Origin of the sequence: Lawsonibacter sp. LCP25S3_E2 (assembly GCF_052117285.1) — a bacterium.
In the GTDB taxonomy this organism is placed as follows: Bacteria; Bacillota; Clostridia; order Oscillospirales; family Oscillospiraceae; genus Lawsonibacter.
The window spans coordinates 1-55472 of record NZ_JBQKJL010000015.1 but is presented as its reverse complement, the minus strand read 5'-3'; the positions used below and the strand labels follow the sequence as shown (position 1 = coordinate 55472).

The window sequence follows — 55472 nt, the reverse complement described above, 5'->3', positions numbered from 1 at the left end:
ACATGGAACCGTTGTTCACCATATCCTGCAGCAGGGTCAGGGCCTTGACGTTGTTGGCGCTGTTGGCGTTGTAGGAGGAGCCGTCCTCGGTGACATAGTAGTCGGAGTACAGGTTGTTCACCAGAGCGCGGGTGCCCTGGTCGCCGCCCTGGGCGCCGCAGTAGATGATGCCGGGCACGGTGATGTTGATGGTACCGGCGTCGATGGCGTCGCGGACAGCCTCCATGGCTTTGACAAAGTTGTCAGTGGTCCAGGTGCGGGTCTCCTCGTCGATGTACTGCAGGGCGCCGGCAGCCTCAAAGGCCTCATAGTTGATGGCCATGCAGTGGGCGGCAGCACTCAGGGGGTACAGATAGTACTTGCCATCCAGCTGAGACACAGCGTTGATGCCCTCGGGGATGTCAGACCCGCTGGCAGTCCACAGGTCTGACAGGTCCACCATCAGGCCCTCACGGGCGTAGTTGCCTACGATACGCTCAGGACCCTCGAAGATGATATCAGGGGCGCTGCCGCCGCTGATGGCGCTGGTCAGCTTCTGGTCACCATCCTGATAGTTGATGGGAGTGACCTTTACCGTGATGTCGGGGTACTTCTGGTTAAAAGCGGCGATGAGAGAATCCCAGTTGGAAGCCTCCGTAAAGCCGCCGATATTGAAGGCCCACAGAGAGATCTCCGTGCCGCTGCCGGAAGCGCTGGAACCGCCGGAGGCAGCAGCGCTGGAGCCGGACTGGGAGGTGCTGGTTTTACTGCCGCAAGCGGCCAGACTCAGGGTCATCGCCAGGGCGAGACCCAGAGCAAAAATTCTTTTCAGTTTCATCTTTCATTTCCTCCTCAATAAATTCGATAAATTCCTACATTTTTTCGCAGGACTATCTGTTAAAATTGTACAAGACACTCCCCTTTTTGTCAAGGGTTTCCGTAAAATAATTTCCCTTTTCTCCCTTCTACAGGTACATTTTCCTAAGAAATGTCAGAACCCGCAGCGTACGCAAAACGGTCTTTTTTACCATCGTTTTTCGCTTTCCCAGGGCCTGAAATCCGAGGGTTCAAGGGGGGATCGGCCGTTTTCTCGTAGGCAAAACAAGCGGGCTCTGCAGCAGTGCAGAGCCCGCTTTCCAACGCAAAGATTTACTTGTCCAGGATCTGGCCGATCATCTGGTCCACCATAATGAGGCAGCGGGGCAGATGGAAGGGGCCTTTGAAGGTGGAACCCTTTGTGCTGGGCATTGTGGGCAGACCATCCCGGCGGAGATAGCCGTACCACTCGCCGTACTCCGGGTCCGCAAAGTGGGCCTTGCAATAGTCCAGGGTCTTGACAAACCATTCCAGGTACTTTTCCTCACCAGTATCCCGGTAGAGCATCATAGAGGCGATCAGGATCTCATTGTGGGGCCACCACAGCTTCATGTCGTGCTCATAGGCCTCCGGGGGCTTGCCCAGGCAGTCGATGAAGTACAGCAGTCCTCCGTACTCCTTATCCCAGCCGGCCTCAATGGCCCAGTCAAAGATCTGGGCGGCCTTTTTCACCAGCTCCTTGTCACCGGTGCGCTGGGCCTGCTCCAGCAGGAACCAGGACCCCTCGATGTCGTGGCCGGGGTTGACCGTACGGCCCTCGGTATAGTAAAGGCGGGGCGTGCCGTCCACATCCACGTTCTCCAGTACGCACTTGAGCTCCGGCTTTACATGGTACTTGAAAATCTCGTCCACGCACTGCTGGGCATACTGCTCGTACATCTCCTTGCGCTCGGGGTCCACCCGCAGCATGGTGCCCGTCACATTCAGAATGATCATGGGCAGGCCAAAGGCACGGCCCGAGCGGGTCTCAGGAATGGTCTTGGGGCCGAGACCGGTGGGGTCCTCTCCTCCGTGGCTCAGGCTCCAGTAGAGGTCATACGCCTTCCGGGCCCGCTCCAGGCACTCCCGCTCCCCGGTGACGCCGTAATACTCGGCATTGGCCAGGGCATAAAAGGCCTCAGAATAGAAATACCGGCGCTGACGCAGGGGCTTTCCGTCCTCGGTGACGGTAAAGTACATCCGGTCTCCCGCCTGGCGGTTGATGCAGTATTTCTCCATAAAGTCCAGGCAGCTCTTGCTGGCCGCCAGCCATTCGTCCTTTACGCCGTACACATGGCACAGATGCGCGAACATCCAGCCACAGCGTCCCTGCATCCATACGCTTTTATCGGTGGAATAGATCTCGCCCTTTCGGTCCAGACAGGTATATACGCCGCCGTGCTTGGGGTCCATGCCGTTTTTCAGCCAGAACTCCACGCTGAGTTTCAGCTGCTCCTGAACCCAGGCGCGGCTGTCCTGTAGCGTTTTCCTCACATCCATGTCAGACACCTCATTTCATATTAATCGGTTATTTTTTAGAATCTGCTTTTTATAGTTTACCATTTTTTTCAGTTCTTTTCAAGGTAGGTCCCCATTTCCCCCCGCAAAAAAGAATGCCCGCCGGGGGTGACAAAAAGTGCGTCTGCGTGGTATGATGAAGATTAAGCTAAACCATCTTTCCAAATCTGCCCAAGGCTGGTGTATTCGCTATGTTCTCCTCTCTCTTTAACCCGGAGGCCCCCTTTTGGCGCCTGATGAGCTCCCTGGCGGACATTTTGGCCCTGAGCCTGCTGTGGGTTTTTACTTCCCTGCCTCTGGTCACCCTGGGCACCGCCACCGCCGCTTTGTATGATGCCGCCGCCCGGTGTGTCCGTCCGGGGAAGGCCGGTGCTCTTTCCCGCTACTTTTCCACCTTCCGCCGGGAGCTGAAGCAGAGCGCCGTCCTCAGCCTGATCGTCCTGGCCGCCGGGTTTTTTCTGCTGATCCCCCTGCGGTTTTTCTGGCTGGCAGTGCTGGGCGATCTGCCGGGGGCCAAAATCGCCCTGGCCGCTTACGCCATGTTTTTGGTTCTCCCCTTTGGTGCCTTTTGCTGGGTGTTCCCCATTTTGTCCCGCTTTTCCTTCTCTCTGCTGGGCGTGGTGAAGGTGAGCTTTCAATGTTCCATCGCCTATTTGCCCATAACCTTTTTGATGGTCCTGTCCGCCTTAGCGGCCGGACTGGTGAGCGCACTCTATTGGGCCCCGATCCTCATTCTGCCCTGCCTTGTGGCGCTGCTGTGGACCTGCCTCTTGGAACGGATTTTTGCAAAATACACTTCTTCCGGCTCTGCCACGGGTGAGGAGTAATCACTCCGCCCGTTCTCTCTTTTCATTTTCCCGCCTCCGCGGGGCCCTTGCACGAAAGGATGCTGCCCTATGAAAACCATTTCCGCCGCCGCACTCACAGATACTGTGGCCAAGCTGTGTATCAAAGCCAATACCACCCTTCCCCAGGATGTGGCCGCTGCCCTGGAGGCCTCCCGTCAGGCAGAGCCCTGGCCTTTGGCTCAGAAAACGCTGGAACTGTTGGAGGACAATCTCTCCCTGGCCAGGGAGAAAAACCTCCCCATCTGCCAGGACACCGGCATGGCCTGCGTCTTTGTGGAACTGGGCCAGGAGGTCCACATAGAGGGTGATTTCGAACAGGCCATCCACGAGGGTGTCCGCCGCGGCTATGGAGAGGGCTATCTCCGCAAATCCATTGTGGCCGATCCTCTGCGCCGGGTCAACACCGGGGACAACACCCCCGCTGCCATCACCCTGCGTCTGGTGCCAGGAGAGCAGTGCAGGATCACCGTGGCCCCCAAGGGCTTCGGCAGTGAAAACATGAGCCGTTTAGGGATGCTCAAGCCCGCCGACGGGGTGGAGGGCGTGAAGAAGTTTGTCGTGGAGACCGTCAAATTGGCCGGACCCAACCCCTGCCCCCCCACGGTGCTGGGCATTGGCATCGGAGGAAGCTTCGACAAGGTGGCCGCTCTGGCCAAGCACGCCCTTCTGCGCCCCCTGGACCAGCCCAACCCCGACCCCTACTACGCCCAGTTGGAGCAGGAGCTGCTCCGTGAGGTCAATGCCCTGGGCATCGGCCCCCAGGGCTTTGGAGGAAAGACCACCTGCTTAGGGCTTGCCATCGAGACTGCCCCCACCCATGTGGCGGGGCTGCCGGTGGCCGTGAATGTCAGCTGCCATGTGACCCGCCGGGCCTCGGCGGTGCTGTAAGGAGGGAGTGCTATGCAGTATCATCTCACCACCCCGGTCTCCCCGGAGGATCTGTCCCCTCTGCGCGCCGGAGACACGGTTCTCCTCTCCGGCACGGTCTATACCGCACGGGACGCCGCCCACCAGCGGATGATGGAGCTCTTGGATCAGGGAAAGCCCCTTCCCTTCCCGGTGGAGGGGTCCGCCCTCTACTATGTGGGCCCAACTCCCGAGCGTCCCGGAGAGGTCATCGGCTCCGCCGGCCCCACCACCAGCGGGCGGATGGACGCCTACTCCCCCCGGCTTTTGGACCTGGGACAGGCCATTATGATCGGTAAGGGTGCCCGGAACCAGGCTGTTAAGGACGCAGTCAAGCGAAACGGCGCGGTCTATTTGGCTGCCCTGGGCGGCGCGGGAGCCCTCATGGCCGCCAGCGTCAAGGAGCTGGAGGTCATCTGCTGGGAGGACCTGGGGTGCGAGGCGGTGCGGAAGCTGGAGGTAGAAAACTTCCCCCTTACCGTTATCCTGGATTCCCAGGGGGGCGACCTCTACGAAAGCGGCCCGGCGGCTTATCTGGCCAGCCTTTCATTTCCCATTTTTGCCCGTTTTCATTGACACAAGAAGAAAAAGGCGCTATGTTATCCCCGATCACTCCACATTTTACCCACAGGCGGAACCGTTCCGCCGGAAAGGATCTTTATCACCATGAAACGAACCTTATCTCTTCTTCTTTGCGCCGCCATGGCCCTGACCCTGTTTGCTGGCTGCGGCCCTAAAAATACCAACGAGTCCAGTTCTTCTGCCCCTGGATCGGAAAGCTCTTCCTCTGCGGGCAGCTCCGCCTCCCAGAGCGGCTCTGGCGGAGAATCCGCCGCTTTTACCCAGCCCAAGCTGATGGTCCTCTCCGGGCCCACTGGAGTGGGAGCCGCCAAGCTCATGGCCGACTGGACCTATGCCAAGGAACACGATCAGCGGACCCCCGATGGCAAGTTCATCGTGATCGACTCCGCAGAAGTAGTGACCGACAACACTGAGGTAGCCGCCGCCCTCACCAACGGCGATGCAGACATCGCCGCCATTGCCACAAACGCCGCTGCCAACCTCTTCGCCAAGACCGACGGAGGCATCCAGGTGCTGGCTGTGAACACCCTGGGCGTGCTGTATATTCTGGAGAAGGGCAACACCGTCCAGACCATGGCCGATCTGGCGGGCAAGACCCTCTACTGCCCCTCCAATACCAAGGGCGGCAACCCGGAGCATATTCTCAACCATCTGCTGGAGAAAAACGGCGTATCCCCCAGTGATGTGGACATTCAGTGGCTCACCCCCCAGGAAATCACCGCCAAGCTCACCTCCTCCGACGCGGGGATCTGCATGCTCCCCGTCCCCGCCGCCACCGCCCTGATGGTGCAGGACAGCGGCGTGCGTCAGGCCCTGTCCCTGTCTGAGGAGTGGGAGAACCTGGGCGAAGGCCCTCTGCCCATGGGCTGCATCGTGGCCCGCACCCAGTATGTTGAGGAGAACCCCGAGGGTGTGGAGGCCTTCCTGAGTGCCTATGAGGAGTCCATTTCCTATATGTCCGACCCGGACAATCTGGCCGATGCCGCAGCCCTGGTTGCCCAGTTTGGCATCACCCCCAACGCCAAAGTAGCGGAAATGGCCATTCCCCAGTGCAACCTCACCTACGTCACCGGGAAAGAGATGCACACCATGCTGGAGGACTATTACTCCATTCTCTTCCAGGCCGCCCCCGACTCCATCGGCGGCGGGCTCCCCTACGACTCCTTCTACTATGGAGTGGGCTAACCCCCTGAAAAACCTTGTACAAAAGCTGCTGGCCCCCGCCTTTTGGCTGGGGGTCTGGCAGTTTTGTGCTTTTTTGGTGGATCGAAGCGTCCAGGGAAAGGGAAACGAACTGCTTCTTCCCTATCCCGCCACGGTCTGGTCCGCCCTGTTGGAGCAGGCGGAACAGGCCCTGTTCTGGCAGAGCATTCTGGCCACCCTCCTGCGGGTGGTGCTGGGTCTTGTGCTGGGGGCCGCCTTGGGGGCCATTTTGTCGGCCCTCACCTGCCTGAGCTTCTGGTGCGACCGGCTGCTCTCCCCCGCGATTCGGGTCATCCGGGCGGCTCCGGTGGCTTCCTTTATCCTGCTGGTGATTCTATGGACGGGACGCAGCAATGTCCCCGCCGTCATCGCCGCCATGATGGTGCTGCCTGTGGTGTGGGACAACCTGTCCCAGGGGATCCGGGCCACCGATCCGAAGCTTCTGGAGCTGGGCCGGGCCTACCGCTTTTCCCGGAAGAAAATTTTGACGCTCATTTACCTGCCCTCCTTGCGGCCCTATATTCTCTCCGCCCTGACCACAGGGGCGGGGCTGGCCTGGAAATCCGGGGTGGCTGCCGAGGTGCTCTGCCTGCCCCGGCCCGCCCTTGGCACCCAGATCTATAACACCAAGTACCTGTTGGAAATTCCCGAGCTTTTTGCCTGGACCGCAGTGACGGTGGCGCTCAGTCTGGTGCTGGAAGCCCTCCTGCGCCGGGCCATGGCCCGGTGGAGAAAGGGGTGGGGCACATGAGGCTTTGTGAGCATCTTTTCCTCTCCTTTGGAGAAAAGATGGTGCTGGAGGACTTCTCCCTAACCATTCCCGATCATGGGATCATCGCCCTTCAGGGCCCTTCCGGCTGCGGAAAAACTACGCTGATGCGCCTGCTCTCCGGACTGGAACACCCCCAGGCGGGCACATTAACGGACATAACCTCCCGGCAAACCGCCCTGCTGTTTCAGGATAACCGGCTGCTCCCCTGGCGCACCGTCTCCCAGCAGCTCACCGACGTACTCCCCCGCTCCCGGTGGGGTGAGGTTCCGAAGCTTTTGGAGCTGGTAGAGCTCTCTGGAGAAGAACACGCCTATCCCGCCCATCTCTCCGGCGGAATGCGCCGGCGGCTGGCCCTCGGGCGCTGTCTTGCCCTGGAGGCAAAGCTCTACCTGCTGGACGAGCCCTTTGCAGGGGTGGATCTTCCCCGCGCCCTGCGCGTGATGGAGCGGCTGAGGACCTGGGGCGCCCCCATCCTTCTGGTCAGCCATGAGCCGGAAATTTTAGCGAAGGCGGATGTGGTTCTCCAGTTGGATGGACCACCGCTTCATGTCATATCTTAATCTCTGTTCGGGGCCGCTGTGCGGCCCCGTTTTTTCTTGCCCTTCCTGGGGAAAACTGATATACTAATATGAAATGTCAATTCTTTTGTCCACTTTGGAGGTTCCAACCATGAAAAAGCTGATGGTCATCGACGGCAATTCTATCGTCAACCGGGCCTTTTACGGGGTCAGCCAGAATCTGACCACCCGTGAGGGCCAGCCCACCAACGCCATCTTTGGATTTTTGAATATTCTGGGCAAGCTGCTGGACGATGCCGCTCCCGACGCCCTGTGCGTCACCTTTGACCGGAAGGCTCCCACCTTCCGCCACCTCCAGTATGATGGGTATAAGGCCCAGCGCAAGGGGATGCCCGAGGAGCTGGCCAGCCAGATGCCCATCCTAAAGGACGTTCTGGCCGCCATGAACATCCCCATGTACGAGATGGATGGCTGGGAGGCGGACGACCTCATCGGCACCATCTCGGTCAAGGACACCGCCGCCGGGTGGGAGACGGTCATTGTCACCGGGGATAAGGACTCTCTCCAGCTGGTCACCGACACCACCACCGTGAAACTGGTGTCCACCCGCATGGGCCGCACCACCACCCGTGACATGACTCCCAACGCATTCCGGGAGGAATATGGCTTTGACCCCATTCACATCATCGACCTGAAAGCCCTCATGGGGGACGCCAGCGACAACATTCCCGGCGTGAAGGGAGTGGGTGAGAAGACGGCTATGGCCCTCATTCAGCGCTACGGCTCCATCGACGCGCTCTACGCCGCCATGCCCCAGCCTGAGATGGCCCCCGGCACCCCCGCCAAACCCGGCGTCATCAAGAAGCTCCAGGAGGGGGAGGAGATGGCCCGGATGTCCTACGACCTGGCCACCATCCGCTGCAATGCCCCCCTGGATTTTATCCCTGAGGAGAACCTCCGCCGGGAGGTGGATAACGGCAGGCTCTATCAGCTCTTCCTGAATCTGGAGTTTGCCAAACTCATTGACAAGTATCACCTCACCGCTCCCCAGGGGGAGGGAACGCCCCAGACCGAACAGGCCGTGGAAGTGGTCTGCACCAGCGAGGTGGTGGAAGATCCTGCCCGTGTGGAGGAGCTTTTCACGCTGTGGCGGGAAAAGGATTCGGTGAACGTGCTGGCCCTGCCCGATCTGGACGGAGTATGCGTGGAGTGCCGTCTCTCGCAGAAGGAGAGCCACGCCGCCCTCCTCTTTGCCGACCGCCTGGAGGGCTACAACTACTTCCTAAGGGAATTTTTTGCCGCCGGGGACATGAAAAAGGCCACCCACAGTCTGAAAGCCCTGTGGCGCGCCCTGCTGGCGGAGGGTATCACCCCCGCGGGCTTTGTCTTTGACACGGAGGTGGCCGCCTACCTGCTCTCCCCCTCTGACGGGAGCTATGAGCTGGAAAAGCTGGGGATGACTTACTATAACCAGGAGTTTCCCAAAGCGAAGGACTACCTGGCCGACGGCGCATTTGGCCCTCTGGCCGATCCGGCGGTCCCCATGGGCGCTCTGATGTCCCACTGTGCCCTGGTCGGCTCTCTCCGGGAGACCCTCACCGGACGCCTTCAGGACCTGGGCATGTGGGAGCTCTATGAAAAAATTGACCTTCCTCTGTGCGGCGTTCTGGCCGAGATGGAGCAGGAGGGTTTCCTTATTGACCGGGGAGCCCTGGCCGAGTTTGGCCAAATGCTCTCCGGGCGCATTGGCGAGGTTCAGACGGAAATTTACACTCTGGCCGGAGAGGACACCTTCAACATCAACTCTACCCAGCAGCTGGGCAAAATTCTCTTTGACAAGCTGGGCCTGCCCCCGGTGAAAAAGACCAAGACAGGCTACTCCACCAACGCCGAGGTGCTGGAAAAGCTCCGGGGCCAGCACCCCATCATTGAGGCTATTTTGGAGTACCGCCAGCTCACCAAGCTCAATTCCACCTATGTGGAAGGGCTGGGCAAGGTCATCGCCCCCGATGGGCGGATCCACACCTCTTTCCAGAACACCGTCACCGCCACCGGCCGCCTCTCCTCCACCGAACCGAACCTTCAGAATATCCCCGTGCGCACGGAGCTGGGCGCCCAGCTGCGGAAGATGTTCGTGGCTCCGGCAGGTAAGGTGCTGGTGGATGCGGACTACTCCCAGATCGAGCTGCGGCTGCTGGCCCACATGGCCGGGGACCAGGCGATGATCGACGGCTTCAACTCAGGAGCTGACATCCACACCATCACCGCCTCCCAGGTCTTTGGCGTGTCCCCAGAGGAGGTCACCCCCCTCATGCGCCGCAGCGCCAAGGCGGTAAACTTCGGCATTGTCTACGGCATCTCCCCCTTCTCCCTCTCCCAAGATATCGGGGTGAGTGTACCGCAGGCCAAGGAGTATATGGAAAAGTACTTCGAGCACTATTCCGGCGTCCGGGCCTACATGGACAGCGTGGTGGCCGAGGCGAAAAAGGACGGCTATGTGACCACCCTCTTTGCCCGCCGCCGGTGGATTCCGGAACTAAAATCCTCCAACTTCAATACCCGCTCCTTCGGCGAGCGGGTGGCCCTCAACGCCCCTATTCAGGGTACTGCCGCCGACATCATCAAGCTGGCCATGATCCGAGTGCGGGACCGTCTGAAGGCCGAGGGGCTGGAGGGCAAGCTGGTCCTCCAGGTCCACGACGAGCTCATTGTAGAGTGCCCCGAGGCAGAGGCGGAGACGGTCTGCAAACTGGTGGAAGAGGAGATGGAGGGAGTTGCGGCCCTGTCCGTCCCCCTGCTGGCTGAAACCCACGCCGGGAAGAGCTGGGCGGAGGCCCATTGACTCCTGGGAGGCAGATCAGCCGCTTATCCCATCAAAACGACCGACTGTCCTGGAGCCGTTGAACCGGCCTGCGCCCTCTGGTACACTGAAGATGACCCAATACACCACTGTACAGAGGAGGTCATCTTATGAAAAACCGCACCGACACGATTTTACTGGTCGTTTTTCTGGTGGGCACACTGGCCTATACCCTCTTTCTCGTCCTGTTTCTCCATTTGGGAGGGACCATCCCCATCTCTCCCATCGCTTATGTGGTCTCTCAGCTCCACCTCTGGCTGGTGCTGGGCGGCCATGCGGTCCCCTTTTTTGCCCTTCAGCTTCTGTTGTGCCGCCGGTCTAAGAGGGGCTCCAAATTCCTGGCCATCCTACTGGCGGTGGTCATGGTGTTTCTGGCAGGCTTCTTCGCTCTGGCCGCCCGCAGCACTCCAGGCTGGGACGCCCTGATCTGGATCATTCTTGCCATGGGCTCCATTGCCCCGGCGGCGGGCTGTGTGCTGGCCTGGGCAGCTTATGGGTTTGCCTATTTCTATCAGCGCAAAAAGCACCGTTCTCCTACCCACAGCCCCTGATTTTCAATCCAATTTGAAATTTTTTATTTCTATAATACCAGGAGTATTTATTATGTACTACGAAATTGTCCCTATGGACCGCAGCCATATCTCCCAAATCGCCCAGTTGGAGCGGGAGTGCTTCTCCACCCCCTGGACCGAGGCCATGCTGGAGGAGGAGCTCTTTAACCCCCAGGCCAGCTTCATCGTGGCCGAAGACGGCGAGGGCAACATTCTGGGCTACGCCGGGCTTCACGTGGTGCTGGACGAGGGCTACATCGACAACATCGCTGTACAGCCCGATGCCCGCCGCCACGGAGTGGCCTCGGCTCTGCTGGATGTATACTGCCGGTTCGGTGCGGTGAATCTGGCGTTCCTCACACTGGAGGTTCGGGCCTCCAACCAAGCGGCCATCGGTCTTTATGAGAAGTACGGCTTCCAGCGTGCGGGCCTGCGTCCGGGCTATTACCAGCAACCCCGTGAGGACGCGGTCATCATGACTCGGGAATTTTCCCAGAATGAGAATAAGGAGTAAATGCCATGATCATCCTTGCCATTGAATCCTCCTGCGACGACACCGCCGCCGCTGTAGTCAAAGACGGCCGGACCGTGCTGTCCAGCTGTGTCTCCTCCCAGATCGAGATGCACACCATCTACGGAGGCGTAGTCCCTGAGATCGCATCCCGGAAGCACATCGAGGCGGTATATGGTCTGGCAGATCAGACTCTGTCCGATGCGGGCCTGGCCCGGACAGATCTGGATGCCATCGCTGTTACCTACGCCCCCGGCCTCATTGGGGCGGTGCTGGTGGGGGTAAACTTCGCCAAGGGAGCGGCCGCCTCTCTGGGGCTCCCTCTCATTCCCGTCCACCATGTCCGGGGACATATTGCCGCCAATTACATCACCCACCCGGATTTGGAGCCCCCCTTTGTGTGCCTTTGTATCTCCGGGGGCACCACTGCCATTGTGGATGTAAAATCCTATACCGAGATGGAAATTATGGGCGGTACACGGGACGATGCGGCGGGAGAATGCTTTGACAAGGTAGCCCGTGTGCTGGGCATCGGCTACCCCGGCGGAGCCCCCATGGACAGACTGTCCCAGGGAGGAGACGACCGTAAGTACGAGCTCCCTGTGGCCCATGTAGCCGGGGCGGAGCTGGACATGTCCTTCTCCGGCTTAAAGACCGCCAGCCTCAACCTCATCCACAACGCCCAGCAGAAGGGAGAGGACCTGGATCTGCCCGCCTTTGCCGCCAGCTTTGGCCGGGCGGTGAGCGACTCTTTGGTCCCCCGTGCCATGGCCGCCCTGCAGGCCAAAGGGTACGGCAAGCTGGCTGTGGCCGGAGGTGTGGCCGCCAACAGCCGCATCCGCAGTGACCTCCAGGCCGCCTGTGCCCAAAGCGGGGATAAACTCTATCTCCCGGAGCTTCGCTACTGCGGCGACAACGCCGCTATGATCGGCTGTCAGGGGTATTATGAATACCAGGCCGGGCACCTGGCTGGCCTTGACCTGAACGCCTACGCCACCCGAGATATCTCTCTGGGATAACCGCTGTTTCCGGAGAGTTATCCACATTATGTCATCTCAGTTTTACAATTTTATTTTACCAATTTCAAACAGTTTAACCGTTTGTTTTTTATTTTCGTCCTTTCTCGACAGTTTTCCACACTTGAATTGTGGAAAACCATGTGGAAAATGTGGAGATTCTTTTTGGCGTCCGTTATGTATAACCGTTATGTAAATCTATTGACCGGAAATCTTTTTCCATTTTGCGTCATTTACAGGCCAAAGAACGAAAAAAATCTCATTTTCTCTCTTGACAGTGTCATATTCCAGTGCTATAATTCCAACGCACAAGTAAGCAGGTACGGTTCCCCGTCCTCACCCCAGGCCAGAGCCAAAGGGTTAACAAGTAACAATTCCGCCGAAGCTTCGGCGCTATTTTGTTGTGATGTGGGGGCCAAACCGGCAACCCACATTTTTTATTGTCTGGAGGTGCTTTCCCATCGCTAACACAGGTCATCAAACCAACGAGGAGATTCGCGACAAAGAAGTCAGACTGATTTCCGAGTCCGGCGAACAGCTGGGCATCATGTCCTCTCAGGAGGCCCTTCGCCTGGCGGAAGAACACAATCTGGATCTGGTCAAGATCTCGCCCAACGCCGTTCCCCCGGTCTGCAAGCTGATGGATTACGGCAAGTTTCGGTTCGAACAGACCAAGCGCGAGAAGGAAGCCCGCAAGAATCAGCGCGTGGTGGAGATCAAGGAGATCCGCATGTCTCCCAGCATTGACGTCAACGACTTCAATGTAAAGCTGAGAAATGCCCAGAAGTTTCTGGCCGACGGCAACCGGTGCAAGGTCACCGTCCGCTTCCGCGGCCGGGAAATGGCTCACACCAACATCGGCCAGGATCTGCTGCTGAAGTTTGCCGAGGAATGCGGCGAACAGGCAGTGATGGATAAATCCCCCAAGCTTGAGGGCCGGCACATGTCCATTTTCCTGTCCCCCAAGCCTGCCAAGGATGCCAAAAAGTAAGTAAAGGAGTTTTCTGTTATGCCGAAGATCAAGATCAAGACTCACAGCGGCGCTAAGAAGCGCTTCTCTCTCACCAAAACCGGCAAGGTCAAGCGCGCCATGACCAAGAAGCGTCACCTGCTCAATGGCCACGGCAAGACCACCAAGCTGAAGCGGGCTCTGCGCGGCACCACCTACGCCGACAAGACCAACGAGGCCGCCATCAAGCGCATGATCCTGTACAAGTAAGATAAGGGAGGGAACGAACAATGGCAAGAGTTAAGGGCGCGATGATGACGCGCAAGAGAAGAAATAAGATCCTGAAGATGGCCAAGGGCTACTGGGGCTCCAAGTCCAAGCACTTCAAGATGGCCAACCAGGCCGTGATGAAGTCCGGCGTTTATGCCTACACCGGCCGCAAGCTGAAGAAGCGCGACTTCCGTCAGCTGTGGATCGCCCGTATCAATGCCGCTTGCAAGCTCAACGGCATGAACTACTCCACCTTCATGAATGGTCTGAAGAAGTCCGGCATCGTGATCAACCGCAAGATGCTGGCCGAGCTGGCTGTCAACGACAAGGCCGCTTTCACCCAGCTGACCGAGACCGCCAAGAAGGCCCTGGCCTGAGGCTGATCCGTTCCAATTCTCCCGGCGCCCTTTCCGGCGCCGGGATTTTTATTTTCTCTTGCGAAACCGCAGGTTTTCCCTTATCATGGAAGAAAGAACATCCGGAAAGGGGGTGGGCAAGGTGGATTGGCCAAATCTCAGCCATCTTTCTCTCTTTCACCTGAAATACCGGCAGCGCCAGCTGCTCATCGGGCTGTTGGTAGCTCTGTCCGGGCAGCTTTACTTATCGGTGTGGGCAGAGGGGTTCCGGGTCTCCGCCGCGGTCATTTTGTACCCCGCCCTGCTGGTCACCATGATGCGCGACAGCCATCGTCCCAGCACCGGATTGGTAACCGGACTGTGCGTGCTGTTCATCCGTACGGTAATCGATCTGTTCCAGGGCACGCAGTTGCTTCGCGCCCTGATTTTGGAATATCCCGGCGGCGTGTTTTATCTCTGTTACGATGCCCTCTTATGCCTGTTGGTGCGGGACCGGAGATACGTCTCCCCCATGCGTCTGTGGGCCGTATTCCTGCTGTGCGACCTAGCGTCCAATTCCGTCAATTTACTGCTCTCCAGCCATCTGCACCCCCAGGCCGCCTCGTTTCCTCCCGCCCTCTCTCTGGCCGGGCTGGCCTTTGCCCGTTCCTTCACCGCCTGTGCCATTTTGTGGGTCTCCAAAAGCTACCGCCAGCTGCTGATCCGGGAGGAGCACGAGCACCGGTACCGCCGGCTGTTTTTGATGACTGCCAGTTTGAAGACGGAGCTTTATTTTTTAAAAAAGGATGCCGAGGACATTGAAGGGGTCATGTCCAACGCATACCGCCTCTATGAGCGTCTGGAGGAACACGCCGATCCGGAGCTGGCCTCCCTGGCCCTGTCCATCGCCAGGGACGTCCACGAGGTCAAAAAGGACAATCTGCGCATTATCCGCGGGCTGGAAGAAAATGTGGCAGAGGCCTACGACCACGAGGATATGTCCCTTCAGGACCTGCTGAACATTTTGGAGATCTCCACCCGTCAGTTTTTAGGCAAGCAGAGAGCGGATATCCGCCTGGAGTGTCACTGTCAGTCTGATTTCTCCGTCCGGGAGCACTATCGTTTGCTCTCTATTTTGAAAAATCTGGTGACCAACGCGGTGGAAGCCATTCAGGCAGGAAAGGGGCAAGGAGTTGTCCGGGTGGAGACGAAAACCGATGGGGAGGATTTTCTGCTCCTTGTCTCGGACAATGGCCCTGGAATTCCCCCAAGAGCCATCAAAATGCTCTTCCAGGTTGGCTACTCCACCAAATTCAACGCCGCCACCGGCGACATAAACCGAGGCGTAGGGCTCCCCGCTGTCCACTACATCGTGGAGGAGCTGGGAGGCTCCATCCAGGTAGAATCCCAGTTAAAGCAAGGGACCGTTTTTCAAGTGCGCCTTCCCCTAAGCGCCATTGCAGGAGGTGACAGGACATGAGAATCTATATCATTGAAGATGACCTCTCCGTCATTGGCATCCTGGAGGACATTGTGGAGGGCAGCGGTCTGGGCACCATCTGCGGCGACACAGGGGACGGTCCTCCCGGCCTGCCCCAGATCCTTGCCCTGGCCCCCGACCTCATTCTCATCGACCTGCTCATGCCGGAAAAGGACGGCATTCAGGTCGTTCGAGAACTGCGGGAGATGGGCTCCGAGGCTAAGTTTATCATGATCTCCCAGGTATCTGCCAAAGAGATGATCGCCAAGGCCTACACGGCCGGCATCTCCTTTTTCATCCAAAAGCCCATTAACCTCATCGAGGTACGGCAGGTCATCACCACGGTCAAAACACAAATCGAAAACGAGCGCGCCCTCAAGACCATACAGGGGGTCTTTGCCGGACGGGATACCGCCGTCTCCCCCCAGCCCGCTTCTCCCTCCGACTACCGGCTCAAACGCCTGAAATATATCCTCAGCCAATTGGGTATGGCCGGGGAGAAGGGGGCCAAAGATATTATGGATCTGTGTGCCCTGCTGCTGGAGGAGGGAGGCAGTGCCTCCCAAATTCCCGTGTCCACCCTGTGTACCCGCCTGCCTGGGCCGCCCAAGACCATTGAACAGCGGGCCCGCCGGGCGGTGGACCGCTGTCTGAGCCACATGGCCAGCCTGGGTTTGGAAGATTACAACAACGAAGTATTTCTTCGCTACGCCGCCCGGCTGTTTCCCTTTCAGGAGGTCCGGGCCGAGATGGCCTTTCAGCAGGGAAAGGGTCAGCACGGCAAAGCCAGTCTCAAAAAATTTCTGGATGGTCTGATTCTTCTTCTGGAAGAGGAATGACTGCCGGTCTATCTGACAGGAACAGGCTTCCGAACCATACGGTTCGGAAGCCTTCGTTTTTCTTCACTGATTCATTTCTTTCCTTCACCGGTCCATTGGATCGGCGATTTTTTTACCGTTTTGCCGTTTTCATTTGTTCAAAGGCGACAAAAAGGAAGAAATCGCTTTGTTATTTTAAGAGAAGTTTTTTTGACCCTGTCGGAATCTGAAGTTTTTTGATGGTGGCCGATTACAATGACGTTGTAATGAGGGCCGCAGGAATCGCGGCCGATCCCTGGGCAGAAACTGGCGCACTGCCCAGGCCAATTCGTGGAGAAAGAAGGAGAGATCCCAATGTTAGAAATTACACTCAACATGTATCAGACCGCAGCCATCGCTATGCTGCTGTTTGTGGTGGGCCGCTTCCTCACCAACCGTGTGGAATTTTTGAGAAAATGCTGCATCCCCGCCCCGGTGGTGGGCGGCCTGATCTTTGCCATCGCCCACCTGGCCCTGCGCGTGGCGGGTGTGGTACAGTTTACCTTTGATTCCAATGTGAAGGACTTCTTCATGACCCTGTTCTTCACCAGCGTGGGCTACACCGCCTGCTTCCGTCTGCTGAAAAAGGGCGGCAAAAAGGTGGTTACCTTCCTCCTTGTGGCCATTGTCATGGTATTTCTCCAAAACATCGTCAGCTCCGTTCTGGCCGGAGTCTTTGATTGGGACCTGCGCCTGGGCCTGTGCACCGGCTCCATTCCCATGGTGGGCGGCCACGGCACCGCCGGATCCTATGGTCCCATGATGGAAAAGGATCTGCAAATTGCCTCTGCCAACGCCATCGCGGTGGCCGCCGCCACCTACGGTCTGGTGGCCGGCTCCCTCATGGGCGGCCCCACCGCCCGGAGCATCATCAACCGCTTCGGTCTGAAGTCCAATGAAAGCACCGAAGAACTGATGGAAATGGCCGATGAGTCCGCCGAGGACAAGGCCAAGGCCGAGCGTGTGGACACCGAGTCCTTCACCAACGCCGCGATCCTGCTTATCGTGGCCTCTGGTTTGGGCACCCTGCTCACCATGGCGCTGAACAACATCCATATCCAGATCGGCAACTTTGAGTTCACCTTCACCTTCCCCACCTACATCGGCGCCATGCTCATCGCCGCTGTCATCCGCAACTTCTGCGATGCCCGTCACATTGTCCTGCCCGCAAAGGCTTTGGACCTGTGGGGCAACGTATCCCTGTCCATCTTCCTGGCCATCGCCCTTATGTCCGTGGCTTTGTGGGATCTGGCCAAGGTAGCCGGCCCCATGATCGCCATGCTCCTGGCCCAGACCGTCCTCATGTTCTTCTTTGCCCGTTTCGTGGTGTTCACCATTATGGGCCGGGATTACGAGGCCGCTGTTATGACCGCCGCCTTCTGCGGCTTCGGCATGGGCGCCACGCCCAACGCCATGGCCAACATGCAGGCCGTCACCAAGCAGTATGGACCCGCTCCCCAGGCCTACTTCATCGTCCCCCTGGTGGGCTCCCTGTTCATCGACTTCTTCAACGGCCTGATCATCACCGGCTTTTTGAACATCCTGCCCATCTTTGGCTGATCCGTACCACAAACAAAGCCCGCCCCAATCCGGGGCGGGCCATTTGTTTTTATTGTACCTTCTCCTGTTCCAACCGCTTTGCCATCTTTTTTCGCTTGGCGGCCATGTAGCGGTCCTCTTCACTGAAAATGCAGCCGCAGTACTTCTGCATATAAAATCCGTGCTCTCGGGCAAAGGCCTGCCCGTCCTGAAAGAGGGGCCTGAAATCCCGGTAGAGAAACGCCACCCCATACTTCTCCCCCATCTCCCGTGCCACAGCGGCAATGGCCTCGTGGCGCTGGTAGGGAGAAATGAGCAGGGAGGTAGTAAAGCTGTCATAGCCGTTTTCCGCGGCAAACCGGGCTGTCTCCTCCATGCGCACCCGGTAACAGTAGGCACACCGGCCGTCGATATCTCCGGCCACGGCGGTAATAAAGGAGCGCAGGTCATAGCAGCCGCCGATGATCAGCTTCATGCCGATCTCCTTGGCGTAATCCTCCAGGGTGCGCTTGCGGGCCTGATACTCGGTATAGGGGTGGATGTTGGGATTAAACCAGAAGCCTGTCACCTGCATCCCCTCCTCCCGCAGCTGGGCGATGGGACGGTTGGCACAGGGGGCGCAGCAGATATGCATGAGGGTATTCATGTCTCTTCCTCCAGGTCCAGAATATCAGTCTCCCGCTTTTTCTGCAGGGCATAGGCCAGGGTCTGGGCAGTGCCTCCCTTTGGCTCTCCGTTGTAGAGGGCGATGATGCGGGCGGAGCGGTCCACCATATAGCGGTTTCGCCGCATCATGCAGAAGCGGTCGTAATGGTGCTGCACCAGGGTCTCATAGTCGCACTGGTCCAAAATGGCCCAGTACTGCCGCTTTTCCTCCCCCGTCCAGCTGTCTGCCTGGTTCTCACAGGGGCGTACCCCCTCCAGGGTAACGTCCGGACGTTGTTCCCGCAGCTTCAGCACCGCCTGGGCAAAGTAGAGGTCGCCGCCCTTGGCCATGCCGCACATAAAGTGACGAAATCCCGCCGCATAGGCCCGCTCCAGGGCCTGGGCAATCTGTTCCTTGGCCCTGATGCACCGCGGGTCATCCTCACGATTGCCCCAGGGTAGCTTATCCGGCCGGTGCCCGGTAAAGCAGCAGGTTGTCTCACGCTCCATGGCCGTTTCCTCCTTCCTTGCCCGTTTGCTCCATCCATTACAGGACGATCAAATCCTTGGGCGAACGGGTAATGTCCTCACAGCCGTTTTCCGTGAGAATCAGCACGTCCTCAATGCGCACGCCAAAGCGGCCGGGCAGATAGACCCCCGGTTCCGCGGAGATCACCGCTCCCACAGGCAGAAGCCCCTGCTCGCTGGGAGCCGCGTTGGGGGACTCATGGATATCAATTCCTAAGGAATGGCCGAAGCTGTGGGTGAAGTAATCCCCATAGCCCGCCTCCCGAAGGCAGCGGCGTGCGGCCTCATCCACCTCCCAGCCGGCCACCCCGCCCCGTGCGGCGTTGATGCCTGCCTTTTGGGCACTGAGCACAGCGGCGTAGACCTCCTCCATCTCCTGGGTGGGCTGACCCAGAGCCACCGTGCGGGTCATATCGGAGCAGTAGCCCTGAACCTTGCAGCCAAAGTCCATGGTAATGAACATCCCCGTGTCCACCACCTGGTCTCCGGGCACCGCATGGGGGCGGGACCCGTTGGGGCCGGCGGCCACAATGGGATCAAAGGACACCTGCTCTCCTCCGCGGCGCATAAGCTCATAGACCAGCCGGGCGGCAATCTCCCGCTCAGTGAGGCCGGGGCGGATAAAGTTCAGGATGGCCTTAAAGGCCTCATCGGTGATCTCCTGGGCCCGGCGCATAATGGCCTGCTCCTCCAGATCCTTGGACGCTCTTAGCTCATCCAACAGGGTCTGGGCCGGGGTAAGGATACAGGGCAGCTCCTGGGCGTAGCGCCGGTGGGCATCCACCGTCATCTCTCCGCTCTCAAAGCCCACGTTGTGAAGGCCTTTTTCCTCCAGATAGGCTCTGGCCTGGGCCAGGTGTCCGTTTCCACTGGTAGTCTGGGATACCTGGGCGCCGGTAATCTGCTCCTGGGCGGCCTCAATATAGCGCCCATCGGTGGTATAGTGGGCCCCATCCCGGCAAACCAGGAGCAGCCCCTCTCCATGAAAGCCCAGGGCATAGCGCTCTCCGGAAGGGCTGGTAATGAGCATGGCGTCCAGTCCATACTCGGGGAGCTTAGACGCAATTTTTGCAATATGGTTCATGTTGAACTCTCCTTACACCAGATAACTCTGGTAAATTCTCTGCATCTCCAGGGCATCCTCCGCCTGGGTACCTGCGCTTTCGCAGATAAAGGTGGGGCTCCAGCCCCGGCGGGCCACCTCTTTCGCCAGGGGCGCCCACTGGGGGCCATAGCCGTCGTCATGGGCAAAGGTGCGGTGGCACTTTTCTCCCCCATTGGGGGTGAACTGGATGTGGGAAAAGTGGCTGTGGAATTGGGCCGCCCGCTCCGCTCCCAGCACTTCTTCCAGGCGGCTGAGCATCCGGTCAAAAGCCTCCGGTCCGTCGTCGGCCCCCAGGGAACGGGCATACAGATGCCCGAAGTCAATGCAGGGGACCAGCCGCTCATCCAGGGTACACAGCTCCAGCACCTCGTCCAGATCTCCCAGCTGGTTGATTTTCCCCATCGTCTCCGGGCACAGGGTGATGTGGCCAAAGCCCCCCTCGTCGCAGGCAGCCATCACCGCCCGCAGGCTTTTGCGGGCAATCTCCAGCGCTTCCCGCCGGGTACGCTTCATCAAAGCGCCGGAATGGATGATGACACGCCCCGCCCCCATCTGGTCCGCTGCCAGGCAGGCGGCGGTGATGTAGCCGATGGTCTTTTGCAGCGACTCCGGGTCAGGGTTTGCCAGGTTAATAAAATAGGGTGCGTGGAGGGAGAGGGTGATTCCCGCCTCCTGTGCCCGCTGTCCCAGCTTTCGGGCCGTCTCCGCTCCCACATGGACTCCCTTTCCACACTGATATTCATAGCAGGAAAGGCCAAGGCCCGCAATCCAGCCTGGGGCGTCCAGGGAGGACTTATACCGTTTGGAAAAGCTGTCCGAATTGCCCGCCGGACCGAACTTTGCACTCACAGAAAACTCCTCCTCTTGCCCAGCAGACGGAAAGGAGTTTCCACGGCATAGCGGATGTACCGTCCAGGGTTGCCCGCCAGACGGATGGGCTCCACCAGCAGCGGGGTGACCCCCGCGTTGTTGGCGCCCAGGGTGTCGGTGAAGATCTGGTCCCCCACCATCACCGTCTCCTCCGGCTTACAGCCCATGCGCTCCATGGCCCGGAGATAACCTCCCCGCTTGGGCTTGCCCGAGTGGCCCTGGTAGGGAATGCCCAGCTGCTCGGCAAAGCGCTGGGCCCGGCCGGGCTTTCGGCTGTTGGAAAGCAGGAAAAGCTGGATTCCGTGCTCCTCCAGCTTTTCCTTCCAGGCCCGCACCTGCTGAGGCACCTGGGTCACCTTATAGGGCACCAGAGTATTGTCCAGGTCGGCCAGCACCAGCCGGATGCCCCGCCGGGCCAGGGCTTCGGGGTCGATCTGGGTCACCGAGGGATAAACCCCCTGGGGTATGGGTGAAAAGGACACGAAGGCATCCTCCTTTGTTCTAAAACTAGCCCGCGGCACATAGGGTAAAGCACACGCAGGTCAAATTTGCGCTTGACAGTATATCACACCTGCCTAGTTTGGACAAGGGGGCATCTCTTATGCCGCAGCCACCACAGGACACCTTTATCGTCACGCTGACCCCCCGGCAGCTGCCCGCGCTTCAGCCCTGGCGGGCCACACCCGCCCTGCTGGCCTACCGTCTGGGGCCTGGGGGACGTCTGCTCCGGGCCGACAACGCCCTGCTGCCCCGTGGAAGTCTGATGGTCCTCAGCGACCGGGGGTTTGACGGTCTGGGGCAGACCGCCCCTCTCTGCCAGGAGATTGTACGGGAATGCCAAGCCAGGGGCTTTGTAGGAGCCATTCTGGACTTTGAATCCCGCCTGCCACCCCTGGCCCAAATCGTGGGACAGTTGGATGAGCCCTTTGCCCGGCGGGACTGGATGCTGATCGTGCCCGAGGCTTACGCCCAGAGTGCCCCCCACGGGAAGGTTATGATCCCCTCGGCCCTGTCCGGCGGCTCGCTGCAGCTGCGTTTGGAGGAGGCCGTGGAACAATTCGGCCGGGAACGGACGGCTCTGGCTCTGGAAAAGGCGGCGGAGGACTTCTATCTTCCCTCCCCCACCGGTTCCGGGCAGCCGCTCTCTCAGGAGCAGCTGGAACAGCTGAAGGAGCGCCTGTCCCCTTCCATCTTTTTTTCCGGGGACCTGTGCGCCCGGTACTTTACCTACATGAGCCGGGACAACGGCGCCCACTTTGTCCTCTTTGACGACGAGGATACTCTGCGCCGGAAGGTGGAGGTGGCCCATCGGGCGGGCATCCACATCTTCTTGGCTCCCTGGGCGGAGATCTCCTCCTGTGCCGCCCACATCGGTGTTCGCCGCTATCCCTCTGCGTCCCGAAACCTTCAGGACATCAAAAAACCGGGCAGCCGTTAAGGCCGCCCGGTTTTGCTTTGCAGAAAAATGCTCAGAACTTGTCGTAAATGGCACGGATGAGCACAATGGCCTCCTCCACGGTGGTGTTTACCTTGGGGGAGATGCCGCCGTCCTTGCCTGCCATCAGGCCGTTGTTGGTAAGCAGGGCCATGGACTCCACCGCCCAGCTGTCCACGCTGGCCGCGTCCTTGAACTGGCTGTCAATGACCGTGCTGGTGTTGGCAAGGGTACTGGTTCCGTTGGCCGCATCCACATACTGGATGGCCTTGTTCAGCATGACGCTGATCTCCTGGCGGGTGATGGGGGTGTTGGGGGCAAAGATCCCATCCCCCTTGCCGCTGGTCACTCCGGCGGCCACAGCCTTCAGCGCCATGATGTCATCCGTGTCGGTAAAATTGTCCGGCGCGGCAACAATTATCTCCCCGGTGGCCTTTTCGATCAGATTGACGGCCAGCTCGGCAAACTGCAGACGGGTGATCTGGTCCTGGTAGATCCCCTGAGTACGCTCCGTGATGAGGCCCTTGCTCTGGGCATCCACAATGAGCGCTTCGGCCCAGCTGGAGGGAGTCTGTACCACAGGCTTGGTGCTGCCCGGCACGGTAAGGGTATAGGTACCGCTCTGCTGCTTGAACTGATTGCCGGAGGCCACCACATAGATCTTGTGCTCCCCAGCACTGAGGGCTGCGGTGTTCAGGTTATAGTAATAGGGGGCCTGGGACACCGTGGCGGCCAGCTTGCCGTCCACATAGTACTGCACGGTGGCGTTCTTCACCCCAGGGAAGCTGACATAAGAGGCCAGCTTCAGCGTACCGGTGTCACTAAGTTCGGTCTGGCTCAGTTCCTCCCAACCCACGGCAGAAGTCTGTCCCTGGGCCAGGTAGGCTCCATTGTTGTCAATGGCACTGCGGTAGACAGAGGAGATCGCGGAGTTGCCGTTGAGGGAATAGTCATACCGGCTGCTGTCCAGATCCACATCAAAGTAGAAAACTGCCTTCACTTGGGGATAGACCATATTGACATAGGAATAGAATTTGGTCAGCTGGTCCACTGCATAGGCCGTCTGATCCGCGCCGTAATTCCGGTAGCCAAAGCCGCACTCGCTGATCATCACGGGCTTATTGTGGGATTTGGCCAGATCCACAATGGGCTTGATAATGACCATAGGATCATAGTCATACACACCGGTGCCATAGTAGGGGTTGCTGGCCGGGGTGCCGGAGAGGCTGTAGCTCATGGGGTTGCCGTACACATCCAAATAATTGGTGTTCTGGTAAGTGGACATGCCCACCCAGTCCACATACTGGTCGCCGGGATAGAACTGGTCGATGGTCACATTCCGGTTGCTGATATCCCCAGGAGAGAATACCATCTGAATGTTGGAGTAGGGCGCCGCGGCATCCGCCACCTTACGGAAGGCCTGGATGTAGGTGGTAGGATCACAGTCGCTCCAGTTGTTCATCTCCGCACCAACCCGCAGGAGGATGGTAGCGTCCAGTTGGGCCATGGCGCGCACGCCCTCCTGAATATAGCTATCCGCGGACAGGACTGCCTGGCAGCCGGCGGTTCCTTCCGGGTGGAAGTTCCACGCCAGCTCGATAACGCCTCCGTTGGCTGCGTCATAGAAGTTTTCGGAGGTATTCATGTAGTAGTCAATCCAATACTCCACCGAATAACCGTCATTGAAATCAATGTACATAAGGGCAGCGGACTCTCCAGGCTGGTCATGGCCCAGAGCAGTACCATACCAGGTGCCGTTCTTGGGGCCATAGGCATAGGGGGAGGGGTCCGTGTCACTCTGGGCATAGATCTTGGGACTTTGGGCCGCTTTCAGATACGCCATCCGGGCATTGCCGTCCAGCAGAGTATCCTTATACCCGTGTCCGTTGGCGTTGAGCCATTTGGCCATGGTAAGCTGCCGCTCCAGCCAGGTAATGGCTCCGGCAATGTCTCCGGTCACCTCACAGGCCCAGGAGGCCTTGGCACATTTGACCTCCAGGTTGCCGCACACATCGTAGCTCATGCCCAGGGGGATCAGCTCATCATAGATCTTCTGGGCCAGGGAGACGATGGCCTTGGCATCGGTCCCCGCGGAGACTGTGGCCCACTGGTCATGCAGGGGCCAGTAGGAAGAGGGATAGGTAAACGCCGAAGCATTGATACACATCCCCGCCACCAGCACAGCCGCCATGGCCGACGAAAGCAAACGACGCAGAACTCTTTTCATTTCAAAACAACCTCCCATTCAATGTTTGCCGCGTCAAAAAAGCATGAAACTATTGTACTTTTCTTTCACACTTTTTGCAATATCCCCAAAGTGTAGTTCCCACTTTTTGTACAACTTTTTCTATCTGTACCCCGATTATGAACTTTTCGTGAAAAGTCTGGACAGACCCGCCCCCTTGGATTATGATATAGGCTGTAAAAATGTTGAGATACTGCATGTATTTTGTCTATTCTCTGAAAATAGGCAGCATATGGAGGTTATTTTTCAATGCCCCATTCCTTTTTCGGCGGAGTATTTCCCGCCACTCGAAAAGAAAGTACGCGGCGAAAGCCCCTTAATTCTCTCTCCGTTTCCCCGGAAGAGCTTGTCATCCCCCTGCTCATGTGCGCCGACGGCCCCTCCCTTCCTCTGGTGCGCCCCGGCGACCGGGTGCTGCGGGGCCAGCCCGTGGCCCAGTGGGAGGAGACCGGCGGCGCTGCCGCCCATTCCGGCATCTCCGGCCGGGTAACTGCACTGGAGGACCGCCCCCATCCCTGGGGCGGCAGCTCCCCCGCCATCATCATCCGGAATGACGGCCAGGACACTCCCTGGGACGGGCGGCCGGAACCCCTTCCCCTGCGGGAGGCCAACCTGACCTCCCTGATGGAGCGGGTGCAGGGGGCCGGTATCGTGGGCATGGGAGGCGCCGCCTATCCCGCCTGGAAAAAGCTGGACCAGGCCGCCGGACGGGTGGACACGCTCATCATCAACGCCGCGGAGTGTGAGCCCTATGTCACCGCCGACCACCGGCTTTTGTTGGAGCGGGCCAAATACATTATTCAAGGGGGCGAGCTGCTCGCCCGGTGTCTGGGTGCCTCCCATGTGGTCCTGGTCACAGAGGGGGATAAGCTCAACGCGGTGGAGTCTCTGGAGCGGCGCCTGCGGCGCAACAAGCTGGTGCGCCTTTGTACCGTCCGCACCCGGTATCCTCTGGGCGCGGAAAAGCAGATCGTACAGACGGTGACCGGCCGGGAAGTTCCCCCCGGCGGCTCTCCCTTGGACGTGAAATGTGTGGTCTTTAATGTGGCTACAGTCTACGCCATACAGGATGCCTTTTTCCGCGGCCATCCGCTCACGCACCGCGCCGTCACTGTCACCGGCGGAGCAGTGACCCGCCCCAGAAACTTGTGGGTCCCCATCGGGACCCCTTGGCGCGTCCTGCTGGAAGCCTGCGGCGGACTGCGGGAAGAGGCGGAGCTGATGGTCACCGGCGGCCCCATGATGGGCGTGGCGCTTCCCTCGCTGGACGCCCCGGTGCTGAAAAGCACCAACAGCTTAGTCTGTCTCACCTCCCCGGAGCGCAAGTCGGAGGGTGCCGGCAGCGTGTGCATCCGGTGCGGAAAATGTGTGGACCGCTGCCCCATGCATCTGGCCCCCACCTTTATCCGCCAGGCCCTAAAGGCCAATGACCTGGCCGCCCTGGCTAAGCTTCACCCCGAGGACTGCAACGCCTGCGGCTGTTGTTCCTTCATCTGTCCCGCTCAGATTCCTCTGGTGGAGACGGTCACCCTGGCAAAAAATACCCTGCGGGAAGGAGGCACAGCTCAATGAACACTTCCTTTCCCCCCGCCTACCTCTCTCCGCAGCTGAGGCAGAGCGCCACCACCACCGCTATGATGCTGGATCTGATGGTGGCCCTGGTTCCAACCCTGGGGATGTCTGTTTTTCTCTTTGGCCCGCGGGTACTGGCCCTGTGTGCCATTTCGGTGGCAGCCTGCGTCTTTTCCGAGTGGCTCTACCGCCGTCTGACCCATCAGAGCAATACCCTTCGGGACCTCTCCGCCTGTGTCACAGGTCTTTTGCTGGCGCTCAGCCTGCCGGTGACCTCCCCCTACTGGGTACCGGTGCTGGGCGGCGCCTTCGGCATTATTGTGGTCAAGCAGTTTTACGGCGGCCTGGGCAAGAACTTTATGAATCCCGCCCTGGCCGGACGGATGCTGTGCGCCACGCTCCCCATCCTTATGACCACCTGGGCCCAGCCCCTTCACTGGGTCTCTATGGTAAACCCGGATGCTGTCTCCGCCGCCACCCCCCTGGCTTCCCTTCACGACGGAGGTCTTCCCGCTGAGACCCTGCCGCAGCTGTTTTTAGGGCAGCAGGGCGGATGTATGGGCGAGGTATCCTCCGCCATGCTTCTGCTGGGATTTGTCTACCTGCTTTTGCGCCGGGTCATCTCTGCCCGCATCCCCCTGGCCTATCTGGGAACGGTCGTACTGGTCTCCCTGCTGTTTTATCCTTCGGGCATGAACCCCCTGGTTTGGACGGCCTACCAGCTTCTCAGCGGCGGGCTCATCATGGGGGCCATCTTCTTTGCCACCGATCCCACCACCTCTCCGGTCACACCCCGCGGCCAGGTGATCTTTGGGGTGGGCTGCGGCCTTCTCACCATGCTGCTGCGCTACCACGGTTCCTACCCGGAAGGGGTCGGCTGGGCCATTTTGACCATGAACTGTTTGGTATGGCTGATGGACCGGATGGGTATGCCCCGCCGGTTTGGCATCGGCCGCTTTACCGTCACCAAAAACTGGGTGATGGAAATTCAAAGCAGCCTGGCTGAAATAAAATTTGTCAAGCCTGAGATGAAGTTCAATTTCTTCGGGCTGAAAGAGGGGAAAATGCCCGGCGAGGCCTACCTGGACCCCCTGCGGACCCACATCAAGGCTCTTGCCCCCGTCGCCCTTCTGTTTGCCGTCACCTGTGTGGCGATTTCCAGCATTCACACCATCACCGACCTGGATACCGCACGGGCAGAAGCGCGGGAACAGCGGGAGCTGCTCTCCCAGGTCATGCCCCAGGCAGAAACCAGCTCAGAAACACCCTACCGGGCCAACGGCGCATTGTCCATCCTGGCCGGATACTCCAGCGAAGGGGAACTCATCGGCTACTGTGTGGAGGTCCAGAACCAGGGCTTTGGCGGCATCATCACCATGGTGGTGGGCGTGGACCTGGACGGCAAGGTTACCGGTGTAGCCGTCACCAGCCACTCGGAGACCAATCCCGTGGGCACTAAGGCCATGACGGAAGAAGCGCTCAGCCGTTACATTGGCCGCTCGGGAACCCTGCGGACCTCCGGGGCCAACTCTGTGGATGTGGTCACCGGCGCCACCGCCACCTCCAAAGCCATTACCGCCGGCGTCAACCGTGCGCTGGCCATTGTGGCAAATCTCGATACGGAAGGAGAGGTCGAATATGTGGACAGCGATGTATAAGTCTTGCCTTCTGCCTCTCCGGAAAGGAGGTGGGGCACTATGACCACCGCGCTGGAACTGGCCGGGGTAGCTCTGGCCGCTCTTCTCTCTGAAAACATGGTCCTCGTCACCTGCACTGGTATCGGAACCCACCGTCCCTCCTTTCAGGACCCCAAGCAGGCCCTGCGCACAGGGTTTTGCCTGACCTTAGTCATGGTGTTGGGCGCTTTGTGCGCCTGGCTTCTGGATTATCTGGTCCTGGGACGTTTTGCCCTGCAGCACTTTCGTCTTTTGGCCTTCGCACTGCTGATTCCGGGACTGGTGGCTGCCCTGCGGCGCTTTTTCCGCACCTGTGTGCCGGAACTGTCCCGGCGGGTGGACGAGAATCTCTCCTCCATCTCCACCAACTGTGCCGCTCTGGGCTCTGCCCTCATCATTACCCAGCGCAGCTATGGCCTGTTCTCCTCCCTGCTCTTCGCCTTCTTCGGCGGAATCGGCGTCTGCCTGGCTCTGGCCAGCTTCGCCAGCCTTCAGACTGAGGTGGATCTGGAGCGCTGCCCCCGCCCGTTTCGTGGAATCCCCATCCAACTGATTACCGCTGGGCTGATGGCGATGGCGCTGTTTGGTTTTTACGGACTTCATCTGGATTAAAAAAAGCCTGTGGAAATGTTATTTCCACAGGCTTTTTGCTCTTACTTTGCGCTCAGCTTAAAGGAAGCGCACTCGGTTCCCTCGCACTTGGTGGGGGCGCTGCCGCAGCAGCCCACCTTGATAGACTGCAGAGAACAGCAGTTCTGAGGGGCGTTGTGATAAGCGCAGGTATCCACGGTACACTGGATGCTGGTATTACAGGACTTGTTATTCATACAAAACCCTCCTTCCTTGGGTTGGCCTTAGTATGAACCAGAAAATGCCCGACTATACCAGATCCACCGGTGAATTTTGAAAATTTTACCGCTTCTCCCCATCCTCAGGGACAGAATTCTCCCGGTCCTCCGGGAGCACATCCACCACCTTGGGAATAAAACGGCTGGCAAATCTGCCTTTTCCGCGGTTTTTCACGTAGAAATAGCCAATAAAGGAAAAGACCACCGCCCCCACAAAGTTCACCAGGAGGTCTTTCATGGTGTCTAAAATCCCAATGTCCAGATAACCGCCCAGTCCCAGGGAAATTTCCTCCCCCGCCGCGGTCACCACCACCACATCGGTAATATCCCGGATCGCCACCGGCGTATTCCCGCCCGTGGGGTCCAGCATCACGGTGGAAATGGTGTTTACAATGGCATCCTTCTGCATGTCCAGCAGAAACAGTTGGTCCATTCCGCACTCAAAAAACTCCCACAGCACGCCGATGGTCATGGAAAAGCAGAAGGCCACCAACGCCATGTAGGTGGGGGAAAGGGTAAGGGAGAATTTTTCGTTGCGGTTGAGCATATCCACCAGCGCAAAGCCGATGGCCGCACAGAGAAAGCCGTTGATGGTGTGCAGAATGGTGTCCCAGCCATAGAAAGTAGTATAGAAGGAGCGGATCTCCCCTAAAATTTCCGCTGCAAAGATAAACAGCATGATAATAATTTCCAGGGTATTTGGGAGATCTACCATCAGCGCCCGCTCCACCATAGTGGGCAGCAGCAGCAGGATCAGGGTCAAAAGGCAAAGGAATACGCTCTCATAATCCCGGTTGAAAAACTGGGCCACCATGGTAGCAATGACCAGAAAGCGCAGGAGAATATACACCGCCGCCACCGTTCGTTTCCGACGCAGCGCCGAATCTGCTACGATAAAAACTTGTCTCAATTTCCCTCTCTTTTTCTCCATTTTCTCATTTCCTCCTGCCGTCTCATGGTAGAAAGTAGTATAATCGGTCCCTACCGGAAAGTCAAGGATAGGGCCCGGAAGGCATAGACTGGTTGGGAGGTGATTGACATGGATCTGCGCAACCGGACCATTACCGTGGGGGAACTGCTGGACAATCCCAAATCCAGAGCAGTATTTCAGCGCCGCTTTGGAAAGTTTATGAAGCACCCCATGGTGGGGGCGGCCCGCAGCTTGACTCTGTCCCAGCTGGCAGAGATGGCGGCGGTCTATCTGCCTCAGAAAACCATTCAGGATACCCTGCGTGAGCTGGAACAGCTCTGATCGACCATTCGCAGACAAAACAAAGTTCCTTTTTCTCCCGGATAATGGGTTGCCATACCGGAGATTTTGGGCTAAAATAAAATAACATAGTATCCTGTCATTGCTGGAGGGACGACCATGGACATCAAAATCAAGCGACGCCATGGCGTCTCTTTTTTCGCCTGTGACCACCCCGCCTGGGCGGGGGCGGCCCACGGCTTTTCCACCCGTCTTGGCGGAATTTCCCCCGCCCCCTGGGACAGCCTCAATCTGGGGGCCAACCGGGGCGATACGCGGGACAATGTCCGGGAAAATTTCCGCCGCTTCTGTGCCGCGGTGGGGACGGACCCCGCCGCACTGGTCAAAAACCACCAGATCCACAGCAATCTGGTACGCCCGGTCACCCATGCTGACCGGATGGACGACCCCGCTGATCCCGGCCTTTTTGAGGCCGATGGTCTTATCACCGACGAGCCGGGCCTGTGTCTGACTATTTTTTCCGGGGACTGTATCCCCATTTTGCTCTATGATCCCCGCCGCCGCTGCATCGCCGCCGCCCACGCAGGTTGGCGCGGCACTGCTGCGGGCATCGCCGCACGGGCCGCAGAAAAAATGGTGGAGGACTATGGCTGCCATCCCGCTGACATCCTCGCGGCCATCGGGCCGGGCATCGGCCCCTGCTGCTTTGAGACCCACATAGACGTCCCAGACGGCCTGCGCTCCGGACTGGGCACCCAGGCCGAGGACTTTATCCGCCCCTTGCCTGGGGGAGAAAAATACCAGGTGGATTTGAAGGGGGCCAACCAGCGGTGGCTGGAACAGGCCGGCCTTTTGCCGGAACACATCGCCCTGTGCTCTGCCTGTACCGCCTGTGACCTGGACACCTTCTGGTCCCACCGCATTCAGGGCCAGGTTCGGGGCAGTATGGCGGCCATGATTCAGCTTTTGTAACGAGGAACCCCTATGAAACGACTGTTATCACTTGTTTTCGCCACGCTGCTTCTGGGCCTGTCCGCCTGCGGCGCCCAGCCCGCTTCCAGCGCTTCCTCCTCTGCCCCCGTGCAATCCAGTCAGGAGGAAAATTCTGAGACCACCCCCTTCACCTTGCCGGTCTTTCCGGACTTCAGTCTTCACCCCACTCTGGGCTCCAACCGGGCCAATCTGACCCTCTCTTCTCTTCTCTACGAGGGGCTTTTTCTGGTGGATGAGACCTTTCAGGCTGTTCCGGTCCTGTGTGAGCGCTACTCCGCCAGCGAAGACAAGCTGGTGTGGACCTTTACCATCCGCTCCGGCCTCACCTTCTCCGACGGCACTCCTCTCACCGGCCAGTCCGTGGCCGATGCTCTGGAGCTGGCCCGGTCCGAACAGGGGCGCTACCGCACCCGCCTGGCCGATGTGAGCTCCATTGCCGCAGAGGAAAACACCCTGACCATTACCCTTTCCCGCCCCAACGGGAGTTTCCCCTGTCTGCTGGACATCCCCATTGCCAACGGCAGTGGAGAGCGGCCCTCCGGCACCGGACCCTATGTGCTTTCCAGCTCCGACGAAGGGCTGGTCCTCACCGCACGCCCCGGCTGGTGGCAGCATAAGGAGCTTCCCTTCGACGTGATCCCCCTATACAGCGTCAGTAAGAGCGATGAGCTTATCTACGCCTTTGACGCGGGCAACGTCTCCTTGCTGGATGTGGATCTGATGGCCACCAATGCCATGGGCTATGGAGGCAACTATCAGACCTGGGACTACGCCACCACCGATTTTATATATCTGGGTTTCAACACCGCCTCTGGAATATGCCGCAGCGCTCCGGTGCGTTTGGCGATCTCCGCGGCGATCGACCGTCAGGCCATTGCTCAGACCGTCTACGCCAGCCACGCCATCCCCTCTGCCCTCCCGGTCCATCCTGACAGCCCTCTGTATGCTCCGGATTCCGCCCAGCGTCTTAGCTATAACCCGGACACGCTGGCCGGGCAACTGGAAGAGCTGGGTCTTGCGGGCAAGGAATTGCGCCTGCTGGTCAACAACGAAAACGAGTCCAAGCTATCCGCCGCTCAGCTCATCGCCTATCAGCTGGGTTCCGCGGGGCTTACCGTCCAGGTGGAAGCGCTCCCCTATGAGGACTTTACTGCCGCCCTCGGTAAGGGCGACTTTGACCTCTATTTGGGAGAGACGGTGCTCACCGCCGACTTTGACCTCTCCCCTTTGCTGTCCTCTTCCGGCAGCCTCAATTATAGCCGCTGGAACAATGCCGACACCAACGGGCTTCTCTCCGCTATGCACTCCGCAAGCCAGGGAGAACCAAAGCGCCAGGCCGCCCAGGCCCTTTTCACCCACCTGGAGCAGCAGCTGCCCATCGCCCCCCTGCTCTTTAAAAATGGCTCTGTGCTCACCCATTGGGGACGGCTGACCCAGCTCAGCCCGATCCGAAACAATGTGTTCTACCAGTTGGAAAACTGGACCATCCAATAAAAAGAAAAAACGCCGCGCCAAATAGGGCCAGCTTCGGACCGGGGCGGCAAGGAGGAACCAAGATGAGTGTTTACCGCTGTTATTCCCAAAAAAAGCCCGGCTTTGATGTAGAGGCACAGGGCCTTTGCAAGGCCCTCCAGGAACAGCTGGGGGTCAAGGGGCTCAAGTCCGTAGCCATCCTCAACCGGTATGACGCAGACCAGATCGACCCCGCCGTCTACCAGCAGGCCAAGGGCATTGTCTTTTCCGAGCCGCAGGTGGACGTGATCTATGATGAAGATTTCCCCCAGCCCGCCCAGCCTTGCTCTATTCTGGCCGTAGAGGCCCTGCCCGGTCAGTTTGACCAGCGCGCCGACTCCTGCCAGCAGTGCATCCAGCTCATGGCCGGAGTGGACCGTCCCCTCATCGCCTATGCCAAGGTCTATGTGCTGGAGGGCACGCTCTCCCAGGAGGACTTGGACAAGATCCGCCACTATCTCATCAACCCTGTAGAGAGCCGCGAGGCCTCTATGGACAAGCCCGATACCCTGGTGCGCACCCATCCCGCTCCCGATCATGTGGCCACCATTGACGGATTCACTACCCTGGATGAGCAGGGATTGGGCAAGCTGTTGGATCAGCTGGGCCTGGCTATGGATCTGGACGATTTGAAGTTCCTCCAGGGCTATTTCCGGGACGAGGAAAAGCGTGACCCCACCATCACCGAGGTGCGGGTGGTAGATACCTACTGGTCCGACCACTGCCGCCACACTACCTTCTCCACCCACCTGGACGAGATCTCCATTGACGATCCGGAGATCCAGGCCGCCTACGAGCGGTACCTGGCCGCCCGTGTCGAGGTCTATGGAGAGGAAAAAGCTGCCCAGCGGCCCCGCACCCTGATGGACGTGGCCACCATCGGCACCAAGACCCTGAAAAAGCGCGGCCTGCTCCCCGAGCTGGATGAGAGCGAGGAAATCAACGCCTGCTCCATCCATGTCCCCGCCACAGTAGACGGCAAGGATCAGGATTGGCTGCTGATGTTCAAGAATGAGACCCATAACCACCCCACCGAGATCGAGCCTTTCGGCGGCGCGGCCACCTGCATTGGCGGCTGTATCCGCGACCCCCTCAGCGGCCGCGTCTATGTCCACCAGGCCATGCGCTTTACCGGCGGCGGCGATCCCCGTGTGCCCTTTGACCAGACCCTCCCCGGCAAGCTGCCCCAGCGGAAGCTGGCCACCACCGCCGCGGCGGGCTACTCCTCCTACGGCAACCAGATCGGCCTTTCCACCGGCCATGTGGCCGAGGTTTACCACGAGGGATACATCGCCAAACGTCTGGAGTGCGGCGCGGTGGTAGGCGCTGCCCCCGCCGACCATGTGCGCCGGGAAGTTCCCGCCCCTGGGGATGTGGTCATCCTGCTGGGCGGCCGCACCGGCCGGGACGGCATCGGCGGAGCCACCGGTTCCTCCAAGAGCCACAACCAGAAGTCTCTGACCACCATGGCCTCTGAGGTCCAGAAGGGCAACGCCCCCGAGGAACGCAAGATCCAGCGCCTGTTCCGCAACGGTGAGGTAACCCGCCTCATCAAGCGCTGCAACGACTTTGGTGCCGGCGGCGTATCCGTGGCCATCGGCGAGCTGGCCGACGGCCTGGAGATCGAGCTGGATGCCGTGCGCAAGAAATATGACGGCCTGGACGGCACCGAGCTTGCTATCTCCGAGAGCCAGGAGCGTATGGCCGTAGTGGTAGCCGCCGAGGATGCCGCCAAGTTTATCGCCGAGGCTGAGAAAGAGAATCTGGAAGCCTACCAGGTGGCTGTGGTCACCGAGAGCCCCCGGATGGTCATGCACTGGAAGGGTCAGAAAATCGCCGACCTCAGCCGCGCGTTCCTCAACACCAACGGCGCGGTAAAGCACGCCACCCTGTCTGTGGAAAAGAAGGACCGCTCTCCTCTGTCCAAGGCTCAGTTTACCAACCTGAAGGAGATGGCCTCCAGCCTGAAGTGCGCCTCCCGCCGGGGCCTTACCGAGCGCTTTGACGGCTCCATCGGCGCCTCCAGCGTCCTTATGCCCTTCGGTGGACAAACCCAGCGCACCCCCGCCCAGGCTATGGCCGCCCTCTTCCCCGTAGAGCCCAACCAGGAGACCGATCAGGCCAGCGTCATGGCCTGGGGCTGTGACCCTGACCAGCTGTCTGTCGACCCCTATTGGGGCGCCCACAGCGCCGTGATCACCTCCATGGCCAAGATCGTGGCCGCCGGCGCTGACTACCACAAGGCCTACCTCACCCTCCAGGAGTTCTTTGAGAAGCTTCGCAGCGAGCCCCAGCGCTGGGGCAAGCCCTTCTCCGCCCTGCTGGGCGCCTTGGATGCCCAGCTGGAGCTGGGTGCTGCCGCCATCGGCGGCAAGGACTCCATGTCCGGCTCTTTCCTGGACAAGGACGTGCCCCCCACCCTTATCTCCTTTGCCATCGCCCCCATCAAGGCCTCTGAGGTCCTCTCTCCCGAGTTTAAGAAGGCGGAGCACCCGGTTTATTGCTTCACCGCCGAAGACAGCAGCGCTGAGGGCCTGAAGGCCGCCTGGGAGGAGTTCCACGCTCTCTGCCAGGCCGGCAAGGTAAAAGCCGCCTGGGCCGTGGAAAACGGCCTTGCCGAGGCGGTAATGAAGATGTCCTTCGGCAACCGCATTGGCTTCCAGGCCGGTATGGAGAATGTGGACTGGTACACCGCCATGCCCGGCGCTGTTGTAGCTGAGCTCACCGAGGAAGTGAATCTGGCCCACGCCAAGCGCATCGGCGAGACCACCGCCGCCCCCTTTGTGGCCCTGCCCGGAGAGGCGGTATCCATTGAGGAGCTGCTCCAGCTCAACGACGGCGTTCTGGAGCAGGTCTATCCCACCAAGGCCGGCACCAGCGAGAAGGTGGAGCCCATCTCCTGGGATAAGCGGTCCATTGCCGTGTGCAAGCACAAGGTGGCCCGTCCCAAGGCGGTCATCCCCGTCTTCCCCGGCACCAACTGCGAGTATGACACCGCCAAGGCCTGTATCCGGGCAGGCATCGATCCCGAGATCGTGGTCATCCGCAACCTGACCACCGATTTTCTCACCCAGTCCGCTCAAGCCCTGGAGAAGGCCATCCGCTCCGCCCAGATGGTGGTCCTTCCCGGCGGCTTCTCCGGCGGCGACGAGCCTGAGGGTTCCGGCAAATTCATTGCCTCCTTCCTCCGCTCCCCCGCTCTCAGTGAGGCGATCATGGACCTGCTGAAACACCGGGACGGCCTGATGCTGGGCATCTGCAACGGCTTCCAGGCCCTGGTGAAGCTGGGGCTGGTGCCCTACGGCGAGATCCGGGATATGGATGACAGCTGTCCCACCCTCACCTATAACCTGATCGGCCGCCACCAGTCCAGCTACGTGACCACACGGGTGGCTTCGGTCCAGTCCCCCTGGATGATCAAGAGCCAGGTGGGCGACCTGCACACCATTCCCATCTCCCACGGGGAGGGCCGTTTCGTGGCTCCTGCCGCGGTCATTGCCGACCTCATTGCCCACGGCCAGGCAGCCACCCAGTATGTGGACCTGGAGGGCAATCCCACCATGGATATCGCCTTCAATCCCAACGGCTCCATGGAGGCCATCGAGGGCATCTTCTCCCCCGACGGCCGGGTCTTCGGCAAGATGGGCCATTTGGAGCGCAGGGGTGACTTTGTGGCCGTCAACATCTGGGGCAACAAACACCAGCCTCTCTTTGAGTCCGGCGCGGAGTACTTCAAATAAAGCCTCAGCGGGCCCGTCCCATGGGACGGGCCCGCTCTTTTGAAAACCGAAACAGAAAATTCACAATTTTTCCCCATGGGCATGCTATAATAAAATCAACTTTTCTGCAACTTATCGGGGAAAGGAGCGATCTTTATGAAAAAGATCCCTACATACAGCGGCACCCTCAGAAGCCATCAGCTGGATGTGCCTCAATGCATTTCCCAGTGCAGCGGGATCCGTATTTTCGGCCGGCGCATTAAGTCGCTGGTTTTTTCCACGGATGTAGCGATTATCAAAAACATTAACGCCGATGCCATCATCGCGGTCTATCCCTTCACCCCTCAGCCCGCCATCACACAGGCCATTATCAGCGTGGCAGACGTCCCTGTTTTTGCCGGGGTAGGCGGCGGCATGACCAACGGCTCCCGCTCTGTGCGTCTGGCGGAGTATGCCGAGCATCAGGGGGCCTATGGAGTGGTACTCAATGCCCCCATTACCGACGAAACCATTTCCGAGATCAAAAAAGTTGTAGACATCCCTGTGGTGGCCACCATTGTCTCTCCCAAGCAGGACGTGGCCAAGCGGATCGCAGCGGGGGCGGATATCCTCAATGTCTCCGGTGCCTCCCAGACGCCTCAGCTGGTGGCCATTATCCGTCAGCAGTTCCCCGACATCCCCATCATCGCCACCGGCGGTCCTACCGAGGAAAATATTCTCCACACCATCGCCGCCGGAGCCAACGCCATCACCTACACCCCCCCAACGCCTGGACAACTCTTCTCCGCCCGGATGCGGGATTACCGCAGCCACTTCTCTGATTGAGTCATTTTCTCTGCGGCTCCAGCGGTCTGAACCGCCGCTGGAGCCACGGTTTTCAGCCGCCAAAAAATAAAATGAAAATTTTTCATTTTTCTGTTGACAACTGCCTTAAAATCGGCTATACTAACACCTGCCCTGTTTGAGAGGCGCTACGGCGGCATAGCTCAGTTGGCTAGAGCACGCGGTTCATACCCGCGGTGTCACTGGTTCAAATCCAGTTGCCGCTACCAACAATGAACGGATTTTTTCCGATTCCATATAGACAAACGGCCCGGTGGTCAAGCGGTTAAGACTCCGCCCTTTCACGGCGGCAACACGGGTTCGAGTCCCGTCCGGGTCACCACCTTTTCTCAGCCGTTTATATGGAGGCATAGCTCAGCCGGTAGAGCGTCCGCCTCACACGCGGAAGGTCACAGATTCGAGTTCTGTTGTCTCCACCAAAACAAAAAGCAGTTGCTTATGCAACTGCTTTTTGTTTTGGGTTTCGCTCCCCGCGTTCGCTCCACCCTCCGTCGCTATCAATGCTCGGGGTCGGCAAAGCCGCCCCTGCGCAATTCTTCGCTTCGCTCCGAATTTACGGCGCACGCGCCGCCGGCCAGAAGGCCGGTATGAATCTCCTCCGGCGGTCAGCCGCCTCCAGCGGGTCAGGACCCAGCTCCGTGCTGGTCCTCCTAGCATACGAAGAGCCACACCAAAAGGTGCGGCTCTTTTGCTGTCTTTTCCGGTTGATGCGGTTTTCTCGTGTTATTTGATTGCAGCGTTGATCATCAACGCCACCTCCTGCCGCGTCGCTCCGCTTTGGGGGCGGCTGGCGTCGGTAATCCCGCGGGCTTTTGCCTGGACAAGCCCCTCCGCTGCCCAATCGCTGGGTGGGAGCTGGCTCTGCTCCTGCTGGTACCGCTCCATAAACCCTTTCCACTGCTCATAGGTCACCGTATCCACCTCCTTTAGACCGTAGACCTCCACCAACGCCTCCACAATTCCCTGGGCCAGCTGGTCGGCATAGGCCTGGGTCAAAATAATGGGAGTGTCGGTGGTGGAATCCATAAAACCAAACTCCCCCAGCACCGCAGGCATGGCAGAGGCGTTCAGCACGTACAAATTGCCTTCCGGTGTGGGGTTTGCCCGGTTCCCCTTCAGCCCGGTTTTGATTACCGTGTGCTGGTAGATCGCCTGCTGCACCGTTTTGGACTGCCGGTCTGCCCCAGGACAGACATAGACCACGATGCCTCCGCCGGAGCCGCCCTTGATTCCCGCATTATGGTGAATGGACAGATAGAGTTCCACTCCGGCTTTGTTTGCCTTCCGGACCCGCTCATAAAGGGTGACTTCCTCCTTGCCCGTCACATCATCCACCCGAATCGTCTCACAATCATAGGCCTGAAGCAGCGCCTGCACCCGGTCCGCTACTCTGCCATTGAGTACCCACTCCCTTGTCTCCTGGGGATCTATGCTTTTTAAGCACCGTTTTCCCGGCGTGCCCAAATAGTGTCCTGCGTCAATGCAGATCCGCATCTTCTCTCTCCCTAAACTGCTCATTCATTCTCTTCGCCGTCCACCCATTGTTCTCCGGCCCGGTCAATGGCTTGTTTACTGACCAGCAATAATTTTGTTAGCCAGCCGGGCACCGGAGCTCCCATGTCCACGGCATTTTCTGTAATGCTGCCCAGTTCGCTGACCACATACCACACCAGCACCACCGGGCAAATTAAACACGGATAGTCAAAGGGCAGCGCAGCCGCAGGCAGCCGTTCCAGCAGCAGCGCCACCAGAATATCCGCTCCGGCCGCCACCAAAACCACCACAATCATTCCGGCCTTATGCCAAATACCCTCTCTGGCTCTGGCACTGGACCAGTCCCCCTTTTTGGCTGCTGCCGCAGAGCCGGTGGCATAATCCAGCAGCATAACGGCCACCCAGCCCACCACCAGCCAGCCCATCCAGCCCCAAAGGCCGGTCAGCAGCCCGACAACGGCGGCAAATACCGCCTTCCAAGTTTCAATAGTCTCCATTGTATTCTCCCCTCACATCTTTCATTTCCGGAAATTCTCCCCCTTTCAGGACGCCTCCCAGACTATCACCGATACATTCCCCTCATAGCCACTGGTCCCCGCACAGTGGAGCACCAGATTTCCATTGGAAGCAAGGGTGGCATAGGTCTCCCTGGCCGCCCATATATTCTGCCGATAGACACCGCCCACCAAAGCGGCCGCACGGCAGGTCACCACAGCGCCTGTCAGGGCACCGCTGAGAAAGGGATATGTAATCGTGCACTCTCCGCTGCCCGCAACCCACTGGGAAGAGACAAAGGAAGCGGTAAAGGAATGGACCTCTCCCACTTTTACCAGGGCAGTGTTAAACTCCTCCTCTGTGCCGGTATATCCCTTTTCCACCGCACTCTGATAGGCACTCTTTCCCTTCTCTCCCGCCGGACCCTGGGGCCCCTGCGCTCCTTGTTCTCCCTGGAGTCCCCGTTCTCCTTGTATTCCCTGAGGCCCCGGTTCTCCCTGGGGTCCGGGCTCTCCCTGGATTCCCTGGGGACCCTGCTGGCCGGGTTCCCCCTGGGGGCCCTGTTCACCTGGAGCTCCCTGGGGGCCCATCTCACCCCGAGCCCCCTGAGGTCCTGTGAGCTGACCGTTGTCATATTTTTCCTGAAAGCTTTCTCCGTCGGAAAACTTCACCCCATCGGCAGGCAGATTTTTGTTCTGGATCTTACCAATCGCCTCATCAATCTGTGCGCCGGTGAAGGCCCCGTTATATCCTTCCGCCATCGTTTCACTCCCTCATACACAAATAAACAGCTTGCTCCGCCGTCACATAAGCCCCTTCCTCCACCGGAATATAGGGGTGGTTGTCATTCCAGCTTCCATCCTCGCCCTGAGCAAACAGGGAAATGCGATACGCTCCATCTCCCCGGAGCAAGAAGTCGTCATAGATCTCGAAGGTCCGGGACGTATCGGCCGGAGTGTTGGAAAAGGAGGCCAACAGCACTCCCTTTCCCACACCGTATTCCTCTCCAGCCTTTGTCGCCCGGCATTCAAACGCCCGGCAGGGCTGATTGGAACGCACCGTGACGGTGATCCGGTCAAACCCCTCCACAGCGGACAGCCGCTCCCCCGTGGAAGAAAAAACGATCTCCGGTGCCGCCATCACACCACACTCCAGACCCCGGATGCATTGCGCACAAACACTTTGATCACCTTGACCCCATCGCCTGGGCTTGCGCTCTCCAAATCTGTCCCGGTGATGGTCACCTGAATATTGGTGGCCGCGGGATAGCCTCCCGCCGCCCCGCTGGTATTGACCGAGCCCCCATCTGTGGGAATGGAGATCCCCGCATCCTGCTGGGCACTGGCGGCCGGGACGACACAGACCTTATATTCTTCAAAGGGCACATCCGCAGTAAAGTGGATGACCGCCTTGCTGAACCCATCCGTCTTGGAAATTTTGCTTCGATCGGGCCCGGTGATGGTCACCACGGGGACCTCCGTATTGAGGGTAATGGTATCGCTGACGGCGAGGCTTTCATTTCCCACATCATCCCGCACCTTAAGATAAACCGTTTTCAGTCCGTCACCGCTGGTCAAATTGACACCTTTTGCGGCGGCAAACTTTTCCCAGCTGGCCTCTGCCTCCTCTTTGGCGGTGGCCACACCCCAAATTTTCATCTGGTATCCTGTGGGGTCCTCGTCACCCAAGGTAATATTCAGGGTCACCGCCGTAGAGCTGGCATACAGGGCCCCATCGTTGATGGACAAGGCGACCTGTGAAGGAGCCGCCGTATCCAGGGTCAGATTAAAGTAACTTGCCATCGTTTTCACTCTCCTTTTCTGTACAGAGTTCCAGGAAGACATATCCCCCCGGTCTTACATAGATCGGGTCTTCCCCAAGGGCTGCACTCTTGATGCCCATTTCGCCCAGCCGCAGCTGTTCCACGGTCTGCCCTGCGTAATGCAGCATTCCCTCACCCCCGAATCAGATAGAGGGTATCCGGGTCCTTTTGGGGAAGAGCCTCATAGGCCTCCCGGTCCATCACCCGGATCGTCCCGACCTCTTGGGAGGTGATCCCGGCAGAAAAGGGAATGTCAGAGGGCTCATAGGCCTCCCGGTCCACATTCCACACCAACCACACTCCATCCCCCGCCTTAGGCGGGTGCTGGTTGAGGGCAGTGAGACGCCGCTCCATCTGTTGAAATTCGGACGGCAGCACAGGTGGAAATTCATGCGTGGCATTGATGCTGTGGTACACCATAGCAAGAAAAACATTGCTGTGCTTTACCACCTCTCCATTGGTTCCGCGGATCTGCAAAAAATAATATCCGTCCGCTCCCAGCATCTCAGCGGTCAGCTGAGCCGAAAACAAATCTCCCTCTCTTTGCAGCTGGATCACATTTTTCTTCCCCTCCCGCTCCACATCCACCTTCAGGTCCCAGCCCTCCGGCAGAGGTGCAGACAGTTGGATGCAGGCTGCCAAATGGTCACCTTCAAAGCCCAGGGAATAATGATCCGGAGCACGGACGATCCAGTCCTCCATATAAAGCATCCATTTCACTCCTTATTTCCCATTTTTATAGAAAGGCGGTTCCCTTGCCGGGAACCGCCTTTCCTTCCGTCACTGCTGGGAGCCCTGGTCCTGTGCTTTTTCCGCAGCCTTCTCCGCCTCCTCCTGTTCCACTTCCTCCTGCTGGATGGCATGCTCCATGTCCTCCACCAGGCCCATGGCATAGGCCAGATAGAAGCGCTTCTCATCGGGATAGGCTTTGGCCAGTGCCTTGCCATGGGCGCCGGTAAACAGGCGCATGGCTCCGCTCTCCTCCTTGGAAATCTCAGGGTGCTCCTGCAGGAACATGGCCATGCCTACGGTGGCCAGATCGGGGGCGTCATTTTTCTCGGTGCACTGATACAGGGCATAGAGATGGTTGGGATTTACGACGTACATATTGTGTCTCCTCTCATAAAATTTTGTTATGGTCCTTTCGGCGTTCTTCTCCGCTCCGACTTCTGCCGGAAATTTGCTGATCGTCAGCAGGGCGCTTTCTGGAAACCATCCTTCATATTGGGTGGAACTGCCCCCAGTGTTGTACGATCGCGTGCAACCAAAAACGGCCGGCATCCACTTTTTGTGGATGCCGGCCGTCGAGCCAGTCATTTAATAGAGCTTGTCCAGCACTTCTACAATATCACCAATTACCCCATCGTTGCAGTGGCACAGGATCCGGGCCCCCCAATCCTTGACCTCCTGGGCACAGTTGGCCGGAGCAAAGGGTATGGCCGACTTTTCCAGCATGGGAATGTCATTCTGGTTGTCCCCCACACAATAGACGTGCTCCGGACGTACCCCTAAGATCTGGGCCAGCCGGGCCACCATTCCCCCTTTGGTACTTCCCTTACGGGTGATCTCCAAATAGCGGGGGTTGGAGAAAATCGCCTCATAGCGGTCTGCCCACCGGCTCAGCAGGCGCTCTCTCGCATTTACCAGAACCTCGTGCTCCTGGTGGAACAGCGCCTTGACCCAGGGGGTGGGCATCGCATGGACGGGACAGATGGTGTAGTCACAGGCCACTTTTTTCATGTGCGCCATGGTAATCTCATTGGGGTTCCAGATGTAGATATCCTCTCCATGGTAGGCCTCAAGGGACAGGGAGGGAAATTCTCCCATCAGTGCCCCCAAATCCGCCGGGGCCCGCTGGTCCAGCAGCGTCTGCTCCACCATTTCATCTTTCTGAAAGTCATAGATAGCCGCCCCATTGGACAGTACAGCCGGGGCATTCATCGGCACCATGGGGGCATAGGGTGCAAAGGTCCGGTGGGCACGCCCGGTGGCTACGGTAAAAAAACCGCCCTGGTGGATAAAATACCGGATGGCCTCTAGATTACGCTCTGGAATATGGAATGTAAGGTCATACAAGGTGTCATCAAAATCACTGGCCAACAACAGACCGTCAAACTTTCCCATGGGGACCTCTCTTTCCGTCCCCACAGGGACTTGTTCAGCGGAGATCTTCCGCCATCAAATACCAACGCATCCGGCTGTTGCCCATGAGCAGGGCATAGACGGCCATGCACAAGGCCCAGTCCAGCACCATATAGAAGCCGTTATACAGCAGGGAATAAAACCAGGGGGACGTCATGGTCAGCCCAAAGAACGTCTCGGGCATATACTCTGCCCAGATGGTAGCGCCCACTACATAGTGCACCAGGAAACGGGCCGCACAGCCCACGGTGGCGCCGGCATAGATGCTCCACTTCTTCCCGCGGAACAGCCCGGCCACACCCAGGACCATATAAGCGATCACATAGTCGCCCAAAATGGACTGCCAGCCGATGGCAATGCCGCCGGCCGCCATAAACTGGAGCACCCCCAGCACAAAGCCGGCCAGCAGGCCCCAGCCAGCGCCCCAACGGCAGGTAAACAGGAAAAAGGGAACCATGCACAGGGAGACCGTCCCACCCCAGGGCATCTTCCAAAGAGGAACCAGGTCCACGATCTGGCACAGGGCCACCAACAGGGCCCCCTCACACAGCATTCGGAGCAGGTAATGGGTTCTTACCGCCGCATTGGTTCTTGTCGCATTCATCTCAATTGCCTCCAAAAAGTAAGATACCGCAGTACATCCGGACGGGTGTAGTGCGGTCTTTCGGGAGACAAAAACAATCTCTCTTCCACTTCCTACGCCGGCATTACCCGGATCAGGTTCTAGGGACCGGAGGCAGTATGCTTGCCTCTGCATCTCAGCCGGGAACAAACTCCCAGCGCCCCTGTGTTCGATTGTGCTGCGGTTCTGGTTTATTTTATCCACGTCTTTGTCCTTTGTCAAGGAATTTTCCCGCCCGGTCCCCGTTCAGTTGACAAAGGGCGGCCCCTCCCCTATACTGAACATCAAGAGACAAGGGGGGAACGGATGTGACCAAAAAGGAGCTGCTGGACCGCTGCGCCCGCAATGGGGAAGAGCGTATCCTGCTGGGACGTACACTGGATAAACTGGAGCTGGCTCAGCAGCGGGGTATCCCAGCCCACACCCCATTTCTCTCCCCCGGTGAACAGGCCTCTGTCACGGACCTGCTTGCCGCTTGGGGACGGCCCCGTCATCTTTTTTGGGGCGGCTACCCGGATGGGGAGCGCCGGATCTGCGCGTTTCTCCCCGACTGGCAGGAGCCAGAGGACTTCCTGTCTGATCCAGAGGGCCCCCTCTCCGCCCTGGAGGCCAAATTCCCCTCCAGCGCCAGCCTAAGCCATCGGGATATTTTGGGCTCGCTTATGGGCCTTGGCATGACACGGGAAAAGCTGGGCGATATTCTCTTCCCCGCCCCCGGACTTTGCCAGGTAGTGGCCCTCACAGAGGCTATGCCCATTCTCCTGTCCCAGTGGGAGGGGGCCGGCCGGTGGAAGGTCAGTCTGACGCCCATTCCCCTCAGCCAGCTCTCTCCAAAGCCCGCTCAGGTCAAGACCATCCGTGATACCGTTGCCACCCCCAGGCTGGACGCGGTCGTCGCCGCGGGCTTCTCGCTGTCCAGGTCCAAAGCCTCCGCCCTTATCTCCGCCGGCAAGGTTGCCCTCAACCACCGGGAGTGTCTGAAGGGGGACAAGCTTGTGGAAGAGGGCGATGTGCTCACCTGTCGCGGACTTGGAAAATGTGTGGTCCAGGAGGTCCCCGGTCAATCTCGAAAGGGCCGCACCATGTTGGTTTTAGAGCGATATATTTAGAAATTTGACCGTCAGATCTACCCCTGAACCCAGCGGAGCTTATAACTTCCGCCGGGTCATATATAAGGAGGAAACCGGATGATCACCCAGGAAAAAATCAACCGCATCAACGCCCTGGCCAAAAAGGCCAAAACGCCCGAAGGCCTGACGCCGGAAGAGCAGGCCGAGCGCAGCGCTCTTCGCCGGGAATACATTGACGCCTTCAAGCAGAGCCTTACTGCCCAGCTGGACAACACCTATATTCAGTATCCCGACGGCACCAAAAAGAAGCTGGCCTTTAAGGAAGATCCTTCGGACGGAATGTCCTGATTTTTTTACACAAATCGCCGTATTGACAACCTTTTTCCTTTCTGAGATAATGAGTCGGCAAATGATTTTAGATTATGCGGGAGTTCCCGCTCCATAAATGAGGAGGCCTTTACTTATGGCTCGTATCAAATTCTCCACCGACTCCGCCGCGGATTTACCCGCCCAGCTTCGGGATGAGCTTTCGATCCAGGTGCTCCCCTTTCCCATTGCCATGGGAGACGAGGAATATGAGGACGGCGTAGACTTTACCCCCGACGAGTTTTTTGATATGCTCCTGTCCGCCCCCCAGATTCCCACCCATGCCCAACTCAATGCCTACATCTTTACCGAGTGCTTTGAGAATGCCTGGTCGGAAGGTTATACCGATCTTATTCACGTCTCCATTAACTCCAAGGGTTCTGCTACGTTCAGCAATGCCCTTCAGGCCCGTGACGACTTCTATCAGCATCACCCCGATGCCAAGGAGACCTTCCATATCCACCTCATCGACTCCAAAACCTACACCATGGCCTACGGCTGGGCAGTGGCCCAGGGTGTGAACATGGCCGCTGCCGGAAAAGAGGCCGAGGAGATCGTCGCCTACATTCAGGACTGGCTGGACCATGCGCGCGTCGTCTTTGCGCCGCTGGATCTGCGCTTTGCCAAAAAATCCGGCCGCATCTCCGCCGCCGCCGCCTTTATGGGAGAGGCCTTGGGGCTCAAGCCCATTATGACCTTTGTGGATGGGGAATCCAAAATTCTCTCCAAAGTTCGCGGAGAAAAGAATGTGATCTCCACCATTGTGGACATGTGCCGGAAAGAGCGCCAGAGTGGTACTCCCTATCTTCTGGTTCGGGGCAACAACCAGGAGCAGTCCGCCCGCCTGCGTGAGGCCTGCCAGGCCGCTCTGGGTGAACCGACCGCCCTGGAATATCCCATCGGCGGCGTGGTAGCCATCAATGCCGGTCCTAACCTGGTGGGCATCGTCTACCGCACGTAAGACAGGCCTTCGCCTGCCCGTCGGTCCTTGCCGTTGATTGACTTTCCGCCATACACACAAGAACTCCCCCCTGATGCAGGAACGTAACCCTACATCAGGGGGGATTGTTATGGATACCGCAAAATTCTGGACCAAACATGTGTGAGCAAGCAGGGGACGGGCAACTCGGGTGTCAAATACTTCTCCCCTCCGGTTAAGAAAGCGTTAAACAATCCCCGCCCCTCTTCCATTTCCACGCAAAAAAGATTAAGCTAGCCTTGATAATTCCCACCGCGCCCCACACGAGGACGTCGGAGAGCATCAAAGGGGGCAAACGAAATGGTTTCTGCTCAGATCGCCGCTGTGGCGATTTTTCTGGTGATGTTTCTTTTGCTGGTGCTGGAAAAGTTTCCCCGGCACCTGGTAACCCTTCTTTGCGGCTTGGCCACGCTGGTGCTGGTCTTTGGAATCTGCATGAAGGACCCGAGCGCGATTGTAGAGTCTTTAAGCTTTCAAAGCTTTGTCTCCCCTACCTTTTGGTACTCCACCGGCGAGGTAGAGACCACCACAGGCATCAACTGGGAAACCATCCTGTTTATTGCGGGCATGATGATTATGGTGGAGGGTATGGCCAGCAGCGGCTTTTTTCGGTGGCTCTGCATTAAGTTGGCCCGCATGGTCCACTTCAAGCCCGCCCCTTTGTTCATTCTCTTTATGATCCTCTCCGCTGCCTTGTCCATGTTCATTGACAGCATCACAGTCATTATGTTCCTGGCGGCGGTCACGGCCGAGCTGGCCCGGCTCATGGGACTCAGTCCTACCCCGCTTATTCTGGCGGAAATTTTCTGTGCCAACCTGGGCGGCTCCGCCACCATGTGCGGCGACCCGCCCAACATTATCATCGGCGCCTCGCTGGGTTACTCCTTCTTTGACTTTATCAGCAACACCGGCGTCATTGCCCTGGCGGCCATGGTGCTGGTCGTTCCCTACTTCTATTTCTTCTTCCGGAAGTACTTGGTTCCCTCGGGCACCGGCGCTGATCCCGCATCTTTCCCCGATCCCAGGGATGCCATCACCTCCATGCGCGGTTTTTTGGTCAGCTGCGTCATCTTTGCCGCGGCAGTTATCCTTCTCATCACCCACGCCCAGACCGGGCTCACCGTGGCCACCATTGGACTTTCCATTGGCCTTGTCACCCTGCTGGCAGCCGGGAAAGAGGCCGGCACACTGCTCAAGCGCGTGGACTACGCAACTCTCCTCTTTTTCATCGGGCTGTTCGTGGCGGTGAGCGGCCTGGAGTACACCGGGACTCTGGAACTTCTGGCCCAGTTTATCCAGTTTGTCAGCGGCGGCAACGTCTATATTATGGTGGCCATCATCATCTGGGGCTCCGCCCTGGCCAGTGCCTTTATTGACAACATTCCCTTTGCCGCCACCATGATTCCCGTCATCCGCACCCTGTCCTCGGTACAGGGGGTAGACCTTCAGACGCTGGCCTGGGCCCTGTCCGTTGGAACGGACATTGGCGGAAGCGCCACCCCCATCGGAGCCTCCGCCAATGTGGTGGGGACCTCCATTGCGGCTAAAAACGGCTTCCCCGTCACCTGGGGGCAATATTGCAAGGCCCAGGCTCCAGCCACCATTCTGGTGCTGGTAGTAGCCACGGTTATTATCTTTGTCCGGTATCTATAACGTGAGGGAGGGTTTTCTTGTGGAGAAACAGCTGATCATTTCCGTATGCAGAGAGTTTGGCAGCGGCGGCCATGAGATCGCCTCCGAACTGGCCCGCCGGTTCAATCTGCCCCTTTATGACAAAAATATTTTGGAGCAGATTGCCTGCAAACACAATCTGAACATCCGCCGTCTGGAACCCTATGACGAGGCCCCAAAGAATATCTTTACCTCCCGTAAGGTAAAGGGCTTCAGCAACTCTCCCGAGGAGCAGGTGGCCCAGATGCAGTTTCGCTACCTGCGTGCAAAGGCGGAAGAGGGCGTGTCCTTTGTGGTATTAGGACGCTGTTCTGAGGAGATTTTAAAGGACTTCCCCTGCCTTGTGTCCATTTTTGTCTTGTCAGACATTGCCTTTAAAAAGGAGCGCACCATGACGCGGGGCCACACTTCGGAGGAGGATGCCCTGGAGCTTATGGCCCGTGCAGACCGGAGGCGAAAATACTACCACAACCAGCACTGCCGCGGCAAATGGGGTGACTCCCGCAACTATGACCTGTGTGTCAACAGCGCACGGCTGGGCATCGACGGCACCACCGACCTGTTGGAGGGATACATCCGCTCCCGTCAGGCTCTGATGTAAGAACAAGACTGTGAAGGGACCACACCCTCCACAGTCTTATTTTTTCTCCCGGCCAAAGAGTTCCCGCAGTCCTATTAATATAAGGAATCCCCCAAAACACCTGCGCAGGGCTCCTTCCTCCAATCCCGTAGCCACCCAGGCCCCCAGAGCGGCAAACACCAGTCCCGCTCCAATGGCAGGAAGAAGGGCTCTTTTTTCCACATAGCCATTTTTCAGGTGAGCTGGCAGGGCCAACAGCCCCGCAGGCAGGAAGTACAGCAAATTGATTCCCTGGGCCTGGGACTGCTCTACCCCGGCGAAGGCCGTCATATACACCAGCAACAGGGTTCCGCCCCCTACCCCAAAGCCAGACAGTACCCCAGTCGCCGCTCCCGCCAGGAGCGGGATCAACCATTCTCTCATAAAAAGCTTCTGATCCCTCCATAGAGCAGCAGCAGTCCAAAGGCCCGCCGAAGCCAGCTGACCTTCATTCCGCCAAACCATTTACCCCCCATCCAGCCCCCCAGGGCTCCTCCTGCCAGATAGGGCAGGGCTGTCATCAGATCCAAGCCGCCCCGCCAAAGATAGATCCCCGCCGACAGGGCGCACAGAGGCAAAATGACCGCTACCGAGGTTGCAAAGGCACGCCGCTGCTCCAGAGCACAAAATCCGGTGAGCGCAGGCACCAGTACCGAACCGCCGCCCCCGCCGAAAAATCCATTGCACAGCCCTGCCGCCGCCCCGGCGGCCAGATAGCACCATGGAATCCCTTTCAACGCAAATCCCCCCATTTCCCAGATAGTATGCGGGAAACGGGGGGATTTTATCCTTTTTTATGTTCCAAACAAGTAAGATCGCCCATCCGCTTGACAAGCTGCCCAGCACATAGTACGCTAACTAAGCAGCTAAGGTATTCATGTTTCAATATCATCGCAACGGAGGGATCTAATGTGTTGAACTGGATCTCATTTCTGACCTATGCCATCATCACTGCCGCCACCCCAGGGCCCAACAACATCATGTCCATGTCCAACGGCATTCGGAAGGGATTTCGGGGGGCGATGCCCTTTAACCTGGGTATTTTAACGGGTTTTTCCATGGTAATGGTTCTGTGTACCCTCTTCTGTACCCTGCTGTCTGCCTTGATCCCCAAAATCAAGGTACCCATGCTGGTGTTAGGGGCAGGGTATATGCTCTATTTGGCCTGGGAGATCTTCCGCTCCTCCGACCTCATTGAGGAGGACCACTCCCGCAGCGGATTTCTCTCTGGGCTTCTGCTGCAGTTCATTAACCCTAAAATCTACATCTACTGCATCATGTCCATGGAGGCCTATATCCTGCCCTTTTACAGTCAGGATTTCCAGGCGCTGTTGGGCTTTGACCTGCTGCTGTCCTTGATCGGCTTTGTGTTTACCCTGTGCTGGACGGCGTTCGGCTCGGTCTTCCAAACGCTCTTTTCCCGCCATGCGCGGGTGGTGAACACCATTTTGGCGCTTCTGCTGGTTTACTGCGCGGTCTCGCTCTTTATGGCCTGAGTCTTAGTCGGTAAGCTTATCCAGCAGCAGTTTCAGTTCTTCCAGCTTTTCCTCCGGGCTGCCGGAGACAGCCGCCTCCCGGACGCAGCAATCCATATGGGCCCGGAGGACCATGCGGTTGGCCTTTTTCAGGATGGACTGGGTAGCCATCAGCTGGTTGGATACATCCAGACAGTACCGGTCCTCCTCCACCATTTTCAAAATCCCGTCAATCTGGCCCCGTGCGGTCTTTAAAAGCCGCTCAATCTGGGCGTGATCTGCCTTCATTGAATGGACACCACCTCATAGCCAGCCTCTGTCACGGCGTTGGTGAGGGTCTGGTCGTCCACCTCTTTGGAAAGGGTAAGTGCGGCGGACTTGCCCTCCAGACTCATTTCCACCTTGTCCACTCCGTCAATGGCGCTAAGGGCCTTTTCCACCCGTCCGGTGCAGTGGGTGCACATCATTCCTTCAATGATCATCGTCTTGTTCATGGTAGGTTCTCCTTTCGTTTCTTCCATTCTATTTTGTTCTTCCAGTTCCAGGGGGCAGCTTCCTTCACAGGGGGCTGTCCCTTGTTCTGTCCGGAATTTACTTTTAAAAAGCCGCAGGCGCAGCGCATTGCTGACCACGCACACCGAACTCAGGCTCATCGCCGCAGCGGCAAACATGGGGTTCAGCTGCCAGTGGGTCCAGTGGTAAAACACCCCGGCAGCCAGAGGAATCCCCAGGGAATTGTAGAAAAAGGCCCAGAAAAGGTTCTCCTTGATGTTGCGGATGGTGGCCCTGGAGAGCTCCACCGCGGCCGCCGCATCCAGAAGGTCCGACTTCATCAGTACAATGTCCGCACTCTCTATGGCCACGTCAGTGCCCGCTCCAATGGCCAGACCCACATCTGCACGGGCCAGGGCAGGGGCATCGTTAATGCCATCACCCACCATGGCCACCTTCTTCCCCGCCTCCTGGAGCTCCCGCACCTTTCGCTCCTTGTCCTGGGGAAGCACCTGAGCCATTACCTGGGTGACACCTAGCTCTTTTCCAATGGCGTCGGCCGTACGCTGGTTATCTCCGGTGAGCATGACCACTTCCAGTCCCAGCTGCCGGAAGGCGGCCACCGCCGCGGCACTGGTGGGCTTTGGGGTGTCGGCCACCGCAATGAGGCCAAGCACCCGCTTCTCATCGGCAAAGTACAGGGGTGTCTTGCCCTGCCCCGCCAGCTCCTCCGCCCTTTGGGCAAAGCTGCCCAGATCCACGCCGTTTTCCTCCATCATGGCCTGGTTTCCACCCAAAAAGCTCCGGCCCTTCAGGGATGCCCGGACTCCCCGGCCATGGACGGCGGCAAAATCCTCCACCCGAGCCTGGGGCAGTGCCCGCTTTTTTCCCTCGTCCACAATGGCGGCAGCCAGAGGGTGCTCCGAGGGGGCTTCCAGGCAGGCAGCCAAGGTAAGCAGCCCCTCCTCATCCATATCCTCCCCAGGCAGAATGTCGGTAACCACCGGTTCTCCGCGGGTGAGGGTACCTGTCTTGTCCAGCACCACGGTATCTACGGTATGAAGATGTTCCAGCGCTTCGGCGGATTTTACCAAAATACCGTTTTCCGCTCCTTTTCCGGTGCCCACCATAATAGCCACCGGGGTGGCAAGTCCCAGGGCGCAGGGGCAGGAGATGACCAGCACCGCCACCCCGGCCGTCAGGGCTTTTGTCACATCGTACCCACTGGCCACAAACCACACCAGGGCCGTCACCGCCGCAATGGCCATGACCACCGGCACAAAGACTCCGGCCACCTTGTCAGCCAGCTTGGCAATGGGGGCTTTGGAGGCGGAGGCCTCCTCCACCAGGCGGATCATCTGGGCCAGGGTGGTGTCCTCCCCCACCCGGCTGGCTTCCAAAACAAAATAGCCGGATTTGTTGAGGGTGGCGGCGGCCACCTTGTCCCCAGGGCCCTTATCTGCGGGGATGGACTCACCCGTGAGGGCGGACTCGTCCACCGCGGAGTTTCCCTCCACAATCACCCCGTCCACCGGGATAGACTGTCCTGGCCGAACGGCCACCTTATCCCCTACCCGGACCTCTTCTACAGGAATTTCCACTTCCTCTCCATTCCGAAGGACATGGGCGGTCTTGGGGGCCAGATCCATCAAGCGGGTAATCGCCTGGCTGGTTTTGCCTTTGGACCGGGTCTCCAGAAATTTTCCCAGGGTAATAAGCGTCAAGATCATTCCGGCGGACTCAAAGTACAAGTCCATATGGTACCGCTCCACCAGTGCCATGTCCCCATGGCCCAGGCCGTAGCCCATCTGGTAGATGGCAAACACCCCATAGACCACCGCCGCGGCGGAACCGACTGCAATGAGGGAATCCATGTTGGGCGCCCCATGACAAAGAGTTTTAAACCCAACCTTATAATACTTATCGTTGAGATAAAGGATGGGCAGCGTGAGCAATAGCTGCGTCAAAGCGAAGGAAAGTGCGTTTTCCATCCCCACCAGGAAGGAAGGCAGGGGTGCTCCCAGCATGTGGCCCATAGAGATATAAAAAAGCGGGATCAGGAATACAAAAGACCACACCAGGCGGTGCTTCATGGAGGCAATCTCCCCCTCCATCCCATCTTCCCGTTTTGTCACAGCGGCGCTCTTCCCCTTTTCCTGCGGGAGAGAAGCCCCATATCCCGCCTCCTCCACTGCTTTGATGATGTCCTGGGCGGTCAGACGGCTCTCGTCAAACTGAGCCACCATGGAGTTGGCCAATAGGTTGACCTCCGCCTTCTCCACTCCCCCCAGCTTGTTGACGGCTTTTTCCACATGGGCGGAGCACGCACTGCAGGTCATGCCGGTTATATTGAATTTCTGCTTCATAATCTTCACCAGTCTTTCTTCTCCCCTCGGGTATACCCCACCCCAGGGGGGTGTTATCATTTTATCCTCAGGGACTCCTTTTGTCAAGAGGGCAGAAACCGAACAAATCCCCAAAAGCTGTGCGAATGGTCAAAGGACGGGAATGCAGCTTCCCAGTTCTCCCGTCCTACAGAATCTTTCCGGTTATAAATTTACAGTTTATTTATATAATATGTGCTATACTTTCCTTTGTCCAAATCAAACAACAGAGGAGGTTTCCCTGTGGGCTTACAGCAGCTATCCTGGCGCCAGCGGGGCGCGCTCTGGCTTCGCCTGTCCATCCGCTTTGTGGTGACGCTGGCTTGTTTCCTCATCATTTACTTTTTGGGCCGGCCCTTACTGTCTCTTTTTGCTCCATTCCTTCTGGCCCTGATCACCGCTGCCTTGCTCAATCCCCTGGTCAAGCGGCTCCAGCGGACCTTCGGATGGAGCCGCGGGCCGCTGTCCCTGCTGCTCCTGCTGCTGCTCTTTGGTCTGGCAGGCGGCGCCATGGTACTGCTGGTCTACGCCGCAGTAGGACAGCTGGTCTCCCTGGCTCAAAACTGGAGCGGTCTTTTGGACAGCCTTCAGTCTACGCTGGAGCAAATTGAGGACCTGTCCTTCAATCTTTGGGCCCTGGTTCCCCCCCAGGTAGCCGATTTTATCAACGCCACCTTCAACAGCTTTTTTGAGTGGTTCAAGGATTCCGCCTCCGACTGGCTGGCCACCTTCGGCTCCGCCGTGGGCGAAAAGGCCATGGGGCTTCCCTCCTTTGTCATTGCCCTGGTCATCTACGTCATGGCAGCCTACCTGCTCACCGCCGACTATCCCTATCTGCGCAGCCGGGCGGCCCAGCATCTGGACGAGGGGCTGCTTCACTTCCTGGGGCAGGTCCGTTCGGTGGCCCTGGGAGCTTTCGGCGGGTATCTGAAGGCAGAATTTCTCCTGTCCGTGGGCGTGTTTTTCATTTTGCTGGCCGGCTTTACCATTATCCGTCAGCCCTATGGCCTGCTGCTGGCGCTGGGACTTGCTGTTCTGGACTTTATCCCCATCGTGGGAGCGGGCACCGTGATGGTCCCCTGGGCCTTCATGGCCCTCTTTTTGGGAAATTTTGCCTCAGCGGTGGAGCTGATGGTCATCTGGGGCGTGATCGCACTGTTTCGCCGGGTGATGGAACCAAAGTTTGTAGGCGATCAGACGGGCCTGTCCCCCATTCTCTCCCTGGTGAGCATTTACGTGGGCATGAAGCTGGGGGGCGTGCTGGGAATGATCCTGGGGCCTATCCTCCTGCTGGTACTGCTGAACCTGGCCGGAATGGGAATGTTTCGCGGGCTTCGCCTGGATCTGATCGCCGCTGTACGGGACATCGCCTCCATTTTATCCCACCCCGCGGAGGCTCCGGACAAAAAAAGTTAAAACTTCCCGAAATTGTTCAAAAACATATTTGTTTTTCTTCATGCTTTCTTCACAATTAGGCGCTATGATAATCCCTGTAAAAAGAAGGATCCCTGTTGGACATCCTTTGAAAGGAGCGTTTTCATCATGGATGAATTTAATTTCTATAACAGCGAGAATGACGGCTACCGGGGTGGTTTCGGCGACTACACAGATCCCACACCCAATTCCCAGCCACAGTACCAATACACCCAGCAGCCGGGCACACCCGGCCAAGGCCCCAGAAAGCGGGGCGGAGCCCGCAAGATCATCGCTCTGCTTTTGGCCTGTGCCCTGGTGGGCGGCGGAGCCGGCGTAGGAGGGGCCGCATTGTACGGCAAGCTCACCCAGCCTGAGACCGTGGTCTATGAGGGCGAGCGTCCCCAGGTCCAGACTGTGGTCAATTCCAACAGCGGCCAGCCCATGACCGCAGAGGAACTTTACGCCGCAAACCTGGCCTCCTGCGTAGGTATTACGGTAAATACCACCGTGAATATCTTCGGCCAGACCACCACCTCTGCCGCCAGCGGCTCCGGCTTTGTGCTGACCCAGGACGGTTACATTGTTACCAACTATCACGTGATCGAGGATGCGGCGAAGGACCCCTCCGTCACCATCGAAGTCTCCTTTGCCAGCGGTGAAAAGTACACCGCCAAACTGGTAGGCGGCGAGCAGGACAATGATGTGGCCATCATCAAGATCGATGCCACCGGCCTCCAGGCCGTTACCCTGGGTGACAGCGACAAGCTGGTGGTAGGCGAGCCGGTCTACGCCATCGGCAACCCTCTGGGCGAGCTGACCTATTCCCTCACCGACGGCATCGTCTCCGCCCTGGACCGTCTGATCACCACCTCCACCACCAATGAGAACGGCCAGACGGAGACCACCACCCTGAACGTGCTGCAAACCAACTGCGCCATCAACCCCGGCAACTCCGGCGGCCCCCTCTTTGACAGCTACGGCAATGTGGTGGGCATCGTATCCGCCAAGTATACCCAATCCTCCTCCGGTGTCTCTGCCGAGGGCCTGGGCTTCGCCATTCCCATCAACGATGTGAAGACCATTCTCTCCGACCTCATCGAGCATGGCTATGTCACCGGCAAGCCCTATATGGGCGTTCAGGTCTCCTCTGTTCCGGAATACGCACAGCGCTACGGCATCAGCGCCGGTGCCTATGTAGAGAGCGTAGCCGACGGCTCCTGTGCTCAGAAGTCCGGCCTCCAGACGGGCGACATCATCATCGCCATTGACGATACCGCCATTGATTCCAGCTCTGCTCTCACTGCGGCGCTGTCCTCCAATTACAAGGCTGGAGACACCGCCACCCTCACTGTGCTGCGCGGCACTGAGACCAAAACGCTCTCCATCACCTTTGATGAAAAGAACGAGCAGACCGAAGCAGCTAACCAACCTCAGCAGCAGTCCAATGAACAGCAGCAACAGCAATCCGGCAACTCTTATAACTGGCCCTTTGGCAACTATTTCGGCTGGTAAGCACACTTCCCCACATCTCTTCTCATTCGTCTCCCTGATACCCGCGGTCCAGGCCCAATGTCACTTAGTTAGCAAGTAAGGAACCTCACAAAGGCAGCACACAGCAAAGCGAAAGCAAGCTGTGTGCTGTCTTTTGCGACATTAGGGCATGACAACAAAGCGG

General features: G+C 58.5%; 57 protein-coding genes, 3 tRNA genes and 1 riboswitch (1 of these 61 running past the window's edge). Of the genes, 36 read left to right on the top strand and 24 right to left on the bottom strand.

Annotated elements, in window-relative coordinates:
- Both ACTQ3R_RS12450 and ACTQ3R_RS12445 read right to left on the bottom strand, forming a co-directional pair.
- Positions 1-817 carry the 5' portion of an extracellular solute-binding protein gene (locus tag ACTQ3R_RS12450; RefSeq protein WP_441779493.1) on the bottom strand. It extends 536 nt beyond the left edge of the window, so the window shows 817 of its 1353 coding nt (coding positions 1-817); it begins with the start codon at positions 815-817; its stop codon lies off the left edge, out of view.
- 311 nt (positions 818-1128) lie between these two features.
- On the bottom strand, positions 1129-2334 hold the full coding sequence (locus ACTQ3R_RS12445; RefSeq protein ID WP_441779492.1) for an AGE family epimerase/isomerase: 1206 nt from the start codon (positions 2332-2334) through the stop codon (positions 1129-1131).
- Between the two features lie 209 nt (positions 2335-2543).
- Here ACTQ3R_RS12445 and ACTQ3R_RS12440 point away from each other — a divergent pair, with 209 nt between their 5' ends.
- The 16 genes from ACTQ3R_RS12440 (at position 2544) to gltS (ending at position 17570) form a co-directional block, all read left to right on the top strand.
- Positions 2544-3179 (top strand): DUF624 domain-containing protein, encoded by a 636-nt coding sequence (locus ACTQ3R_RS12440; RefSeq protein WP_441779491.1) that lies wholly within the window; start codon positions 2544-2546, stop codon positions 3177-3179.
- A gap of 69 nt (positions 3180-3248) precedes the next feature.
- Positions 3249-4088 carry a fumarate hydratase gene (locus tag ACTQ3R_RS12435; RefSeq protein ID WP_441779490.1) on the top strand — a complete coding sequence of 280 codons (840 nt, stop codon included), beginning with the start codon at positions 3249-3251 and terminating at the stop codon, positions 4086-4088.
- A 12-nt stretch (positions 4089-4100) separates the two neighbouring features.
- On the top strand, positions 4101-4682 hold the full coding sequence (locus tag ACTQ3R_RS12430; protein ID WP_441779489.1) for a Fe-S-containing hydro-lyase: 582 nt from the start codon (positions 4101-4103) through the stop codon (positions 4680-4682).
- A 90-nt stretch (positions 4683-4772) separates the two neighbouring features.
- Positions 4773-5873 (top strand): ABC transporter substrate-binding protein, encoded by a 1101-nt coding sequence (locus ACTQ3R_RS12425; protein ID WP_441779488.1) that lies wholly within the window; start codon positions 4773-4775, stop codon positions 5871-5873.
- The gene (locus ACTQ3R_RS12420; RefSeq protein ID WP_441779487.1) at positions 5860-6642 is read left to right on the top strand and encodes an ABC transporter permease; all 783 of its coding nucleotides are present in this window, start codon (positions 5860-5862) and stop codon (positions 6640-6642) included. Before ACTQ3R_RS12425 ends, ACTQ3R_RS12420 begins: the two co-directional genes overlap by 14 nt.
- Complete coding sequence (locus tag ACTQ3R_RS12415) at positions 6639-7223, top strand: ATP-binding cassette domain-containing protein (RefSeq protein WP_441779486.1); 585 nt, start codon at positions 6639-6641, stop codon at positions 7221-7223. Before ACTQ3R_RS12420 ends, ACTQ3R_RS12415 begins: the two co-directional genes overlap by 4 nt.
- Positions 7224-7332: 109 nt before the next feature.
- Positions 7333-10023 carry a DNA polymerase I gene (gene polA / locus ACTQ3R_RS12410; protein WP_441779485.1) on the top strand — a complete coding sequence of 897 codons (2691 nt, stop codon included), beginning with the start codon at positions 7333-7335 and terminating at the stop codon, positions 10021-10023.
- Between the two features lie 128 nt (positions 10024-10151).
- Positions 10152-10592 (top strand): hypothetical protein, encoded by a 441-nt coding sequence (locus tag ACTQ3R_RS12405; protein ID WP_441779484.1) that lies wholly within the window; start codon positions 10152-10154, stop codon positions 10590-10592.
- 52 nt (positions 10593-10644) lie between these two features.
- A complete protein-coding gene (gene rimI, locus ACTQ3R_RS12400) occupies positions 10645-11106 on the top strand; it encodes a ribosomal protein S18-alanine N-acetyltransferase (protein WP_441779483.1) in 462 nt (153 codons plus the stop codon).
- Between the two features lie 5 nt (positions 11107-11111).
- A complete protein-coding gene (tsaD, locus tag ACTQ3R_RS12395; RefSeq protein WP_441779482.1) occupies positions 11112-12122 on the top strand; it encodes a tRNA (adenosine(37)-N6)-threonylcarbamoyltransferase complex transferase subunit TsaD in 1011 nt (336 codons plus the stop codon).
- 403 nt (positions 12123-12525) lie between these two features.
- The gene (gene infC, locus ACTQ3R_RS12390) at positions 12526-13110 is read left to right on the top strand and encodes a translation initiation factor IF-3 (protein WP_441779511.1); all 585 of its coding nucleotides are present in this window, start codon (positions 12526-12528) and stop codon (positions 13108-13110) included.
- Between the two features lie 18 nt (positions 13111-13128).
- On the top strand, positions 13129-13338 hold the full coding sequence (gene rpmI, locus ACTQ3R_RS12385) for a 50S ribosomal protein L35 (protein WP_050625289.1): 210 nt from the start codon (positions 13129-13131) through the stop codon (positions 13336-13338).
- A gap of 20 nt (positions 13339-13358) precedes the next feature.
- Positions 13359-13715, top strand: a complete 357-nt coding sequence (gene rplT / locus ACTQ3R_RS12380; protein WP_441779481.1) for a 50S ribosomal protein L20 — start codon at positions 13359-13361, stop codon at positions 13713-13715.
- An 85-nt stretch (positions 13716-13800) separates the two neighbouring features.
- Positions 13801-15153, top strand: a complete 1353-nt coding sequence (locus ACTQ3R_RS12375) for an ATP-binding protein (RefSeq protein ID WP_441792673.1) — start codon at positions 13801-13803, stop codon at positions 15151-15153.
- Entirely contained in the window at positions 15150-15992 is an 843-nt protein-coding gene (locus ACTQ3R_RS12370; RefSeq protein ID WP_441779479.1) for a DNA-binding domain-containing protein, read from the top strand. The genes ACTQ3R_RS12375 and ACTQ3R_RS12370 overlap by 4 nt, the downstream gene beginning before the upstream one ends.
- Before the next feature lie 333 nt (positions 15993-16325).
- Complete coding sequence (gltS, locus tag ACTQ3R_RS12365; RefSeq protein ID WP_441779478.1) at positions 16326-17570, top strand: sodium/glutamate symporter; 1245 nt, start codon at positions 16326-16328, stop codon at positions 17568-17570.
- A gap of 49 nt (positions 17571-17619) precedes the next feature.
- On the opposite strand, the gene ACTQ3R_RS12360 is transcribed toward gltS, so the two are convergent.
- Genes ACTQ3R_RS12360 through ACTQ3R_RS12340 form a run of 5 tightly spaced genes read right to left on the bottom strand, consistent with a single transcriptional unit; the run spans position 17620 to position 21179 of the window.
- Positions 17620-18195: an epoxyqueuosine reductase QueH gene (locus tag ACTQ3R_RS12360; protein WP_441779477.1), complete on the bottom strand. Its 576-nt coding sequence runs from the start codon at positions 18193-18195 to the stop codon at positions 17620-17622.
- Positions 18192-18704: an SLOG family protein gene (locus tag ACTQ3R_RS12355; RefSeq protein WP_441779476.1), complete on the bottom strand. Its 513-nt coding sequence runs from the start codon at positions 18702-18704 to the stop codon at positions 18192-18194. The genes ACTQ3R_RS12360 and ACTQ3R_RS12355 overlap by 4 nt, the downstream gene beginning before the upstream one ends.
- A gap of 37 nt (positions 18705-18741) precedes the next feature.
- Positions 18742-19806, bottom strand: coding sequence for a M24 family metallopeptidase (locus ACTQ3R_RS12350; protein ID WP_441779475.1), 1065 nt, complete (start codon positions 19804-19806; stop codon positions 18742-18744).
- A 12-nt stretch (positions 19807-19818) separates the two neighbouring features.
- Positions 19819-20676, bottom strand: coding sequence for a TIM barrel protein (locus ACTQ3R_RS12345; RefSeq protein WP_441779474.1), 858 nt, complete (start codon positions 20674-20676; stop codon positions 19819-19821).
- Positions 20673-21179 (bottom strand): YqeG family HAD IIIA-type phosphatase, encoded by a 507-nt coding sequence (locus tag ACTQ3R_RS12340; RefSeq protein ID WP_441779473.1) that lies wholly within the window; start codon positions 21177-21179, stop codon positions 20673-20675. The genes ACTQ3R_RS12345 and ACTQ3R_RS12340 overlap by 4 nt, the downstream gene beginning before the upstream one ends.
- 119 nt (positions 21180-21298) lie before the next feature.
- Here ACTQ3R_RS12340 and ACTQ3R_RS12335 point away from each other — a divergent pair, with 119 nt between their 5' ends.
- The gene (locus ACTQ3R_RS12335; RefSeq protein WP_441779472.1) at positions 21299-22135 is read left to right on the top strand and encodes a hypothetical protein; all 837 of its coding nucleotides are present in this window, start codon (positions 21299-21301) and stop codon (positions 22133-22135) included.
- Between the two features lie 31 nt (positions 22136-22166).
- On the opposite strand, the gene ACTQ3R_RS12330 is transcribed toward ACTQ3R_RS12335, so the two are convergent.
- Positions 22167-24359 carry an S-layer homology domain-containing protein gene (locus tag ACTQ3R_RS12330; RefSeq protein ID WP_441779471.1) on the bottom strand — a complete coding sequence of 731 codons (2193 nt, stop codon included), beginning with the start codon at positions 24357-24359 and terminating at the stop codon, positions 22167-22169.
- 267 nt (positions 24360-24626) lie between these two features.
- On the opposite strand from ACTQ3R_RS12330, the gene rsxC reads away from it, so the two are divergent.
- Genes rsxC through ACTQ3R_RS12315 form a run of 3 tightly spaced genes read left to right on the top strand, consistent with a single transcriptional unit; the run spans position 24627 to position 28237 of the window.
- The gene (gene rsxC, locus ACTQ3R_RS12325) at positions 24627-25949 is read left to right on the top strand and encodes an electron transport complex subunit RsxC (RefSeq protein WP_441779470.1); all 1323 of its coding nucleotides are present in this window, start codon (positions 24627-24629) and stop codon (positions 25947-25949) included.
- Positions 25946-27607 carry an RnfABCDGE type electron transport complex subunit D gene (locus ACTQ3R_RS12320; RefSeq protein ID WP_441779469.1) on the top strand — a complete coding sequence of 554 codons (1662 nt, stop codon included), beginning with the start codon at positions 25946-25948 and terminating at the stop codon, positions 27605-27607. Before rsxC ends, ACTQ3R_RS12320 begins: the two co-directional genes overlap by 4 nt.
- 39 nt (positions 27608-27646) lie before the next feature.
- Positions 27647-28237 carry an Rnf-Nqr domain containing protein gene (locus tag ACTQ3R_RS12315; RefSeq protein ID WP_441779468.1) on the top strand — a complete coding sequence of 197 codons (591 nt, stop codon included), beginning with the start codon at positions 27647-27649 and terminating at the stop codon, positions 28235-28237.
- Positions 28238-28278: 41 nt separating this feature from the next.
- Here the strand turns inward: ACTQ3R_RS12315 and ACTQ3R_RS12310 are convergent, their stop codons facing one another.
- Both ACTQ3R_RS12310 and ACTQ3R_RS12305 read right to left on the bottom strand, forming a co-directional pair.
- Positions 28279-28452 (bottom strand): DUF1540 domain-containing protein, encoded by a 174-nt coding sequence (locus tag ACTQ3R_RS12310; RefSeq protein ID WP_441779467.1) that lies wholly within the window; start codon positions 28450-28452, stop codon positions 28279-28281.
- Between the two features lie 85 nt (positions 28453-28537).
- Positions 28538-29404: a hypothetical protein gene (locus ACTQ3R_RS12305; protein ID WP_441779466.1), complete on the bottom strand. Its 867-nt coding sequence runs from the start codon at positions 29402-29404 to the stop codon at positions 28538-28540.
- 108 nt (positions 29405-29512) lie between these two features.
- On the opposite strand from ACTQ3R_RS12305, the gene ACTQ3R_RS12300 reads away from it, so the two are divergent.
- From ACTQ3R_RS12300 to ACTQ3R_RS12265, 8 genes are all read left to right on the top strand, one after another.
- Positions 29513-29725: a hypothetical protein gene (locus ACTQ3R_RS12300; protein ID WP_441779465.1), complete on the top strand. Its 213-nt coding sequence runs from the start codon at positions 29513-29515 to the stop codon at positions 29723-29725.
- 117 nt (positions 29726-29842) lie between these two features.
- The gene (pgeF, locus tag ACTQ3R_RS12295) at positions 29843-30655 is read left to right on the top strand and encodes a peptidoglycan editing factor PgeF (protein ID WP_441779464.1); all 813 of its coding nucleotides are present in this window, start codon (positions 29843-29845) and stop codon (positions 30653-30655) included.
- Between the two features lie 12 nt (positions 30656-30667).
- The gene (locus ACTQ3R_RS12290) at positions 30668-32170 is read left to right on the top strand and encodes an ABC transporter substrate-binding protein (protein ID WP_441779463.1); all 1503 of its coding nucleotides are present in this window, start codon (positions 30668-30670) and stop codon (positions 32168-32170) included.
- 62 nt (positions 32171-32232) lie between these two features.
- On the top strand, positions 32233-35928 hold the full coding sequence (locus tag ACTQ3R_RS12285) for a phosphoribosylformylglycinamidine synthase (protein ID WP_441779462.1): 3696 nt from the start codon (positions 32233-32235) through the stop codon (positions 35926-35928).
- A gap of 135 nt (positions 35929-36063) precedes the next feature.
- On the top strand, positions 36064-36732 hold the full coding sequence (locus tag ACTQ3R_RS12280) for a hydrolase (protein ID WP_441779461.1): 669 nt from the start codon (positions 36064-36066) through the stop codon (positions 36730-36732).
- 150 nt (positions 36733-36882) lie between these two features.
- Positions 36883-36959: transfer RNA gene (locus ACTQ3R_RS12275), tRNA-Met, on the top strand.
- A gap of 38 nt (positions 36960-36997) precedes the next feature.
- Positions 36998-37072, top strand: a tRNA-Glu gene (locus tag ACTQ3R_RS12270).
- A 21-nt stretch (positions 37073-37093) separates the two neighbouring features.
- A tRNA-Val gene (locus ACTQ3R_RS12265) sits at positions 37094-37169 on the top strand.
- Positions 37170-37473: 304 nt separating this feature from the next.
- Here ACTQ3R_RS12265 and ACTQ3R_RS12260 read toward each other — a convergent pair.
- The 10 genes from ACTQ3R_RS12260 to ACTQ3R_RS12215 all read right to left on the bottom strand — a co-directional run bounded on the left by ACTQ3R_RS12260 (position 37474) and on the right by ACTQ3R_RS12215 (position 43307).
- Complete coding sequence (locus ACTQ3R_RS12260; RefSeq protein ID WP_441779460.1) at positions 37474-38244, bottom strand: N-acetylmuramoyl-L-alanine amidase; 771 nt, start codon at positions 38242-38244, stop codon at positions 37474-37476.
- Between the two features lie 20 nt (positions 38245-38264).
- Positions 38265-38741: a phage holin family protein gene (locus ACTQ3R_RS12255; RefSeq protein WP_441779459.1), complete on the bottom strand. Its 477-nt coding sequence runs from the start codon at positions 38739-38741 to the stop codon at positions 38265-38267.
- A gap of 45 nt (positions 38742-38786) precedes the next feature.
- Positions 38787-39500: a hypothetical protein gene (locus ACTQ3R_RS12250; protein ID WP_441779458.1), complete on the bottom strand. Its 714-nt coding sequence runs from the start codon at positions 39498-39500 to the stop codon at positions 38787-38789.
- A gap of 4 nt (positions 39501-39504) precedes the next feature.
- A complete protein-coding gene (locus tag ACTQ3R_RS12245; protein ID WP_441779457.1) occupies positions 39505-39879 on the bottom strand; it encodes a hypothetical protein in 375 nt (124 codons plus the stop codon).
- The gene (locus tag ACTQ3R_RS12240) at positions 39879-40541 is read right to left on the bottom strand and encodes a hypothetical protein (protein ID WP_441779456.1); all 663 of its coding nucleotides are present in this window, start codon (positions 40539-40541) and stop codon (positions 39879-39881) included. Before ACTQ3R_RS12240 ends, ACTQ3R_RS12245 begins: the two co-directional genes overlap by 1 nt.
- Positions 40525-40689 (bottom strand): hypothetical protein, encoded by a 165-nt coding sequence (locus ACTQ3R_RS12235; RefSeq protein WP_441779455.1) that lies wholly within the window; start codon positions 40687-40689, stop codon positions 40525-40527. Before ACTQ3R_RS12235 ends, ACTQ3R_RS12240 begins: the two co-directional genes overlap by 17 nt.
- A 4-nt stretch (positions 40690-40693) precedes the next feature.
- Positions 40694-41272 (bottom strand): phage upper tail fiber protein, encoded by a 579-nt coding sequence (locus tag ACTQ3R_RS12230; RefSeq protein WP_441779454.1) that lies wholly within the window; start codon positions 41270-41272, stop codon positions 40694-40696.
- Positions 41273-41341: 69 nt separating this feature from the next.
- Entirely contained in the window at positions 41342-41668 is a 327-nt protein-coding gene (locus ACTQ3R_RS12225; protein WP_441779453.1) for a hypothetical protein, read from the bottom strand.
- Positions 41669-41878: 210 nt separating this feature from the next.
- On the bottom strand, positions 41879-42685 hold the full coding sequence (locus tag ACTQ3R_RS12220) for an HAD-IIB family hydrolase (RefSeq protein ID WP_441779452.1): 807 nt from the start codon (positions 42683-42685) through the stop codon (positions 41879-41881).
- Positions 42686-42719: 34 nt separating this feature from the next.
- The gene (locus ACTQ3R_RS12215; RefSeq protein ID WP_441779451.1) at positions 42720-43307 is read right to left on the bottom strand and encodes an energy-coupled thiamine transporter ThiT; all 588 of its coding nucleotides are present in this window, start codon (positions 43305-43307) and stop codon (positions 42720-42722) included.
- A gap of 72 nt (positions 43308-43379) precedes the next feature.
- A riboswitch (TPP riboswitch) is annotated at positions 43380-43500 on the bottom strand.
- Between the two features lie 133 nt (positions 43501-43633).
- Here ACTQ3R_RS12215 and ACTQ3R_RS12210 point away from each other — a divergent pair.
- The 5 genes from ACTQ3R_RS12210 (at position 43634) to ACTQ3R_RS12190 (ending at position 48012) form a co-directional block, all read left to right on the top strand.
- Positions 43634-44434, top strand: a complete 801-nt coding sequence (locus ACTQ3R_RS12210) for an RNA-binding protein (RefSeq protein WP_441779450.1) — start codon at positions 43634-43636, stop codon at positions 44432-44434.
- 81 nt (positions 44435-44515) lie between these two features.
- Positions 44516-44743 (top strand): DUF896 domain-containing protein, encoded by a 228-nt coding sequence (locus ACTQ3R_RS12205; RefSeq protein WP_441779510.1) that lies wholly within the window; start codon positions 44516-44518, stop codon positions 44741-44743.
- 115 nt (positions 44744-44858) lie between these two features.
- A complete protein-coding gene (locus ACTQ3R_RS12200) occupies positions 44859-45722 on the top strand; it encodes a DegV family protein (protein WP_441779449.1) in 864 nt (287 codons plus the stop codon).
- A gap of 318 nt (positions 45723-46040) precedes the next feature.
- Positions 46041-47393 (top strand): SLC13 family permease, encoded by a 1353-nt coding sequence (locus ACTQ3R_RS12195; RefSeq protein WP_441779448.1) that lies wholly within the window; start codon positions 46041-46043, stop codon positions 47391-47393.
- A 19-nt stretch (positions 47394-47412) separates the two neighbouring features.
- Positions 47413-48012, top strand: coding sequence for an AAA family ATPase (locus ACTQ3R_RS12190; protein ID WP_441779447.1), 600 nt, complete (start codon positions 47413-47415; stop codon positions 48010-48012).
- A gap of 36 nt (positions 48013-48048) precedes the next feature.
- Here ACTQ3R_RS12190 and ACTQ3R_RS12185 read toward each other — a convergent pair whose 3' ends face one another.
- Both ACTQ3R_RS12185 and ACTQ3R_RS12180 read right to left on the bottom strand, forming a co-directional pair.
- Positions 48049-48414: a sulfite exporter TauE/SafE family protein gene (locus ACTQ3R_RS12185; RefSeq protein ID WP_441779446.1), complete on the bottom strand. Its 366-nt coding sequence runs from the start codon at positions 48412-48414 to the stop codon at positions 48049-48051.
- Complete coding sequence (locus tag ACTQ3R_RS12180; protein ID WP_441779445.1) at positions 48411-48767, bottom strand: TSUP family transporter; 357 nt, start codon at positions 48765-48767, stop codon at positions 48411-48413. Before ACTQ3R_RS12180 ends, ACTQ3R_RS12185 begins: the two co-directional genes overlap by 4 nt.
- Before the next feature lie 174 nt (positions 48768-48941).
- Between ACTQ3R_RS12180 and ACTQ3R_RS12175 the strand changes: the two genes are divergently transcribed.
- Complete coding sequence (locus tag ACTQ3R_RS12175) at positions 48942-49526, top strand: LysE family transporter (protein ID WP_441779444.1); 585 nt, start codon at positions 48942-48944, stop codon at positions 49524-49526.
- A gap of 3 nt (positions 49527-49529) precedes the next feature.
- Here ACTQ3R_RS12175 and ACTQ3R_RS12170 read toward each other — a convergent pair whose 3' ends face one another.
- Complete coding sequence (locus ACTQ3R_RS12170) at positions 49530-49793, bottom strand: metal-sensing transcriptional repressor (RefSeq protein ID WP_441779443.1); 264 nt, start codon at positions 49791-49793, stop codon at positions 49530-49532.
- Complete coding sequence (locus tag ACTQ3R_RS12165) at positions 49790-52363, bottom strand: heavy metal translocating P-type ATPase (protein WP_441779509.1); 2574 nt, start codon at positions 52361-52363, stop codon at positions 49790-49792. Before ACTQ3R_RS12165 ends, ACTQ3R_RS12170 begins: the two co-directional genes overlap by 4 nt.
- A gap of 261 nt (positions 52364-52624) precedes the next feature.
- Between ACTQ3R_RS12165 and ytvI the strand changes: the two genes are divergently transcribed.
- Positions 52625-53797 carry a sporulation integral membrane protein YtvI gene (ytvI, locus tag ACTQ3R_RS12160; RefSeq protein WP_441779442.1) on the top strand — a complete coding sequence of 391 codons (1173 nt, stop codon included), beginning with the start codon at positions 52625-52627 and terminating at the stop codon, positions 53795-53797.
- 126 nt (positions 53798-53923) lie between these two features.
- Positions 53924-55309 carry a S1C family serine protease gene (locus ACTQ3R_RS12155; protein WP_441779441.1) on the top strand — a complete coding sequence of 462 codons (1386 nt, stop codon included), beginning with the start codon at positions 53924-53926 and terminating at the stop codon, positions 55307-55309.
- The last annotated feature ends 163 nt before the right edge of the window (positions 55310-55472 follow it).

What these genes read in the sequence shown, in the direction of transcription:
- ACTQ3R_RS12445 (WP_441779492.1), bottom strand. Translation starts at nt 2,334, where the DNA reads ATGGATGTGAGGAAAACGCTACAGGACAGCCGCGCCTGGGTTCAGGAG.
- ACTQ3R_RS12440 (WP_441779491.1), top strand. Translation starts at nt 2,544, where the DNA reads ATGTTCTCCTCTCTCTTTAACCCGGAGGCCCCCTTTTGGCGCCTGATG.
- ACTQ3R_RS12435 (WP_441779490.1), top strand. Translation starts at nt 3,249, where the DNA reads ATGAAAACCATTTCCGCCGCCGCACTCACAGATACTGTGGCCAAGCTG.
- ACTQ3R_RS12430 (WP_441779489.1), top strand. Translation starts at nt 4,101, where the DNA reads ATGCAGTATCATCTCACCACCCCGGTCTCCCCGGAGGATCTGTCCCCT.
- ACTQ3R_RS12425 (WP_441779488.1), top strand. Translation starts at nt 4,773, where the DNA reads ATGAAACGAACCTTATCTCTTCTTCTTTGCGCCGCCATGGCCCTGACC.
- ACTQ3R_RS12420 (WP_441779487.1), top strand. Translation starts at nt 5,860, where the DNA reads ATGGAGTGGGCTAACCCCCTGAAAAACCTTGTACAAAAGCTGCTGGCC.
- ACTQ3R_RS12415 (WP_441779486.1), top strand. Translation starts at nt 6,639, where the DNA reads ATGAGGCTTTGTGAGCATCTTTTCCTCTCCTTTGGAGAAAAGATGGTG.
- polA (WP_441779485.1), top strand. Translation starts at nt 7,333, where the DNA reads ATGAAAAAGCTGATGGTCATCGACGGCAATTCTATCGTCAACCGGGCC.
- ACTQ3R_RS12405 (WP_441779484.1), top strand. Translation starts at nt 10,152, where the DNA reads ATGAAAAACCGCACCGACACGATTTTACTGGTCGTTTTTCTGGTGGGC.
- rimI (WP_441779483.1), top strand. Translation starts at nt 10,645, where the DNA reads ATGTACTACGAAATTGTCCCTATGGACCGCAGCCATATCTCCCAAATC.
- tsaD (WP_441779482.1), top strand. Translation starts at nt 11,112, where the DNA reads ATGATCATCCTTGCCATTGAATCCTCCTGCGACGACACCGCCGCCGCT.
- infC (WP_441779511.1), top strand. Translation starts at nt 12,526, where the DNA reads ATGTGGGGGCCAAACCGGCAACCCACATTTTTTATTGTCTGGAGGTGC.
- rpmI (WP_050625289.1), top strand. Translation starts at nt 13,129, where the DNA reads ATGCCGAAGATCAAGATCAAGACTCACAGCGGCGCTAAGAAGCGCTTC.
- rplT (WP_441779481.1), top strand. Translation starts at nt 13,359, where the DNA reads ATGGCAAGAGTTAAGGGCGCGATGATGACGCGCAAGAGAAGAAATAAG.
- ACTQ3R_RS12375 (WP_441792673.1), top strand. Translation starts at nt 13,801, where the DNA reads ATGGAAGAAAGAACATCCGGAAAGGGGGTGGGCAAGGTGGATTGGCCA.
- ACTQ3R_RS12370 (WP_441779479.1), top strand. Translation starts at nt 15,150, where the DNA reads ATGAGAATCTATATCATTGAAGATGACCTCTCCGTCATTGGCATCCTG.
- gltS (WP_441779478.1), top strand. Translation starts at nt 16,326, where the DNA reads ATGTTAGAAATTACACTCAACATGTATCAGACCGCAGCCATCGCTATG.
- ACTQ3R_RS12360 (WP_441779477.1), bottom strand. Translation starts at nt 18,195, where the DNA reads ATGAATACCCTCATGCATATCTGCTGCGCCCCCTGTGCCAACCGTCCC.
- ACTQ3R_RS12355 (WP_441779476.1), bottom strand. Translation starts at nt 18,704, where the DNA reads ATGGAGCGTGAGACAACCTGCTGCTTTACCGGGCACCGGCCGGATAAG.
- ACTQ3R_RS12350 (WP_441779475.1), bottom strand. Translation starts at nt 19,806, where the DNA reads ATGAACCATATTGCAAAAATTGCGTCTAAGCTCCCCGAGTATGGACTG.
- ACTQ3R_RS12335 (WP_441779472.1), top strand. Translation starts at nt 21,299, where the DNA reads ATGCCGCAGCCACCACAGGACACCTTTATCGTCACGCTGACCCCCCGG.
- ACTQ3R_RS12330 (WP_441779471.1), bottom strand. Translation starts at nt 24,359, where the DNA reads ATGAAAAGAGTTCTGCGTCGTTTGCTTTCGTCGGCCATGGCGGCTGTG.
- rsxC (WP_441779470.1), top strand. Translation starts at nt 24,627, where the DNA reads ATGCCCCATTCCTTTTTCGGCGGAGTATTTCCCGCCACTCGAAAAGAA.
- ACTQ3R_RS12320 (WP_441779469.1), top strand. Translation starts at nt 25,946, where the DNA reads ATGAACACTTCCTTTCCCCCCGCCTACCTCTCTCCGCAGCTGAGGCAG.
- ACTQ3R_RS12315 (WP_441779468.1), top strand. Translation starts at nt 27,647, where the DNA reads ATGACCACCGCGCTGGAACTGGCCGGGGTAGCTCTGGCCGCTCTTCTC.
- ACTQ3R_RS12310 (WP_441779467.1), bottom strand. Translation starts at nt 28,452, where the DNA reads ATGAATAACAAGTCCTGTAATACCAGCATCCAGTGTACCGTGGATACC.
- ACTQ3R_RS12305 (WP_441779466.1), bottom strand. Translation starts at nt 29,404, where the DNA reads ATGGAGAAAAAGAGAGGGAAATTGAGACAAGTTTTTATCGTAGCAGAT.
- ACTQ3R_RS12300 (WP_441779465.1), top strand. Translation starts at nt 29,513, where the DNA reads ATGGATCTGCGCAACCGGACCATTACCGTGGGGGAACTGCTGGACAAT.
- pgeF (WP_441779464.1), top strand. Translation starts at nt 29,843, where the DNA reads ATGGACATCAAAATCAAGCGACGCCATGGCGTCTCTTTTTTCGCCTGT.
- ACTQ3R_RS12290 (WP_441779463.1), top strand. Translation starts at nt 30,668, where the DNA reads ATGAAACGACTGTTATCACTTGTTTTCGCCACGCTGCTTCTGGGCCTG.
- ACTQ3R_RS12285 (WP_441779462.1), top strand. Translation starts at nt 32,233, where the DNA reads ATGAGTGTTTACCGCTGTTATTCCCAAAAAAAGCCCGGCTTTGATGTA.
- ACTQ3R_RS12280 (WP_441779461.1), top strand. Translation starts at nt 36,064, where the DNA reads ATGAAAAAGATCCCTACATACAGCGGCACCCTCAGAAGCCATCAGCTG.
- ACTQ3R_RS12260 (WP_441779460.1), bottom strand. Translation starts at nt 38,244, where the DNA reads ATGCGGATCTGCATTGACGCAGGACACTATTTGGGCACGCCGGGAAAA.
- ACTQ3R_RS12255 (WP_441779459.1), bottom strand. Translation starts at nt 38,741, where the DNA reads ATGGAGACTATTGAAACTTGGAAGGCGGTATTTGCCGCCGTTGTCGGG.
- ACTQ3R_RS12250 (WP_441779458.1), bottom strand. Translation starts at nt 39,500, where the DNA reads ATGGCGGAAGGATATAACGGGGCCTTCACCGGCGCACAGATTGATGAG.
- ACTQ3R_RS12245 (WP_441779457.1), bottom strand. Translation starts at nt 39,879, where the DNA reads ATGGCGGCACCGGAGATCGTTTTTTCTTCCACGGGGGAGCGGCTGTCC.
- ACTQ3R_RS12240 (WP_441779456.1), bottom strand. Translation starts at nt 40,541, where the DNA reads ATGGCAAGTTACTTTAATCTGACCCTGGATACGGCGGCTCCTTCACAG.
- ACTQ3R_RS12235 (WP_441779455.1), bottom strand. Translation starts at nt 40,689, where the DNA reads ATGCTGCATTACGCAGGGCAGACCGTGGAACAGCTGCGGCTGGGCGAA.
- ACTQ3R_RS12230 (WP_441779454.1), bottom strand. Translation starts at nt 41,272, where the DNA reads ATGCTTTATATGGAGGACTGGATCGTCCGTGCTCCGGATCATTATTCC.
- ACTQ3R_RS12225 (WP_441779453.1), bottom strand. Translation starts at nt 41,668, where the DNA reads ATGTACGTCGTAAATCCCAACCATCTCTATGCCCTGTATCAGTGCACC.
- ACTQ3R_RS12220 (WP_441779452.1), bottom strand. Translation starts at nt 42,685, where the DNA reads ATGGGAAAGTTTGACGGTCTGTTGTTGGCCAGTGATTTTGATGACACC.
- ACTQ3R_RS12215 (WP_441779451.1), bottom strand. Translation starts at nt 43,307, where the DNA reads ATGAATGCGACAAGAACCAATGCGGCGGTAAGAACCCATTACCTGCTC.
- ACTQ3R_RS12200 (WP_441779449.1), top strand. Translation starts at nt 44,859, where the DNA reads ATGGCTCGTATCAAATTCTCCACCGACTCCGCCGCGGATTTACCCGCC.
- ACTQ3R_RS12195 (WP_441779448.1), top strand. Translation starts at nt 46,041, where the DNA reads ATGGTTTCTGCTCAGATCGCCGCTGTGGCGATTTTTCTGGTGATGTTT.
- ACTQ3R_RS12185 (WP_441779446.1), bottom strand. Translation starts at nt 48,414, where the DNA reads ATGAGAGAATGGTTGATCCCGCTCCTGGCGGGAGCGGCGACTGGGGTA.
- ACTQ3R_RS12170 (WP_441779443.1), bottom strand. Translation starts at nt 49,793, where the DNA reads ATGAAGGCAGATCACGCCCAGATTGAGCGGCTTTTAAAGACCGCACGG.
- ACTQ3R_RS12165 (WP_441779509.1), bottom strand. Translation starts at nt 52,363, where the DNA reads ATGAAGCAGAAATTCAATATAACCGGCATGACCTGCAGTGCGTGCTCC.
- ACTQ3R_RS12155 (WP_441779441.1), top strand. Translation starts at nt 53,924, where the DNA reads ATGGATGAATTTAATTTCTATAACAGCGAGAATGACGGCTACCGGGGT.